Here is a 56,776-nt window from a genome sequence, read left to right as displayed (position 1 = left end):
CGTCACGCGCGATATCGAGGTCAACACTGCTGAACTCTGCGAGACCTGCGAGGGCAGCTGCACGGCTCCCGGAACCTCGCCGATTCGCTGCGACATCTGTCAAGGCAGCGGCCAGATTCAGCGCCAGGTGCGCAGTCTTCTTGGCAATGTCATGACGTCAAGCCCCTGTGGTACGTGCCGCGGCTATGGAAATATCATCGTGAATCCCTGCGCTACGTGTGCAGGCCAGGGCCGTGTCCGAGCTCAGCGCACGATCTCGGTGGATATTCCTGCCGGCGTCGAGACCGGTCTGCGCTTGCAGATGCCCGGTCAAGGTGAAGTTGGCCCCGCTGGTGGCCCGCACGGTGACCTGTTCTTGGAGATCAAGGTTCGCCACCACGACATTTTCAGCCGTTCAGACGATGACCTGCTTGCGACCGTTGAAGTGCAGATGATCGACGCGATCATGGGCACCACGGTCATGCTTGATGGGCTTGACGGTGAAGTTGAGGTGGGCATCAAGCCGGGAACGCAGAGTGGCGAGGTGCTCACGGTCAAGGATCGTGGAATCACCGCCCTTCGCGGTGGCGGTCGTGGTGACTTGCGATTGGGCATCCAGGTGGTTACGCCCACCAAGCTCAGCGGTGCGGAGCAGACCTTGTTCAAGCAGCTGGCTGCTGTGCGTAAGAGCAAGCAACCGCACTTTGCTGAGTTCCAGCAGGGCTTGTTTGCAAAGCTCCGCGACCGGTTCCTGTAGGTCGCCGTGGCTCACCTCTATATCGATGAGGAGCTCGGTGACACGAGTGTCGGCGATACCGTTTCGCTCGGCAATGCTGAGGCGCGCCATGCGGTCACCGTCTCGCGGTTGAAGGTTGGCGAAGTCATTGCCATCAGCAACGGTGCGGGTCTCGTGGTCTCCGGTCCGGTTGTCACGGCAGAACATACGCAGCTCACGATTGAGGTTGCCGAAGTGCAGCAGTCGCCTCGGCGTACCCCCGCAGTATTCCTCGCGCAGGCTCTTGCCAAGGCCGACCGTGATGAGCTCGCCGTGCAAGTGGCCACTGAGCTGGGTGTCGACGGTGTTATTCCCTGGTCGGCAGCACGCAGTATTTCGCGCTGGCAAGGCCCCAAGGTCGCCAAGGGGCGCGACCGCTGGGCAGCAATTGTGCGCGAGGCGAGCAAGCAGTCGTTGCGCACGTGGCTTCCTGACGTGCTCGATCTTGTGACGACAAAGCAGTTGGCAGCGTTTGCGTCAACGACGCGGATGCTCGTGCTCGAACCTACTGCGACAGAAACGCTTGCGGACCTCGACGTCGACGACCGTGACATCGTTCTGGTGGTGGGGCCGGAGGGTGGTGTCGCGGATCACGAGCTTGCGCTCCTTACGGCGGCCGGTGCATCCACGATTCGACTCGGTAGTGAAGTGTTGCGCACCTCAACTGCGGGCCCGGCAGCATTGGCGGCTTTGAACGTCAAGCTTGGCCGTTGGAGCTAGAGGTTTAGGCTAGAGACATGTCTGATTCTCCCTCGATCTTTACGAAGATCATTGCTCGCGAAATTCCCGCCGATATTGTCTTCGAGTCAGATTCGGTGATCGCTTTTCGTGACATCGCCCCGCAGGCGCCCGTGCACCTGCTCATTGTGCCGAAGACCGAAGAGTTCGCCAACGTGACAGAACTTGCTGCTGGCAACCCGGCACTTTTGGCCGACATTGTCGCGGTGGCGCAGAAGCTTGCCGACGATTACGCAGGCGGACAGTACAGACTGATTTTCAACACCGGCGAAAACGCTGGTCAAACCGTTTTCCACGTGCACGCTCATGTGCTCGGCGGAAACCTCGAGGAAGGCACCCTTGGTCACTCGTGACTCTGAGTCCGAACGTTCCACAGACCGCACAAGCGTCTCGATTGAAGTAGACGGTGTCGCCATGGTGCGACTACTCGGTCCGCAAGATCGACTCTTGCGAGTGGTGGAGAGCAAGTTCTCCGACGTTGAAATGCACGTCCGCGGCAACGAAATCACTCTGAGCGGTCCACCAGCATCGGTGGAATCCGCTCAAGAACTCGTGGATGAACTGGTCACTATGGTGCGCGGAGGACACGACTTGGGCGAGATTGAGGTCGACTCTTCGGCGAGCATCCTGCGTCAGAATCAGGGCAGCCCGAAAACGCTCCTTGGCCAAACAATCCTCACGGCACGCGGAAAGGCGATTCGCCCGAAGACGCTTGGTCAGTCGCAGTACGTCGACGCGATGGACAACAATACGATCGTGTTCGGAATCGGCCCGGCCGGCACCGGAAAGACGTACTTGGCGATGGCCAAGGCCGTGCAGGCGTTGCAACGCAAAGAGGTTGACCGCATCATCCTGAGTCGACCTGCCATTGAGGCGGGGGAGCGTTTGGGATTCTTGCCCGGTTCTTTGACCGACAAGATCGACCCGTATCTGCGTCCGCTCTACGACGCGCTCAACGACATGATGGATCCCGAACTTGTGCCTAAGTTGCTCGCAGCGGGCACTGTTGAGGTTGCCCCGCTCGCCTACATGCGCGGTCGCACGCTCAACAACTCATTCGTTGTGCTCGACGAGGCCCAAAACACTACGCCGGAACAGATGAAGATGTTCCTCACGCGTCTCGGTTTCGATTCCCAGATGGTGATCACCGGCGACATCACGCAGGTCGACTTGCCCGAGGGGGCAAGCGGACTCAAGCTCGTCTCGAACGTGCTTCGCGACATTGACGACATCCATTTTGCTGAATTGACGAGCGCTGACGTTGTGCGTCATAGCCTCGTCGGGCAAATCGTGGATGCCTACACAACCTATGACGCTGAGAAGCAGCGTGACGAATACAACCGCAAAAATCGGTCGCCGAAGCGCAGCCGCAACCACGAGGGACGCTAGCGTGTCGATTGAGATCAACAACGAGTCGGGCGTCGACGTCGACGAGCACGCCTTCCAACGCCTGTGCACCTTTGCGCTCGACCAGCTTCACGTGCACCCGGATGCCGAGCTCGGCATAGTCTTCGTCGACGAAGCCGCCATGGAGCAGCTTCACGTGCAGTGGATGGATGAACCAGGTCCCACCGACGTCTTGAGCTTCCCCATGGACGAACTGCGCCCCGGCACAGAAGACCGCCAAACACCCGCGGGGTTGCTCGGCGATATCGTCGTCTGCCCTCAGGTTGCGATTTCGCAGGCCGAGACCGCTGGTCATTCGCCGCTCGACGAAATGCTCTTGCTGACGACTCACGGTTTACTTCACCTGCTGGGCTTCGACCACGCAGAACCGGAAGAAGAGAAAGAAATGTTTGGCCTTCAGCGCGAGATTCTGTCGGGGTTTGCCCTTGCAGACCGAAATAAGTAGCCGGTCATGCTGATCGGCATTTTTATCACCGTGGCGATCCTGCTGGTGTCGCTTGGTGGTTTGCTCGCGGCCGCAGACTCGGCGCTTACGGTGATGAGCCGCAGCGATCTCGTCGAGCTTGCGGGGCGCAGTCGCGCCCAAAAATCCATCATGGCGATCTCGGTTGACACTGGTGCTCACATCAACGCGCTCAATTTCATGCGCATTGTTGTGGAAACCACGGCGGCAGTATTGGTCACCCTCGTCTTCGCGTCTGCGTTCGAGCAGTGGTGGCTCGTACTGCTTCTCAGCGCGCTCATCATGACCGGGGCATCGTTTGTGCTCGTCGGTTCCAGCCCCCGCAGTGTGGGACGCGCGCACTCTCGCAAGGTGCTGCAGATCTCGGCGACGTTGGTGCGCAGCATCCGCGTCATCCTTGGTCCGATTGCGGATGCGCTGGTAGCGCTCGGCAATCGAGTGACGCCTGGTCGTCCCCGCACAGCAACCTTCTCGAGTGAAGAACAACTGCTCAGCATGGTGGATGAAGCCGCCGAACACGAAGTTCTTGATCAGGATGATCGCGACCTCATCCACTCGATCTTTGAGTTCAACAGCACCGTGGTGCGTGAGGTCATGATTCCGCGCACCGACATGGTGACGGTCGAGGCCGAGGTCACGGCCAGTGCTGCCATGGGGCTCTTCCTGAGCCGTGGCGTATCGCGAGTGCCAGTGATCGGCGAAGACATCGATCAGGTGATGGGCGTGCTCTACCTGCGCGACGTTGCCCGTGTCGTCTACGAACAGCCGGCAGAAGCCGACAAACTGACGACTCAAGAACTCGCACGACCGGCACTCTTCGTGCCCGAGTCGCAACGTGCCGACAGTTTGTTGCGGCAAATGCAGCTCGAATCGAACCACCTAGCGATGGTGGTCGACGAGTACGGCGGGATCGCGGGACTAGTCTCGTTGGAAGACCTCATCGAAGAACTTGTTGGGGACATCTCTGACGAGTACGACCGTGAAGTTGCCGAATTCGAAGAGTTGGCTGACGGCGCGTTCCGTGTGAGCGCGCGACTGCCGATCGACGAGCTGGGTGACCTGTTTGGGCTCGAACTCGACGATGACGAAGTTGACTCGGTTGGTGGACTCATCATGAAAACGCTGGGGCGACTGCCGGAGAGCGGTGCTGTTGCGCACTACTCCGGGCTCGTGCTCACCGCCGAACGTACCGAGGGGCGTCGCAAACGCATCAGCACAGTGCTGGTGTCGCGAGACCCTTGGCTTGAAAATCAGCAAGACCCACGCTCGAATGAACGAGAGAACGGTGAATCACAGTGACCGACGCCAGTGAATTCAGAGCAGGATTCGTGACCTTTGTTGGTCGACCCAACGTAGGAAAGTCCACATTGACGAACGCGCTCGTGGGGGAGAAGGTGGCAATTACGTCATCGAAGCCGCAGACCACCCGCCGCGCCATCCGCGGGATCGTGCATCGCGAAGACGGCCAGCTCATCATTGTGGACACCCCCGGTATGCACCGTCCGCGCACGCTGCTCGGCGAGCGACTCAACTCAATCGTGCAAGACACTCTCGGCGAAGTTGACGTTATTGGCCTGTGCATTCCGGCCAACGAAAAGATCGGTCCAGGCGACCGCTACATCAACGAACAGTTGGATTCCTTCCCTCGGGCTAAGAAGGTCGCGATTGTCACGAAGATCGATGCGTCGTCGCGCCCCGGTGTTGCCGAGCAATTGAAGGCCGTAGCGGAGCTGCGCGACTGGGACGAGATCATCCCGATCTCGTCGTTCGACAGCATCCAGCTCGACATCCTCTCCACCGAGCTCGTCAAGCTCATGCCGGTTTCCAACGCTCTCTATCCGGATGACGCTGTCACCGACGAGTCGACGGAGTCGCGCGTTGCTGAGCTCATTCGTGAAGCCGCCCTCGAGGGCGTTATGGATGAACTGCCGCACTCGATTGCCGTCACTATTGACGACATGATCGAGCGCGACGACAAAGACCTTCTCGAAGTCTTCGCCAACATTTTCGTCGAGCGCGATAGCCAAAAGGGCATCATTATCGGCAAGGGTGGCGAGCGCCTTCAGGATGTCGGGGCACGCGCTCGTGCGGAGATCGAGAAGCTCGTCGGCAAGCAGATCTTCCTCTCGCTGCGAGTCAAGGTTGCCAAAGAGTGGCAGCGTGACTCGAAGCAGCTGGGGCGCCTCGGCTTCTAAGTCGCGGTTCTGTAACCAATCACTCGTAGCGGCGTGGGCAGTGCTAGTCTGAAAATGTGTTGTTCGGTCTGCTCCTCCTTAGCTGCCGCGACGAGTCCTAATAAGGCCTCCCTCGTCGCGGTGTTTGTCATTGGCTGACCAGATCCGTAACGAGTGGCCCACGAGGCTTTGAGAACAGCAGGAGCACACCATGAAGAACAATCAGTCCGCATCATCGATGCCGATCCACAAGTACCGTCCGTATCACGAGATCATCCCCGTTGATCTGCCGGACCGCACATGGCCGTCCAAGCGCATCACCGAGGCACCCCGCTGGTGTGCCGTTGATCTGCGCGATGGTAACCAAGCTCTGATCGACCCGATGAGCCCCGAACGCAAGCGCATCATGTTCGATCTGCTCGTCAAGATGGGCTACAAAGAGATTGAGGTCGGGTTCCCCTCGGCTAGCCAGACCGACTTCGACTTCGTTCGCTCGCTTATTGAGACCAACGCGATCCCGGATGACGTCACCATTCAGGTGCTGACGCAGGCTCGCGAAGAACTGATTGTGCGCACCTACGAATCGATCAAGGGCGCTAAGCAGGCGATCGTTCACCTCTACAACTCCACGAGCGTGCTGCAACGTGATGTTGTGTTCCGCAAAGACAAGCAGGGCATCATTGACATCGCCCTCAACGGCGCTCGCATCTGTAAGGCATCCGAGGCAATGGTTCCCGAGACCGACGTCTACTACGAGTACTCGCCCGAGAGCTACACCGGCACCGAGCTCGAGTTCGCGGTTGATATCTGCAACCAGGTGCTCGAAGTATTCCAGCCCACACCGGAGCGCAAGGTCATCCTGAACCTGCCCGCCACCGTCGAAATGGCTACCCCCAACGTCTACGCCGACTCCATTGAGTGGATGTCGCGCAACGTGAATCACCGTGAGAGCGTCATCATCTCGCTGCACCCGCACAACGACCGCGGAACCGGAATCGCTGCGGCAGAGCTCGGCTACATGGCCGGTGCTGACCGCATCGAGGGTTGCCTGTTCGGAAACGGGGAGCGCACCGGAAACGTTGACCTCGTCGCTCTGGGCCTCAACCTCTTCACGCAGGGCATCGACCCGCAGATCGACTTCAGTGACCTCGACGAGATTCGCCGCACCGCTGAGCACTGCAACCAGTTGAAGGTGCACGAGCGCAGCCCGTGGGCTGGCGACCTCGTCTACACGGCCTTCAGCGGATCGCACCAAGACGCCATCAAGAAGGGCTTCGAGTCGATGGCGGCTCAGGCCGAACGCGAAGGCAAGCACGTCAACGAGCTGGTCTGGGCTGTTCCTTACCTGCCGATTGACCCCAAAGATGTTGGCCGCGGTTACGAAGCCGTCGTGCGCGTGAATTCGCAGTCAGGCAAGGGCGGCGTCGCTTACTTGCTCAAGACCGACCACAATCTCGACCTGCCGCGCAAACTGCAGATCGAATTCAGCGGTGTCGTTCAGTCGAAGACCGACTCCGAGGGTGGCGAGGTATCGAGCGAACAAATCTGGACCTCGTTCCAGGACGAATACCTGCCGGCATCCGCAGATCACGCGGACCAGAAGTGGGGGCGGTACGAACTGCTCGCTACTCGCGCGACGAGTGCCAACGATGGCGAAGTGAGCCTTGAGGCTCGCCTGCGCGTCGACGACTCTGAGATCGATGCTAGTCACGTCGGAAACGGCCCGATTGATGCATTCTTGGGCATGCTGTCCGCTCAGGGCCGAGGCATTGAAGTGAAGCTCTACGACTACGTCGAGCACACCATGAGTGCCGGAAGCAATGCGCAGGCTGCTGCCTACGTTGAGCTCGACATCAACGGCCAGCGTCTCTGGGGCGTCGGCATCGACGGGGATATCTCGCGGGCGTCGCTCAAGGCAATCGTCTCAGCGGTAAACCGTTGGGTGCGTGCGACCCAGAACGCTCCCGAATCAGAATTGGTCGCAGGCTAGGTCTGCGCTTTACGAATGCCCGGCAGCTCAGCGCTGCCGGGCATTCGTGCGTTAACGGCGGTACTGCGGATGAGCGTGGGGCAAAGGTTTGCTGGCAGGCTCACGCGAAGGCTGGTTAGCGTGACGGGCGACGGAATCTGGGCATCCCGTTGATGGTGCGCTGTTCGGGAAGGGTCCAGTTGAAGAGCACTGCGAGCACACGCACGCCCACCGTGATCCCGACGCAGATTGACGCGGCGAGAAGAACGGGAACGTCAAAGTTGCGCATGATTACCAGACTCGTTGTGCCTGATACCGCGGCCACCGCGTAGAGCGATCCCACGTGCATGAGCGCAATCGGCATTGAGAGCAGCATGTCACGCAAAATGGAACCACCGACAGCGGAAATGACCCCCACAAAAATGGCCGGGACATCGGGTAATCCCATTGCAAGCGCTTTGGTAGTGCCGATCGCGCCAAACAAGCCAATCGTCAGGGCATCGAGCAGCGTAACGAGCGGGCCCAACCGGGCGATGAGGCGTTCGAGCAGCATCCCGAAGAGAGCGGCACCGGTCGCGACCAGGAGGTACCAGTTGGTGGAGAGCACGGCGGGCACTTCAGAAAGTACGATGTCGCGCACCATGCCGCCGCCGAAACCCGATGAAATGCCAATGATGGCGACGCCGAGGAGATCTAGACGGCGATCACGAAACTGGGCGGCAAACATCGCGCCCTGCATTGCTCCGACGCCGACCGCTAACAGCCCCGCCCACAGCGGAATCTCGAAAGTCTCGTTCACGCACCATTCGTACCACGCGCCGGGCGGGCGGCGCAGTTGTGCTCTGGGCAAGCCTGCAATCGCCGGGTGAACCGCTAGTGCCGACCCGCCGCGCTGCCGCGCTCCCGACCAGCCGCGCTCCCGACCAGCCGCGCTGCCGACCAGCCGCGCCGTCACGCTCCTGACGTGCTTCCCTCGACCCTGCTGCTGCTGCTGCTGCTGCGCTGCTCCCGAGCCGCCGACGTGCTCTCTCGGCCACGCACCCACTCGGCCACGCGCGCACTCGGCCACGCGCGCACTTTCGGCCCGGCCCACGTTGGAAACTCAGGAAAAGCGGGCGGGCGGAGTATGAGGAGCCCGAGTTTGTGCGCTTCGGGATTCGGAACCTTCGCCGATCTCCTGAGTTTCCGACAGGATCGACGTTCAGAGCGGCACACGCGCAGAAGCGTCAGCGCGAGGCTGCGGCGTTCTCCGCATACTGCGCGAATGTCGTGTGGCCAGCACCTGAGGGCGTGCCGAGGTGGTCGCCGCGAGCGAAAGACCGTCCGACGGGGCCGGGCAGGGGCAGGGCCCACGTCGGGCGGCTGCGGCCGTGCGCGACATTCCACTGCCGCGCCAGCTCACGGAATTGCAGCTGTTCTGGGCCTGCGAAGTCAGCGACGCGTTGGGCGGGACCAGCATCCACGAGTTCGACTAGGCGCGCGGCAACTTCCTCGACGGCGACGGGCTGCATCGTGAATGCGGGCACGATCGTCACCGGAGACCTTCGCTGAGCCCTCAACAGCCCGGCAACGAAACTATGAAACTGGGTGGCGCGAAGGATCGAGTAGGGAGTACCTGACGCGGCGATCAGTTGCTCGCTGAGGTGCTTGTCGCGGTAGTACGCGAACGCGTGTTTATCGACGCCGACAATCGACATGAAGATGAGGTGCTCAACAGGATGGGCAACGAGGGCATCCAGGAGATTCTGGGTGTGCTGCGAGTCGTGGGCATTCGCGCCCGAGGCAAGGTGCACGACCGTGGTGACTCCGGCGAGAGCATCCGACAGTCCGATGCCGGTGGCGAGGTCGGCGACGACGGTGTCCGGGGTGTCGCTGGCGCGGCGGCTGAGCGAGCGCACGGCATGGCCGGCGGCGCAGAGTAGCTCCACGGTTGGTCTGCCGAGGGCGCCGGTCGCGCCGGTAACGAGAATCATGAGATCGCCTCCCTGCGGCAACGGGCATGGGGTGCCGGCGATCACCGCTGTGCACAATGTACTGCGCGCAGAGCTCCGGGGGCAGGGCGCTGAGTGAAACGGCGTCTCTGCGGTCCGTCGCTCAGCAAACTTGCGACAAGCGGAGGATACTTGTGGAGTGCCAACTTATCGTGATGAAGCCGTCGTGCTGCGCACCCACAAGCTGGGTGAAGCTGACCGAATCGTCACCATGCTGTCGCGTGAGCACGGCAAGATCCGCGCGGTAGCCAAAGGGGTGCGTCGTACTGCCTCCAAGTTTGGGGCGCGGCTGGAACCCTTCATGGTCGCCGACATCCAGTGCTATATCGGTCGCAGTCTCGACATCATCCAGCAGGCTGAATCGTTGGGGTCGTATGGCTCAGAGATTACGGCCGACTATGCGAGCTATACCGCGGCGAGCGTGATGGTCGAAACCGCTGACAAAGTCACGGATGACGACGGCTCGTTGCAGCAATACCTCTTGCTGGTTGGCGCGCTGCGGTCTCTCTCGCGGCGCGAGCACAACCCGAGTCTCACTCTTGACTCGTACCTCCTGCGCAGCCTCTCGATTGCGGGCTGGGCACCGAGTTTTGTCGACTGCGCGGTGACGGGCGCTCCCGGGCCGCATTCGGTTTTTGTGGCGCAGATGGGCGGTGTGGTTGCCGACGAGGTTGCCCCGCCCGGGTCGCCACGACTCAGCCCCGACACTCTTGAGCTGCTCGGAGCGTTGCTCGCCGGCCAGTGGGATGTCGCGGAAGCCTCGGAAGAACGGTCGCGTTCCCAAGCAAGTGGCGTCGTTGCCGCGTACACCCAGTTTCATTTGGAGCGCAGTCTTCGCTCCATTCAGCATGTGGATCGGAGCGCATGAGCCGCGTAGCAAAAACTCACAAAGATGCCGTCGAGTTTCGTCCTCTTGACTGGACGGGCATCCAGCCTCCGGTGATGCCGAAGGGCTCTGTTCCTGAGCACATTGCGATTGTGATGGACGGCAATGGTCGCTGGGCGAATGCTCGCGGGCTGACGCGGGTGGAAGGCCACAAGGCGGGCGAGGCGAGTCTGCTCGATGTGGTGGCTGGTGCCATCCAGATCGGGGTCAAACATGTCAGCGTGTATGCCTTCTCGACTGAAAATTGGAGTCGCTCGCCCGAAGAGGTGCGCTTTCTCATGGGCTTCAACCGCGACGTGCTGCACCGTCGCCGAGATCAGCTCAACGAGTGGGGCGTGCGCGTGCGGTGGGCAGGGCGACGCCCGCGCCTGTGGACGTCGGTCATCAAAGAGCTGCAATTTGCCGAGAAGCTCACAGAGAAGAACAGCACTCTGACGCTCACGATGTGCGTCAACTATGGCGGCCGTAACGAGATTGCGGATGCTGTGCGTTCGATTGCTGATGACGTTGCGGCGGGCAGATTGAAGCCGTCCGCCGTCTCGGAGAAGCTCATCCAGAAGCGTCTGTATCAGCCTCAATTGCCTGACGTTGACCTGTTCGTGCGGTCGTCGGGGGAGCAGCGGATGAGTAACTTCATGCCCTGGCAGAGCGCGTATGCCGAGATGGTCTTCTTGGATACGCTGTGGCCAGATTTCACGCGCGAAGATTTGTGGCGCGCAATCGAGATTTATGCTGGCCGCTCGCGCCGCTTCGGTGGCGCAGTCGATGCGCCGACGGGTGACGCTAGCTAACACCACTGCCTACGTGGAGGCACTTCTCTCTGCGATCCCTTCGGGGGAGCTGAACTGTTGGTGAGCGCTAGTCACCCCTTTTGGTCAGGGTGACTTTAAGGTGTATTCTGTGTTCAGGTCAGCATGACTCTTACCGAAGGGAGTGGCGATGCAACAGAATGAGCAAGCAATTTCGCTCGCGGTGTCCACCGTGATTTTTGCGCTGCGCCCCATTCCCGAGTCGGGGGAGAGCGCGCTGTGGATTCCATTGGTGCGTCGCACCCGCGAACCCTATGCCGGTCAGTGGGCGTTGCCCGGTGGTTGGGTCGACAACCACGAGAGCCTCGAAGACGCAGCCGCCCGCAACTTGCTTGAGACAACCGCTCTCGAGCCGGCTTACCTCGAACAGCTCTACGCCTTTGGTGATGTTGAGCGTTCGATTGGATCTCGCGCGGTGTCGATTGTCTACTGGGCGCTCGTGCGCCAAGAGGAGGCAGACCGGGCTGCCGAGGGTGAGAATGTGCGCTGGTTCCCGGCCGACAACCTGCCCGAGTTGGCCTTCGATCACAACGTCATCGTCGACTACGCGCTCTGGCGCCTCCGCACCAAGATGGAATACTCGCGCATCGCCCGGGCCTTCCTGGGGGAGACCTTTACCCTGAGTGAACTGCGCATTGTGCACGAGGCTGTGTTGCAAAAGCAGCTCGATCCCGCCAATTTCCGTCGTCAGATTGAGAATTCGGGTTCACTGGTTCCCACTGATCACGTTGTCTCGGGAGGGCGTCACCGGCCTCCGAGGTTGTACCGCTATGACGAGGGCGTTGAGCTCGTTGACAATGGCCCGCTCGGCCGCTTAAAGACAGGGAGCACTCGTGTCATCCATTGATTCGACTATTCAGCGCATCACGAAGACGGGCGACGGGGAAACCTGTGCGCCTGAGCTAGCCGATGGTCCGTGGACCTTCGATCTGGGTGTTCCGAGCTATGGGCCAGGGGCTTCGATGGGCGACGTCATCCCCACGGGAGCACCTCGTCAGGGCCAGTTGCCTGTCGAATACCAGAAGGCTTCCAACGAAGACCTCCACGCTCGCATCGTCGCTGCCAAAGCGACCCTCGGCGACCGTGCCGTCATCCTTGGCCACTTCTATCAGCGCGATGAAGTTGTGCAGCACGCCGACTTCCTCGGCGACTCGTTCCAACTCGCCAACGCCGCCCAAACCGTGCCCAATGCCGAAGCCATTATTTTCTGTGGCGTGCACTTTATGGCCGAAACCGCCGACATCCTCGCTCGCTCTGATCAGGCGGTCATTCTCCCGAACCTGGCTGCCGGTTGTTCGATGGCCGACATGGCCGACATCGATTCCGTAGAGGAGTGCTGGGAACAGCTCACCGAAATTTACGGAACCGAGCCGGATGCCGATGGCCGCGTGCCGATCATCCCCGTGACGTATATGAACTCGTCTGCTGCGCTCAAGGGTTTCTGTGGTCGTAATGGTGGAATCGTCTGCACAAGCTCGAACGCCACAACCGTGCTGGAGTGGGCCTACGAGCGCGGTCAGCGCGTGCTGTTCTTCCCCGACCAGCACTTGGGTCGCAACACGGCGAAGAAGATGGGCATTTCGACCGATCTCATGCCGATGTGGAACCCGAACAAGCCTCTCGGCGGCAACGACGCTGAGACCCTTGACGAAGCGAAGGTTGTGCTCTGGCACGGCTTCTGCAGTGTGCACAAGCGCTTCAATGTTGGCCAGATCGAGCAGGCTCGCGCTGAGCACCCCGGTGTTCGCGTGATCGTGCACCCCGAGTGCCCGATGCCCGTTGTGGATGCTGCTGACGAGGCGGGGTCGACCGACTACATCCAGAAGGCTGTTGCTGCTGCGACCGAACCGACAACGTTCGCGATCGGTACCGAGATCAACATGGTCAACCGCCTCGCTGCCGAATACCCGCAGCACACGATCTTCTGTCTCGACCCGGTGGTCTGCCCGTGTTCGACGATGTACCGAATTCACCCCGGCTACCTCGCGTGGGTGCTCGAAGGGCTCGTTCGCGGTGAAGTACTCAACCAGATCACTGTCGCGGACGACGTGGCAGCACCGGCACGTGTGGCCTTGGAGCGGATGCTCGCCGCGAAGCCGCCGGTAACGACGAAAGAAGCGTAACCATGGCACGGGTCATTGTTGTCGGCACAGGTATTGCCGGTCTCATCACCGCCTACCGCGCAAGTGCTCACCACGAAGTGGTCCTCGTGACCAAGTCGGAGCTCGCGGAGAGCAACACCAAGTACGCCCAGGGCGGTATTGCTGCTGTGCTGTTCCCCGATGACACCGTGGCCAGTCACGTCTCTGACACGATGATCGCTGGCGCAGGTCTGTGCGAGCGGGATGCCGTGGAAGTGTTGTGCAGCGAGGGCCCGTTGCGCGTGCAAGAACTCATCTCTCTCGGAGTGGAGTTCGACCGCATTGCCAATGGTGAGCTCGCTCGGGGACACGAAGCGGCGCACTCCTCGCGGCGCGTCATCCACGCTGGCGGAGATGCGACGGGGCTTGCCATCGAAGTCGCCCTTTTGCGGGCGGTTCGAGCGCTGGCCGTCGAGACCTATGCGTACACGTTCATGCGCGATCTGGTGACGGAGACGGATGCCGACGGCACGCCGCGCGTCACCGGTATCGACGTCATTGCTCCCGACGGCAACTCGCGCGTCATCGACGGAGATATCGTCGTTCTCGCGAGTGGTGGAGCAGGCCAGCTCTACAAGCACACGACGAACCCGTTCGTCACGACAGGTGACGGTGTTGCTGCCGCCTACCGCGCTGGTGCCGCTCTTGCCGATGTCGAATTCTTCCAATTCCACCCGACATCGCTCGCGGTGCCCGGCAACCCGCTCGTCTCCGAGGCGGTTCGCGGCGAGGGCGCAACCCTGCTCGACGAGAATGGCAAGCGCTTCATGTTCGACGTGCACCCCGACGGTGAACTAGCCCCGCGCGATGTTGTCGCTCGCGGCATTGCTCGCGCCATGGAAAAGCAGGGCGGGCGACCGATCATGCTCGATGCCACCGCCCTCGGTTCCGAGTTTCTCGCGAAGCGATTCCCCGGCATCAGCGAGGTCTGCGAAGAGCACGGCTTCGATTGGGGCACAGCGCCGATTCCCGTGACGCCGGCTGCGCACTACTGGATGGGCGGCATCCGCACCGACATCGACGGACGCACGAGCGTGCGCGGTCTCTATGCCGTGGGGGAGGCATCCTGCACCGGTGTGCACGGAGCCAACCGCCTCGCCTCCAACTCGCTGCTCGAATCGCTCGTCTTCGCCTGGCGTGCTGCGGATGCTCTCAATGAGCCCCAGCGGGCCATCGAGGTTGACGCGCTCGAGCCGCAGTTCGAGATCACGGGCAAAGAGCCATTCACACGCGATCAGTTGCGTGAACTGATGTGGAGCCACGTTGGTCTTGAGCGGGACGCTACCCGCCTCGAAGAAGCATCCGCGATCTTGGCGAGCTGGCACTCCGAATCCAACACGGTCGAGGGCGCCGAGAACGCGAACCTGCTCGACCTCGCACGCCTCGTCGTCGTCGCGGCGCTCCGCCGTAAGGAATCGCGCGGAGCCCACGAGCGCACCGACTACCCGGAGACCCGCGAAGAGCTGGCGTTCTCCACGCGCTGGGCGGCAGTCAACGTAGCGGGCGACTTCATCCCGGCAGAAGACCAAGCAGAAACGATCAAGCGATGAATCAGCAGCTCGTTGACAATGTCATCCTGATGGCCCTCGCCGAAGATGCGCCATGGGGTGACATCACGAGCGATGCGTTCGTGCCCGAAGACGCCACCGCCACCGCTGTTCTCAATGCGCGTGAGGCGGGGGTCGCCAGTGGCCTCGATGTCTTCGCTCGCACCTTCCAGCTGGTGGATGCTCAGGCTGAGGTCACGCTGCAGGCCAGTGACGGCGACTCGTTCACCGCCGGCCAGCAACTTGCATCCGTCTCCGGTAACGCACGCGCCGTTTTGCGGGCGGAGCGCATCGCTCTCAACCTCAGCCAGCGGATGTCGGGAATCGCCACCCAGACCGCGGCGTACGTGGCACAAGTCGCCGGCACTCACGCCCGGGTAGTCGACACCCGCAAGACGACTCCGGGCCTCCGAGCCCTCGAACGTCACGCTGTGCGTTCGGGCGGTGGCCACAACCACCGTTTCAGCCTCTCGGATGCTGTGATGGCCAAAGACAACCACTTGGCGGTTCTCGCTGCGGCCGGTATCGAACTCGGCGAGGCCATTCGTCTCGCTCGTGCGCGGATCGGTCACACCACTCACCTTGAGGTCGAGGTGGATCGGCTCGACCAGGTTGAAACTGTCGTCTCGGCGGGCGTCGACACCATCATGCTCGACAACTTCTCGCTCGAAGATCTGCGTGCGGGTGTCGAGCTCGTGGCTGGACGCGCCATCGTCGAGGCCAGCGGAGGCGTGAACCTCGACACCATTGCCGCCATCGCTGCGACCGGTGTTGATGTCATCTCGGTGGGGGCCCTCACGCACAGCGTTCGTTCGCTCGACCTGGGACTCGACATTGCGGTGAGCGCAGCGCACCAATGATCTTTCTCGACTCCGCAGCAACCACACCCGTGCGCCGTGAGGTGCTTGAAGCGATGTGGCCGCTGCTGACGGGAGACTTCGGTAACCCGTCCAGCCATCACGAGCTGGGGGAGTCCGCGAAGCGGGCCCTGGATGCCGCCCGCACGAGTGTTGCCGCCTCGCTGGGGTGCCGGGCATCCGATGTCATCTTCACGTCGGGGGGCACGGAGTCAGACAACCTCGCCATCAAGGGCCTCGCGCTTGCCGAGCCACGCGGACGCCACATCGTCACGAGTGCGATTGAGCATGAGGCCGTGCTGGAGTCCGTTGACTATCTCGCGCGCATCCACGGGTTCGAGGTCACAGTGTTGCCGGTGGACGCTCACGGTCTCATCAACCTTGACGAGGCTCGGGATGCCCTGCGCCCCGACACCACGCTCTGCACGGTCATGTACGCCAACAACGAGATCGGTGCCGTGCAGCCCATCGCTGCACTAGCCGAACTCTGCCGCACACACGGGGTGCCTCTGCACACGGATGCCGTGCAAGCCGCCGGCTGGCTTCCCCTCGACGTTGCCGGGCTGGGCGTCGCTGCCCTCAGCCTGTCGGGACACAAGCTCGGCGCGCCCAAAGGCATCGGCGTACTGATGGTCAAGGGGCGTCGCAGCCTCGAGCCCGTGTTGCACGGGGGAGGCCAGGAGCGCGGCAAGCGCTCGGGCACCGAAAACGTCGCAGGGGCTGTTGGATTCGCTCATGCCCTCGCGCTCGCCGAGACCGACCGGGCTGAGCGTGCTCGTGGCGTCGCGCGGTTGCGGGATGACTTCGTCGCCGATGTGCTGGCGCGGGTTCCCGCTGCGATCTTTACAGGGCCAGTGTTGGCTGCCACACCCACCCGTCTGCCCAATAATGCCTCATTCTGCTTCCCCGGCACCAGCGGAGAATCCCTCCTGCTCGAGCTCGGTCGCGCTGGCATCATTTGTTCAGCCGGTTCGGCGTGTGCCGTCGGCAGCGACGATGTCTCGCACGTGCTGACCGCGATCGGCATTGACGAAGCGATCGCCCAAACGGCGGTGCGGTTTAGTCTCAGTGGGGATACGACAGCCGAACAGCTCACCACGGTCGCCGCCGAGATCGAAACGGCCTACCGGGCGGTTCGCTCGCTCTCTCAGTAGCGCCTCGGCAGTACCGCACGCACCAGTTTCGTAGTTACCCCTGCGCCGGGTAGTCCTTCAGGCCCCAGACATCTCCACCCAACGCGGTCAACGTTGCAATAGTCGTCGCCACGCTCGGGATCCGCGTTGCCCCCGGCTGAATGACGTACTGAATGGTGCGCTCACTCGAGGGCTGCGGGGCATGGATGCTCACGCCCTCCGGCAGCGTCAGTGACGACAGCGCTAGCTGGGGGAGAAGCGCCACCCCCAGCCCGCGGGAGACAAAGCTCAGTACCGCGAGAGCGTTATCCGTCTCCAACCCAATCTCTGGGGCGAAACCCTCGATATTGCACAGGGCAAGCAAATGACCGCGACAGAGGGCACAGCCCGCAATCCACGCGTCGTTCGCAAGATCGGCCAGGCTCACGCTGTCGGCATTCGCTAGGGGGTGAGTGTCGGGAAGCACCAGCACCACCGGCTCCGTGAACAGTGGCACCGTCGTGTGGCCGCCATCACGCGACAAGTGCGGGTCGGCGCGGTCTTCCGGGTACGAGAACGTGATGGCGAGATCCGCTGAACCGTCCCGTAACAACTGCAGCGCCTGCGGAGGCTCAGCCTCGACATAATTCACCGTCAAATTCGGATGCTGCTGCCGCAACTGACGAATCAACCGCGGCACGAGCGTCGACGACGCCGTCGGGAAAGCTGCGATGCGCACCGTTCCGCTCGAGAGACCGGCTAACTCTGCGAGTTCGGCGCTCGCCGCATCCACCGCATTGAGTACCGTGACGGCGTGACTGGCGAGGGCGCGGCCGGCTTCGGTGAGGCGCACCCCGCGGCCCGAGCGCACTACAAGCGCGAGCCCGAGTCGCGACTGGGCGCGAGTGAGGTGTTGGCTGAGGGCGGGCTGGCTGTAGCCGAGAACGCGGGCCGCTTCGCTGATCGTGCCGTGTTCAGAAATCGCACGAACGATGCGCAGCGAGAGAAGGTCTGGCGTGGTGTCCATCGACCAAGCATAACTAAACGTGATCGTTGGTATCCCAATCATGCTCTTGTGGCATATATCCGGGCGCGGGAACATGGTGGCATGACCTCCCCAGCTCTGGCCAGCGCCATCGACAGCTTCGCGAACACCCGCGGGTACCTTTCCGCTGCCACTATGGGGCTCCCAACCTGTGCCGCCGTCACCGAGATGAAGGAGAAGCTCGGGCAGTGGGCCACCGCAACCTGCAACCCCATGAACTACGGCGACATTGTTGAACGCACTCGTGGTCACTACGCGCGCCTCGTCGGCATCGACACCAGTCGCGTTGCGATTGGTTCGCAAACCTCAGTCATGGCATCCCTCATCGCCTGCTCGCTGCCGGCAGGTTCCGAAGTGCTGGTCGTCGAATCCGACTTCACGTCAATCGTGTTCCCGTTCCTGCAGCACCGCGACCTTCAGGTGCGCGCCGTGCCCCTGGCCGAACTGGCGGATGCCATCACCGACAGCACCGCGCTCGTCGCGTTCTCGCTCATCCAATCCTGCAACGGCAAGGTCGCCGATGTCGCGGCGATCACCGCCGCTGCCAACCGCTACGGAGCTCGCACTCTCTGCGACATCACGCAGGCCGCCGGCGTTTACCCCGTGGATGCCAGCCAATTCGATGCGACCGTGTGCCACGCCTACAAGTGGTTGTGTTCGCCTCGCGGCGTCGCGTTCCTCACAATCTCCGAGGATTTCGCCGAGCACATCACGCCAGTGCAAGCCGGCTGGTACGCGGGGGAAGACGTGTGGTCGAGTGTGTACGGCACCGAGATGAACCTTGCGAAGGATGCTCGTCAGTTCGACGTGTCACCCGCGTGGCAGGCCTGGGTCGGTGCCGAGCATCCGATCGCCATGTTTGCCGACCTCGACATCGCCGAAGTCTGGGAGCACTGCACGGGGCTCGCCAACCTGCTCTGCGACGAGCTCGGAATCGAACGCCAGAATCAGGCCATCGTCACGTGGCCGGATGAATCGGGTGCCGACCTCGCCAAACTGACGGCCGCTGGCATCACCGCCTCCGGTCGCGCTGGCCGTCTTCGCGCTGCATTCCACCTCTGGAATACCGAAGAAGACGTCGCGGCGGTTATCGCTGCGCTGCGTGTCTAGCTAAACTGGATGTCCGCCGACCGTGCATCCAGCTCGGCAGACTATTGGAGTTTCTGTGGCTACGCCTAACCCCCTCGACGCCGTTATCAACCTCGCCAAGCGCCGAGGTTTTGTCTTCCAATCGGGAGAGATCTACGGTGGTTCACGCTCAGCCTGGGACTATGGCCCGCTGGGAACCGCCCTCAAAGAGAACATCAAAAAGCAGTGGTGGCAGACCTTCGTTCAAGGTCGCGAAGACGTCGTCGGGCTCGACTCGGCCGTCATCCTGCCCCGCAAGGTGTGGGAAGCATCCGGTCACGTCGAGGTCTTCTCTGACCCGCTCGTCGAATCGCTGCACACCCACAAGCGTTACCGCGCCGACCACCTTCTTGAAGCCTACGAAGAGAAGCACGGTCACCCTCCCGTCAACGGGCTTGCCGACATCCGCGACCCTGACACCGGTCAGCCCGGATCGTGGACCGAACCGCAGAACTTCTCAGGGCTCCTCAAGACCTACCTTGGCCCCGTCGACAACGAAGAGGGAATGCACTACCTGCGCCCCGAAACCGCCCAGGGTATCTTCACCAACTTCGCCAACGTCATGGGTGCTGCTCGTATGAAGCCGCCCTTCGGAATCGGCCAGGTCGGAAAGTCATTCCGTAACGAGATCACGCCCGGAAACTTCATTTTCCGTACGCGTGAGTTCGAACAGATGGAGATGGAATTCTTCGTCGAGCCCGGCACCGACGAAGAATGGCACCAAACCTGGATCGACGAATCCATGAAGTGGTACACCGACCTCGGCATCAACCCCGACAACCTGCGCTTCTACGAGCACGCTCAAGAGAAGCTCTCGCACTACTCCAAGCGAACAGTGGATGTTGAGTACCGTTTCCGCTTCGCCGGTAGCGAGTGGGGCGAGCTCATGGGCATCGCTAACCGCACCGACTTCGACCTGCGCACGCACTCCGAGGCATCCGGTTCTGACCTGTCGTACTTCGACCAGGCCAAGGACGAGCGTTGGACGCCGTACGTGATCGAGCCCGCATTCGGACTCACCCGCGCCCTCATGGCCTTCCTCATTGATGCGTACGCCGAAGACGAGGCGCCCAACGCGAAGGGTGGTGTAGACAAGCGCACCGTTCTGCGCCTCGACCGTCGCCTCTCGCCGGTAAAGGTTGCCGTTCTGCCGCTGTCGCGCAACGAGCGCCTGTCGCCGATGGCGCGTGGCGTTGCCGCTGACCTGCGCAAGTACTGGAACGTCGACTTCGACGACGCCGGTGCGATCGGTCGTCGATACCGTCGTCAAGACGAAATCGGAACCCCGTTCTGCGTCACGATCGACTTCGATTCGCTCGACGACAACGCGGTCACGATCCGTGAGCGCGACACGATGGAACAGAAGCGTATGCCGATCGAAGAGCTGCGCGGCTACCTCGCGCAGGAGCTCATCGGCTGCTAGACCCAGCGGTCGGGCGCTCAGCGTTTCTCGCTGATAGCCCGCACTGCGACACAGCGGACCCGGACACGTTCCGGGTCCGCTTTTCTGTGTGCGCGGTCCCTCGCTGTGGTGGTCTTCGCTGCAGCTCGACGTACCGCCGGACCAACCGCTCTCATCCCGCGGGCTCCTGTCGGAAACTCAGGAGATTTGAGTTCGCGCGCGATTCTGTCGGCGTCAGGCCCGCGGTATCTCGGGCCTCCTGTCGGAGGCGCCGACGGATCTCCTGAATTTCCAACTGGGACGTGTCATCAACATGCCCCGCGCACCCCAATAGTCAACCGATGGCCGCCTCTCATGCCATGCGGCGATAACCGCGGTGATGCTGTCGTCATGGTGGATGTACACGAACTAGTTGATGAACTTGGTGGGCTTGCGCAGAAACGTCAGCTGGTCGCGCGGGGAGCCCGTGACCGTGATCTCGCCCGAGCAGTCAAGCGCGGCGAGGTCGTCAGGGCACGTCAAGGTTGGTACACAACGGGCGCGGAGGCAGAGTTGCGCGTTCGAGCCGCGCGAGTAGGGGGTCGCCTCACCGGTATCTCCGCGATTGCAGACTGGGGTGGCTGGGTTGTGAAGGAGCATCCGCTGCAGGTGTCAGTGCCCCAGAACGCCTCGCGATTGCGCAGCCAGTGGAATCGGCGGCGCCCACTGGGCCGAAGAAACGGGGTGCAGTTGCACTGGGATCCGCGCTCGGTCCACGAGCGGGGAACAACGTGGCACGTGAGTATTCTAGAGGCGCTCAGACGTGTGGTGGTCGACCAGAGCCTCGAGACGGCGGTTGCTGCAGTGGACTGGGCGCTGCATACCGGGCGGATTGATGAGTTCGATTGTGAGCAGTTGATTCTCATGCTGCCGCGGTACAAGCGCGGGATACGGTCCTGGGTGGATGGGCGTTCTGAGAGCTTGCCGGAGAGTCTTGCGCGCGTTCGGCTGCAGCTTCGGGGCCATCGCGTCGAGATTCAAGTTCCTCTGGGGCCCAAGCGGATTGATCTGGTGGTGAACGGTGTCGTCGGGCTTGAGATCAATGGCAAGCAGTTTCATGCGCACACCTTCGAAGAGGATCATCTGAAGGCGATCGAGATCACCATCGCGGGATTTCACGCGATGAGTGTCAGCGCCAGAATGGTTTTCACGCAATGGGAGCTGTTTCTGACGGCGCTGGAGACGGTACTCGCCTCGCATGCGCGTGCTGACGTCGGAAATTCAGGAGATCTGACGGCTTGCGCGGTCAGACGCCCCAGATTCCGCGAGACCTAGCGGCGACGATCCCGAATCTCCTGAGTTTCCGACAGCACACGCGGAGAAAGCGCGAAGCCAATGACCCAGCAGCGGGGAAAGCAAGAGTGAACCTGCGGTCGAGGGAATATCTTGGGGCGCAACGCGTTGACCTTGAGGTGAATAATGCAGCAGCAACCGTGACCGAACCCGTACAAGTCGATATCTGGTCTGATGTTCAGTGCCCCTGGTGCTACATCGGAAAGCGACGCTTTGAAGCCGCCGTAGAAACGTCGGGCATCCCCGTCGAGATCGTGTACCACTCGTTTGAACTCGCTCCCGATACCCCGGTCGAGTATGAGGGCACCCCCATCCAGTTCTTGAGCGAGCGCAAGGGGCTCCCGATGCCGCAGGTCGAAGAGATGCTCACGCGCGTCACCGACATCGCATCGAGCGTTGGGCTCGACTATGACTACGAACACATCCACCAGACGAACACGGTGAAGGCGCACGAACTTCTGCACTTTGCGAAGGCTCACGGTCGCCAGCTTGAGATGAAAGAGCGTCTTCTTGATGCCTATTTCATCAAGACTGAGCACGTTGGCCGCATCGAAGACCTCGCTGATATTGCGGCATCTATTGGCTTCGACCGCGACGAAGTGGTGCGCGTTCTTGAGTCGAGCGAGTACCTCCCCGCGGTGAAGGCTGACATGGAACAGGCCATGCAATACGGCATCCAGGGGGTGCCATTCTTCGTGATTGATGGCAAGTATGGGGTTTCGGGCGCGCAAGAAAGTGAAACGTTCGCTAACGTACTCACACAAGTACTTACCGAAAGAGACGTCTAACCCATGGATGCCGCAACGAAGCCAATCCCGACCTTCACCCTTCAGCAGCTCGGCGACCCGAACGCAGTAGCGTGTGAAGGCGACGCCTGCGTCGTCGGTGACGATCACCGCTCGCAAGCGTTCGTCAACCGCCAGATCGACGAAGGTCTGGTCTAGCCAAACGAGGGCAGTGCGCTATCTAGCCGACGAAACCGCGGTTAGACCATTCGACGATTTCGGCAACGCTGGCATGTTCCGGTGCGGCTTTAGCTACTCGTGACGGAATGAGCGTAAGCGGCACAGTGGTCGGGCGCGCCGGCAGGGAAGCGTGGTGCGCTTCGGGTGCGTTGAAGCGTTTGTTGATGAGAGCTCCAAGGATGGCGCCGCCGCCAAAGCCGAGAGGTAGCAGCAGCAGGTAGAGGGTCGGGTCGAGGTTCGACGCGGTTCCTACCGCCAAGATTCCTCCAACTCCAATGATTGCTCCGATGCTGAGGGCAACCCACCAGCGCTGAAGTTTCGCGTTTTCTTTGTCCCAGGCGCGTTGGGCGCGCAGTTGTTCGAGCGCTTCCTCGCGCGGCGCCGCGCTCACCCAGAGGCGGGTTTCGAAGCGGAAGACGTTCGGATGCTCGTCGATGGCCATTAGTCAGTTCCTGTTTCGCTCGTAATGTCGGCGACCGTGGCCTCGAGGCCAGTGATCAGGTCATCCGTGTGAACCCATGCGGTGTAGTCGTGATCTCCCGAGCCCATTGATACTCGCTTGCCCGCGATGCGTTCGTCGGCGAACACGGGCCAGGCGGTGCTGCTGCCGAGCGGGGTGATGGTGCCGCGCGCAAATCCGGTGGCCTCGAGTGCAAGGGCGGCTTCGGGCATCCGCAATTTATTGACACCGACGACGGCGCGCAGCTTGGGCCACGAAATCTGGCGGTCACCGGGAACGAGGGCAAAGAGGTAGCTGCCGTCGCTGCGTTTGACGACGAGCGATTTCACGATCTCGGCCGGGGTGATGCCGAGCAGTTCGGCGGCGTGTTCGAGGGAGGTCGCTGGTGCGCGTTCGACGATCTCGATCGGGATGCCGCGGCGCTCGGCGTCGTCGCGGACGCGGTCAGTTCCTGCCGTCATTCGGGGCCTCCCGGTATGTGCGGCGCTGGTTCAGGCGCGCCGTGGGACAATTGCTACGTGACTATTCTTGCCCCTGCCGACCCGCGTGTCGCGCCACAGCTCTCAATCGGGAACCTCGACCTTGATGTTCCTGTCGTTTTGGCGCCCATGGCAGGCATCACCAACACCGCTTTTCGCCGTCTCTGCCGCGAGTATGGCGCTGGTCTGTATGTCAGCGAAATGATCACGAGCCGTGCGCTGGTGGAGCGCACGCCCGAGAGCATGCGCCTGATTACGCACCATGAGTCGGAGACGACGCGCAGCATCCAGCTCTATGGTGTTGACCCGAAGACGGTGAGAGAAGCGGTCACGATGTTGGTGGCCGAAGATCGTGCCGACCACATTGACTTGAACTTCGGATGCCCCGTTCCTAAGGTCACTCGCAAGGGTGGGGGAGCGGCGCTTCCGTGGAAGATCGATTTGTTCCGCGACATCGTCGAGGGCGCGGTGAAGGCTGCCGGCGACGTTCCGCTGACGATCAAGATGCGCAAGGGCATCGATTCAGATCATTTGACTTACCTTGAGGCTGCTCGCGTTGGCGCCGGCGCCGGCGTGGCCAGCATCGCGTTGCACGCCCGCACTGCTGCGGAGTTCTACTCGGGGCACGCAGATTGGTCGGCCATCGAAAAGCTCAAGAACACGATCACTGACACCCCGATTCTCGGTAACGGCGACATTTGGAGTGCTGCCGACGCTCTCCGCATGGTCGACGAGACCGGATGCGACGGAGTCGTTGTGGGTCGCGGTTGCCTCGGCCGCCCGTGGTTGTTCGGTGACCTCGCTGCCGCCTTCCGGGGAGAGTCCCTCAAGGCAGAGCCAACACTCGGCGAAGTTGCCATTGCGTTTAAGCGTCATGCCGAACTGCTGGTGGAATTCTTTGGCGATGAAGATCGTGCGTGCCGCGACATCCGCAAGCATGTTGCCTGGTATTTCAAGGGCTATGCGGTCGGCGGAGAGTTGCGCGCAGCAATGGCGACCGTGCACGACCTCGCTCAGCTCGATGAACTGTTGGCTCAGCTCGACTGGAGCCAGCAGTACCCGGGTGCCGACGCTGAGGGCCAACGCGGTCGCGCGGGCACTCCCAAGAAGCCATCGCTTCCGCAGGGCTGGCTCGATAGCCGTGAACTGCAGGAGACTCACCGAAGCGAACTCAACCAAGCAGAATTGAGCACCAGTGGCGGCTAAGGGCTACACCGAGACTGACGCCGAGCGTTGGTTTCCCGAGCAGCACTCGAGTCGTCGGAGCGATTTTGCGCGCGACCGTGCGCGGGTGCTTCACTCGAGTGCGCTGCGCCGCCTAGCCGCCAAGACTCAAGTCTTGAGCCCCACGATGGGCACCGATTTTGCCCGCAATCGCCTCACTCATTCGCTCGAGGTCGCTCAGGTGGGCCGCGAGCTCGCTGACAGTCTGGGCCTCGACCCGGATGTCGTTGACACCGCCTGCCTCTCGCACGACCTCGGGCATCCGCCCTTTGGTCACAATGGCGAGCGCGCGCTCAATGAGTGGGCAACTGACATCGGCGGTTTCGAGGGCAATGCTCAGACGCTTCGTCTGCTGACACGCATCGAGCCCAAGGTGTTTGGCCCAGATGGCAAGAGCTACGGCCTCAATCTCACGCGCGCCAGCTTGGACGCGAGCACGAAGTACCCGTGGCCGAGCGCTCAGGGCATTCCTGACCCGAGCGGTCGCAGCAAGTATGGTTTTTTCGACGATGACACTGCCGCGTTCGAGTGGCTTCGCGCTGGTGCTCCCGACCGCCAGCGTTGCATCGAAGCGCAAGTGATGGATCTTTCTGACGACATCGCCTACTCGGTGCACGATTTCGAAGACGCCATCGTCGGTGACTTTATTGATGTCACCGCGCTCGGCGCCCGCGTCAACCACGACGACCTTGTGAAGTCGATGTTTGAGTGGATCGGCGGCGAGTTCACGCATGACGAACTCATTGCTGCCTTCGACCGTCTCGATCTTCTCGACCCGTGGCTCGATCAGTGGGATGGCTCCCGTGCCGCCCACGGTCGCCTCAAGAACCTCACGAGTCAACTCATTGGCCGCTTCGCCGGTGCCGCCGTTCAGGCCACACGCGAAGCTCACCCCACTGATGCGCTCGCTCGCTTCGGCGGCAGCCTCGTGATCCCGGCTGAAATTCAGGCAGAGATTGCGGTGCTCAAGGGCATCGTCGCCGCATTTGTGATGTCGACGAATGCGCGTCGTCCGATCTATCAGCAGCAGCGGGATGTGCTCACTGAGCTGGCCGATGTGTTGCTGTGGACAGCTCCGGTGAACCTCGATTCCGGATTCACCGCCGATTGGAATTCCGCTGAGAACGATCACCAGCGCAAGCGGGCAGTAGTAGATCAGGTGGCTAGCCTCACTGATCAGTCCGCGATTGCGTGGCATACACGTCTGGTTGGCTAGAGTCACATCCCGGTGAGCCTAGAATTGCGGTTGTGGCTGGCCTGATCAAACGAAGTGATATCGACGAGGTGCGTTCGCGCACGAACCTCGCCGACATTGTGGGCGACTACGTCACGCTCAAGAGCGCTGGTTCTGGCTCGATGAAGGGCCTCTGCCCCTTCCACGAAGAACGCAGCCCTAGCTTCCATGTGCGACCCCAAGTTGGCTTTTATCACTGCTTCGGATGTGGTGAGGGCGGCGACGTCTACACCTTCCTGCAGCGCATGGACCACGTCTCGTTCTCCGAGGCCGTCGAGCGTTTGGCTGGGCGTCTCGGCTATGAACTTCACTATGAGGACGGCGGCGCGGCGACCGATCACGGCAATCGCGCTCGCATTTTGGCCGCCAACCAGGCGGCATCCGATTTCTTTGTTGCGCAGCTTGCAACCCCAGAAGCAGCTCCCGGCCGCAGTTTTCTTGGTGAGCGCGGTTTCGATCAGTCGGCCGCAGAGCGTTTTGGCATTGGTTTTGCGCCCCGCGGTGGCGTGCTCATGAAGCACCTCAACACCCTTGGCTTTTCGTCGGAAGAGCTGGTCGTGGCCGGCCTCATCGGCAAGGGGGAGCGAGGCGACTATTACGATCGTTTCCGCGGCCGACTGGTGTGGCCGATCCGCGATGTCACGGGTCAGACGCTGGGCTTCGGTGCCCGCCGTCTACTGGACGACGACAAAGGCCCTAAGTACCTGAACACTCCCGAGACGCCGGTTTATCACAAGAGCCAAGTGCTCTACGGGCTCGATCTGGCCAAGAAAGATATTTCGCGCGGCAAGCAGATCGTCGTTGTCGAGGGCTATACGGATGTCATGGCCTGCCACCTTGCTGGCGTTACGACCGCTGTCGCTACCTGTGGAACCGCGTTTGGCGTCGACCACATCAAGATTGTTCGTCGCATGATCGGCGACTATGACAACGCAGATACCACCGCCACTGGCGAAGTGATCTTCACCTTCGACCCGGATGAGGCGGGCCAAAAAGCCGCAAACCGTGCGTTTGCCGAGGAGCACCGCTTTGCAGCGCAGACCTTCGTTGCGGTGGCATCCGACGGTCTCGACCCGTGCGATTTGCGACTCAAGAAGGGTGACGGCGCGGTGCGTCGTCTCGTCACCACGCGCAAGCCCATGTTTGAGTTCAAGATTCGTCGCGAGTTGGCGGTGCACGATCTCGAAACGGTCGAGGGTCGCGTTGCTGCCTTGCGCGCTGCGGCCCCCGTGGTTGCCGGTATTCGTGACTCGGCGCTCGGTATTGGCTATGTGCGCAGTGTTGCGGGCTGGCTCGGCATGGAGCCCACTGAGGTTCAGGCTGCTGTCACCGAAGCGAAGCGTCACGTTGCACCGTCTGGGCCCTCGAAGGCACCGCAGCAGTCACAGTCCGCATCGTCGTCGCAGGCTCCGCCTGAAGGCTTCGGGGAGGCTCCTGCGCAACCGGGGCCGTCCATCATGAACTTGCGCGTCGATGCCATTACTCGCCTTGAGCGAGACGCTCTCATGGCGGTGCTGCAGCATCCGGATGTTGTGGGTGCCGAGCTGATTGGCAAACTGACCCAGATCTCCATCGCTGAGCCATCGCTTGCTGTGGTTCGCGACGCAATCGCCTCTCTCGCCGACCGAGCGCTCGATCCAGGGTGGGCGTCGGCGATCGCCGATGAGGTGCCGTCGTCGTTCTCCACGTTCGTGAAGCAGCTGAGTGTCGCGCCGATTCCGGAGCGTGAGGAACGAATCCCGGTGTATTGCGTTCAGGTGACGACCGACCTGATTGAGCGTGATTTCTTGAGGCAAAAACGTGAACTTCTGGGGGTACTCCAGCGCATGGATCGCGAGAGCGATCCGGAGCGCTATGTGCAGACTCAGCGCGACCTCATGCGGATCGAAGCGGAGCGTCGTGCGCTGCGCGAAGAGTCCTAGCTGCTGCTCTTTGGTTGCGTTCGTGTAAATATCCCCCTTTCGCGGGTAAACGATCTAGTCTCGAAGGTTCCTCGTGTGTTACTACTGAGGAACTACGATGCGCGGTGCCTACAAACGCGCCGTCGCATGTTCTGCACGCAACAGGAAGAGGTAGACGGATATGACATCCGCATCCAAGAGCAGCAAGCGAGTCCTTGCTGTCATTGCCGGCTCAGCAGCGTTCGCGCTTGCTTTGACCGGTTGCCAAGCTGGAGGAGACTCCAGCGGTGGCGGTTCCGAGTCGCTTATCGTGGGCACGACTGACAAAGTCACGTTCCTCGACCCGGCCGGTTCGTACGACAACGGTTCTTTCGCCCTGATGAATCAGGTGTTCCCGTTCTTGCTCAACTCGCCGCTGGGCACCTCCGATGTTGAACCTGACATTGCAGAGTCCGCGGAGTACACGAGCGACGACGAGTACACCGTAGTGCTCAAGTCGGGCCTCACTTTTGCCAACGGCAACGACCTCACGTCGTCAGACGTAAAGTTCAGCTTTGACCGTCAGGTTGCGATCAACGACGAGAACGGTCCTTCCGTGCTCTTGGGCAACATCGACAGCGTTGAAGCCGTCGATGACACCACCGTTGTCTTCCACTTGAAGAACGGAAACGACCAGACGTTCGCGCAGATCCTGTCGAGCCCGGCCGCCCCGATTGTTGACGAGGAAGTTTTCTCGGCTGACGCAGTCACCCCCGACGAGGAAATCGTTGATGGTATGGCGTTCGCTGGCCAGTACGTCATCGAAAGCTACGACTTCAACAACATCGTGTCGTTCACGGCCAACCCTGACTACCAGGGTGTTCTTGGCGCTGCAGCGACCGACAGCATCACGCTGAAGTACTACACCGATGCTTCGAACCTGAAGCTCGATGTTCAAGAGGGCAACATTGACGTCGCACACCGCAGCCTGTCTGCAACCGACGTCGCTGACCTCGAGGGCAACGACAATGTCAACGTCATCGTTGGCCCCGGTGGCGAAATCCGCTATATCGTCTTCAACTTCGACACGCAGCCGTACGGCGCGAAGACTCCCGAGGCTGACGCCGCGAAGTCGCTCGCTGTTCGTGGTGCTGTTGCTGACCTCATCGACCGCCAGGAAATCTCTGACCAGGTTTACAAGGGCACCTACCTGCCGTTGTACTCCTACGTTCCGGACGGACTGACGGGCGCTACCGAGGTTCTCAAGGACCTCTACGGTGACGGCGACGGTGGACCGAGCGTTGAAGCAGCTCAGAAGCGTCTTGCTGATGCTGGTGTTGACACTCCAGTGAAGCTCAACCTCCAGTACAACCCTGACCACTACGGTGAGTCTTCGGGTGACGAGTACGCGTTGGTTAAGAGCCAGCTTGAGGCTGACGGAGTCTTCGAAGTCAACCTGCAGTCGACCGAGTGGGTCACGTACGCGAGTGAGCGTACGGCCGATGCTTACCCGGCTTACCAGCTGGGTTGGTTCCCGGACTACTCCGACGCTGACAACTACCTCACCCCGTTCTTTGGTGATGGCAACTTCCTCGGAAACCACTACGCGGATGCCGAAGTCAACGATCTGATCGTTGCTCAGGCAACCGAACTCGACCCCGCCACGCGTGAGGGAATGATCGAGGACATTCAGGCGAAGGTTGCAGCTCAGCTGTCGACCGTGCCGTTCCTTCAGGGAGCACAGATCGCCGTTACGGGCAAGGACGTTACCGGAGCTACGCTCGACGGTTCGTTCAAGTTCCGCTACGGCAGCTTGGCCAAGTAGGAGCAATTCGCTCTAGTTAGGCCTTGGCCTAGCGAAATGACTCAAGGGGGTGGCCCACACACAATGTGGGTCACCTCCTCGTCTTCGTTCTCTGCACGATAGGTAGGTATGTCGCAGTCCGCTCCCGCCGTGATCAATCCGGCACAGTCAGAACCGCCCACCCGGCGTTTTCGGGGGATCACAAATCCTCTCGCTCGTTTTCTTATAGTCCGTTTTCTTCTGATTTTCCCGACCGTGTTCATCCTCGTGACGATGGTGTTCTTGTTGATGCGCTCGATCGGTGATCCCATCACGGCTGCCCTAGGTGACCGTCTGACGGCAGCTCAGCTCGCTGAACGTATTAGTGCCGCAGGCTACGACCGCCCGCTCCTGGTGCAATATTTCGAGTACCTCGGGCAGGTCTTCACCGGCAACTTCGGCACCGCCATCACCGATGGTCGTCCCGTCTCCGAGTTGCTCGTGACCTACGGCAGTGCAACGCTCGAACTCGCGTTCTACGCGGTTCTGGTGGCACTGGTCGTCGGCATTCCGCTCGGTATGGTCGCGGCATACTTCCGAGACAAGTGGCCGGATGCCGTGCTGCGTGTTGCAGCGATCCTCGCCTACGCAACTCCGGTCTTCTTTGCGGGGCTGCTTCTCAAGCTCGTGTTTGCGGTGTGGCTGAAGGTGCTGCCGGTGGCAGGCCGAGCATCCACTCGGACAGAGTTGCAACTGACGTCGCTCGACAACAAGTCGGGCATCTACCTGATTGACGCGTTCCGGCTCGGTAGCCCGGCAGCAATCGGTGATGTGCTCTCGCACGCCGTGCTGCCTGGTCTTGCGCTCGGTCTCCTCACGGCCGGCATCTTCTTGCGGCTCGTGCGCACCAACGTCATCGGTTCGCTGTCGATGGATTACGTGGATGCTGCGCGCTCTCGTGGCGTGAGCGAATACCGTCTCGTGCGCAAGCACGCCTACAAGCCCGCGCTTATTCCGATCATCACGGTGATCGGCTTGCAGATCGCCCTCCTGTTGGGAGGCGCGGTGCTGACTGAAACCACCTTCGAGTGGAAGGGCCTTGGCTTCAAGCTCGTCGAGTATCTGGGTGCTCGTGACTTTGTAGCGGTGCAGGGCATCGTGGTGTTGCTCGCTGTGATCGTGGCACTGACCAACTTCATCGTCGACATTATTGCGGCGATTATCGACCCGAGGGTGAGGTACTAATCATGACAACGACACCCTCACGTTTTGTGGCTGTGTGGCGCAAACTGCCTATTGTTCATCAGGTCCGCCAGTCGGTAGGGCTCCAGCGCGGCATGCTTGTTGCCGGGCTCATCTTGACGGGCATCTTCTTGCTGACGGCGCTCTTTGCTCCGCTGCTTGCTCCCTACGGTTTCTCGCAATTGCGCGACGACGAAGGTTCCTTTGGCGCACAGGTTCCTCCGGGTGGCCAGCACATTTTGGGTACCACCGTCGGTGGCTACGATGTGCTCTCGCGAGTGATTTGGGGTTCGCGTACCGCGCTGCTCGTGATCGTCGTAGCCGTTGCACTGTCGATCTTCGCCGGAGTACTTCTCGGTCTGGTCTCGGGTTACCTCGGCAGCTGGATCGACCGCGTTCTCGTGGTTATCTCCGACGCGGTGTATGCGTTCCCGACCCTCCTGCTCGCGATCGTTGCGGCCATTGCGATTAGCGGTGGCCAGTCGAGTTTCTGGGGTGGTGTGTTTGCGGCGGCGGTATCGATCACTGTGGTCTATATCCCGCAGTATTTCCGCGTCATCCGTGCTGAAACGGTGCGAATCAAGTCGGAGGCCTACGTTGAATCAGCGAAGGTCATCGGCTCGAGCACTCCGCGGATCATGTTCCGCCACGTGTTCCGCAACGCGACGCGCACCCTGCCCTTGATCTTCACGCTCAACAGCTCTGAGGCCATCCTGACTCTCGCGGGTCTTGGCTTCCTCGGCTTCGGTATTGAGCCATCCGCTGCGGCTGAGTGGGGTTACGACCTCAACAAGTCGATTTCGGATGTCACGAGCGGCATTTGGTGGACGTCACTGTTCCCCGGGCTTGCGATCGTTCTTGTCGTTCTGGGAATCACTCTGGTGGGGGAGTCGCTCAACGACCTCGCTGATCCCCGTTTGCGCACGCGTCGTCGTGCCGACCAGTCGGCGCCGGTTCTCGAAACCGCCGCTCTCTCGACGGCCGACCTTGAAGGCGATGCGAATCCTATTGACCCGCTGGAGGCTCGCTCATGAGCAACATTGTTGAGATCAGGAATCTCGAAGTAACGTTCGCGACCGATGGCGGAGACGTCAAAGCGGTCGATGACGTATCGCTGAGCCTTGCCCCCGGTGAGGTTCTGGCGATCGTCGGCGAGAGTGGCAGTGGCAAGAGTGTGACGGCCAAGTCTGTTCTCGGGCTGTTGCCCGAGACTGCCGTGTCACGCGGTGCCATTGTGCTCAATGGCAAAGAAGTTATTGGCATGTCCGGCAAGCGTTTGCGTGAGCTTCGCGGCGTGGACGTCGCGATGGTCTTCCAAGAGCCGTCCACAGCGCTCAATCCGGTTTTCACGGTCGGCTGGCAGATCGCAGAAGGGCTTCGCGCCCACGGCAATGTGAGCAAGCGCGCGGCGCGCACGAAAGCGATCGAGATCCTGCGCAAGGTGGGCATTCCGGAGCCGGAGTCGCGGGTCGATTATTACCCGCACCAGTTCTCGGGTGGGCAAAAACAACGTGTCGTCATCGCGATGGCGCTCGTGCTTGAGCCAGAGCTGATCGTGGCCGATGAGCCAACAACCGCTCTGGACGTCACTGTGCAGGCAGAAATCCTCGATCTGCTGCGCCGGTGCCGTGACGAGTTTGGCGCCGCGATCATCCTGATCACTCACAACATGGGCATCGTGGCCGATCTCTCCGATCGGGTTGCCGTGATGTATGAGGGCAAGCTCGTTGAGGAAGCCCCAGCCCAGCAGTTGTTCGATTCTGCCAAGCACCCCTACACGCAGAAGTTGCTTGCCGCCGTTCCGCGTATTGGTTCTGGTGCTTCGCGCGCCGCGGCACGCGTGTCTGATCGTGCGGCTGCTGGAGGCGAGAAGGATGTCGAACCTGTCGTTATCGCTGACAACCTCGAGATCGAGTTCCCTGGCCGTTTCGGTCGCGCACCTTTCCGCGCCGTCGATCGCGTGAGCTTCACGATCTCGCCCGGTGAGGTGCTTGGACTAGTCGGCGAGAGCGGTTCCGGCAAGACCACGATCGGTCGTGCCATTGGTGGGCTCAACAAGATCACCGGTGGTTCGTTGTCTGTTCTCGGCCACGAGATGCTGGGCTTCAAGGAACGTCAGTTCCGGCCGCTGCGCAGCGACATCGGGTTTGTCTTCCAAGACCCTGCCTCCAGCTTCAACCCGCTGCTCACGATCGCTCAGTGCGTTGCTGAGCCGCTGATCGTGCACGGTAAGGCCGAAGACCCGAATGATGCGCGCGGGCGGGTTGACGAGCTTCTCGAGGCTGTTCAGTTGCCGCGCGCTTTCGGCGACCGTTTCCCGCATGAGCTGAGCGGTGGCCAGCGCCAGCGCGCCAGCCTCGCGCGTTCACTCGCGCTGCGGCCTCGGCTGCTGATCGCCGACGAACCGACGAGTGCGCTTGACGTGTCGGTTCAAGCGAAAGTGCTTGAGTTGTTCGCTGATCTTCAACGAGATCTCGGATTCGCCGCCCTGTTCATTAGTCACGATCTTGCGGTTGTCGACATGCTCTCCGATCGCATTGCGGTGCTCTACAAGGGGCAGCTGGTCGAGGAAGGCGTGGGGTCTGAGGTGCTCGGCAATCCGCAGCATCCGTACACTCAACGACTGTTGGCGTCGCTGCCCGTGCCGGATCCTCGCGAGCAGACCGAGCGCCGCGAAGCACTGAGGGCGCTGACTGCCGTAGATTATTGAGGTGACTTCTACTCAGCCCACCGTGAGCGCCCGCGACTTGTCGCTGCGTTACCCGTCACGGAACCCTGAAACGCGTTCGGTTGCCGTCAATGGGCTGAGTTTTGAGATTGCCGCTGGCGAAGTATTGACCGTCGTGGGCGAGAGCGGCTCGGGCAAGAGCACTCTCGCCAAAGCGATTGCCCTACACGCTGAGACTGGCGCCTACGGCTCGCCGCTGTTCAGCGGGGGAGAGCTCACTGTGCTCGGCACCGAACTGCGCTCGGTGAGTCGGCGCAAGCGCGATCACTTGAGCTTGCGCGTGGGCTATCTGCCTCAGGATGCCGGTAATCACCTCAACAGTCGTCTCACGGTTGGCGAGAACATCGCCGAACCAATTTTCGTGCGCGATCGTCGTTTCAATCAAAGAGAAGCTGCCGAGGCTGTGGCGACCCTCATCGACACGGTGCGTTTGCCGCTTTCGGTCATGAACCGCTACCCGTACGAGTTGAGCAAGGGGCAGCGTCAACGTGTTGCGATTGCGCGCGCCATGATCTTGGAACCGCAACTTCTCGTGGCCGATGACCCCACCGCGGGTATCGACGTCAACGTGCGCGCAGCCATCCTTGACCTCATCGTTGATCTGCAAGCGCAGCGCGAATTCTCGGCACTGCTGGTCACCGCTGACCTGGCCGCGGTTCGCCGGGTGGCGACGAATGTTGCCATCATGCATCGCGGCATCCTCGTCGGCACCGGAGAGTTGTCAGAAGTCCTTTCCGACCCGTGGCATCCCTACGTGAAGGGGCTCGCCAACTCACTCGTGGAGCTCGAACGTGACCAGCACTAGAGAAACAACGCCCGACATCACTCCCGTGCCTGCCTCGACCTGGTTGGTCGGCGGCTGGGGTGCTGACATGGAGTGCGAGTCCGAAGGCATCTCTGTCCTGCGTAGTAAGCCGGATGGATCGCTCGAGCTCGCGCACCGCGTTGCGGACGTTCCCTCGGCATCCTTCATCGTGGTCGATGGTGACCGGGTGTATTCGACGCTCGAAGGATCAGGCCAGGTCGCAGCATTCGACCTCGATGGCGAGACACTCAGCACTCCGGCGTTCACCGCCAGCGGCGGCCAATACCCCTGCCACATCACGGTCCATGGCTCTACGATCATTGCCGCAAACTATGGCACCGGCACGCTCGGAGTGATCGAAACCGGCACTGAGTCCACGGAGCTCGACACGCGTCAGGTCGTCGAGACTGTTGGCCTCGGTCCACGACCGCAACAGGAGGGGCCGCACGCGCACTCCTCCGTTTTTGTCGACGACAGCACGCTGTTCACGCTCGATTTGGGCGCCGACCTCATCCGCATTTTCAGCTACACCGATTTCGCGATAGAACAGATCGCCGAACTCGCTACGCCGGCAGGGTTTGGTCCGCGCGATATCGTCGCCCGCCCCGGCAATCTGTTCTATGTGCTGGGGGAACACGGATGCGGCTTGCTCGTTGTCGAGTGGAAGAACCGTGCGCTGAAGCAACTGTGTTCTATCGCGCTGCCCGGTGCGGTGGAAGGCGACCAAGCCTCCGCAATCGCGATCTCTGCCGACGGCCGTTTCGCCTATGCCGGCGTGCGCCATAGTAACCAGATTGCGGTGATGACGATTGCCGACGATGGTCGCAGCGTTGCACCGCTCACGTCTGTGTCGTGCGAGGGGAACTGGCCGCGACACATGATCATGAGCGACGACATTCTTCACGTCTGCAACCAGTATTCGCACGAAGTGGCTAGTTTCAGAATTGATCCGAACGGTATTCCGCAGCTGATTGCCCCGCCAACCCGGGTACTTTCGCCAACATACCTCGCCAGAATCGTCTGATGGTTTTTGAACTGCGAAATCATTTGCTAAAGTAATTGAGTTGCACAGCGATCCTCGATAGCTCAATTGGCAGAGCAACGCACTGTTAATGCGTAGGTTCTTGGTTCGAGTCCAAGTCGAGGAGCTTATGAGTCCCGGCCACTAAGGTGGCCGGGACTTTGTGCGTTCCGGCCCTGGTGCATTGTGGGCGCAGGTACTCCGCGGGGAGTACCGAGACCTGCACCCGGCAGGCGATGTCCTCGCCGGGCGTGGCAACTAGCATCGAAGCATGCTCCCTTCTGCCTCACCACGCTCCCCGCGTTCGGCGAATGCAATGGTGGAGTCGCTCATGAAGGGCACCGGTTTCGGGCAACCCCGTTCGCGGCGGTCGCAACGACTGCGGCTCTGGTTGCCAGTGGCTATTTCTTTTGTGATTCAGGTGCCGCCCACGATAGCCAGCGTGTTGTGGGTCGAACCATCGTTGCTCGTGGGCATTGCTACGGTCACGCTCTCCGTTCTCGGGCCCGTGCTGCTTATCTGGGTGCGGCGCTATCCGGGGCCGATTGTCGCGATTCTCTCGGTGGCAGGAGCCGCCGACTTCCTTCTGGGCTACTCGTGGACCACTCCGCCCTACTTGGCTCTTGCCTTTGCGGTTGTTATCGCGATCTCGCATGGGGCACGCACGTGGACGTGGGTGTCGATGATTGTGGCGTGGGAGGGCACGTTGCTCGCCGCGCTGCTCGCAGGTGTTGCGCTCGAACCGCCGCGCGTCGTTGCGACAACGGTCGGACTTTTGCTCGTGCTGGGCTTCGCTGAAGCCAATCGTCGTCGTCTCGAGAACTTCGTGCAGTTTCAGAAGGCGTTCACAGATCGCCGGGAGCAAGAACTGCGGGAAGAACGAGTGCGTATCGCTCGCGAACTGCACGACGTTCTGGCCCATTCGCTCAGCCAAATCAATGTGCAGGCGGGCGTGGGGCTGCATCTCATGCACAAGCAACCCGAACAGGCTGAGGCGGCGCTGGCGAGCATCAAGAGTTCGAGCAAGGATGCGCTTGACGAGGTGCGCTCGTTGCTCGGCATGCTCCGTAACGAGGATGCCGCAGCCGGCGAGTTCGACACCGATGCGGTTCCGCCTGTGCCTGAACCTGACCTTTCACGGCTTGAGAGCCTCGCCGCCTCGGTTCGCACCCAGGGACTCACGGTCATCCTCTCGAACGACATCCCGGAGCAGACCCCCGCGGCGGTGCAACTCGCGCTGTTTCGCATTGCGCAGGAGTCGCTGACGAACGTGGTCCGCCACGCAGCGGCGACGGCGGCCACGGTCACGTTAGTGATCGACGGAGACGACTATGTCGCTACTATTGCCGACAACGGTGTCGGTATCGATACCGACGGACACACAGCGGGGCGAGGGTTGTTGGGTATGCGCGAACGGGCCGAACTTCTCGGTGGCACGCTCCGCGTGGCCGAAGCCAAGCCGCGCGGCACCGTGGTGACCGCCCGCATTCCGCGTCGTTCGGCATCCGCATGATCCGTGTTGTTGTTGCGGATGATCAGCAACTGATTCGCGCGGGCTTTCGAAGCCTGCTCAGCGCCGAAGATGACATCGAGGTCGTGGGCGAGGCGGCCACCGGAACCGACGTCATCGAGGTTGTGCGGCGCGAACGTCCCGATGTCGTGCTGATGGACATCCGGATGCCCGATGGTGACGGCCTCTGGGCAACCGAGCAAATTGCGACCATTCCCGACCTCGCTGAGACGCGCATCGTTGTCGTCACAACGTTCGAGGTCGATGAGTATGTCGCGCGGGCTATTCGCGCCGGAGCGAGCGGCTTTCTTGTGAAAGACACTGAGCCGGTCGAGCTGATCCGGGCGGTGCGTGTGGTCGCTTCCGGCGACGCCCTGCTGAGCCCTGGCGTGACAAAACGACTGCTCGAACGCTTTGCCCGCGGCTCACAAGTGGCGGTTGATGCCAGCATCCTGTCGGCGATCACCGAGCGCGAACGCGAAGTTCTTGCCCTGGTCGGGCAGGGGCTCACGAATGCCGAGATTGGCGTCAAGCTCTTTCTGAGCCCGCTGACGGCCAAAACTCATGTCTCCCGCATTATGTCTAAGCTCATGGCGCGCGACCGCGTACAACTTGTCGTCATCGCTTATGAGACCGGGCTGGTATCGCTGGGGCGGGCGGTGTGACGAGTTACGCGTCGAGCTGTTCCTCGGTGGGGAGCCACGAGAGGCCAGGCTGACCCCAGCCTTGCTTGCGGATCGCTTTCGCGGCGGCCTTGGCATCCGGTGCTTGCAGACGGTCGGCATAGAGCACGCCGTCGAGGTGATCGTATTCATGCTGAAAAATGCGGGCGAGCCAGCCCGACGCTTCGATTTCGAACGGCTGCTGCTGCAGGTCGAAGGCGCGCAGAATGACGCGGTCGGCACGCGCAAGCGGGTAGCGTTCGCCGGGGATCGAGAGGCAGCCCTCTTCGTCGGCTTCGTCAGCGTCGAGCACGGGAGTGGGGCTTTGCCAGAGTTCGGGATTGATGGCGACACCGTGCCAGTGCACGTCGTCATCATCTGTCCAGTCGTAGACAAAGATGCGAAGGCCCACGCCCACCTGCGGGGCGGCCAAGCCGACGCCCGGCGCTTCTTCCATCGTCTCGATCATGTCGTTGACGAGAGTGGTGAGCTCGCTATCGAAGGCCGTTACCGGGTTCGCTGGAGTGTGGAGCACCGGATCGCCGGTGATAATGATGGGAAGAACGGCCATGTACCCAGAATATCCCGTGTGAACCGAGTACATTTGACGGGTGCCGCCGGACATCCTTGACCTCAGCGATCAGATAAGCCTGACGCCGCTGCAAGCGGTGGGCATCCCGCTAGCCCTCATCGGCGCGATCCTGTTGTCGCTGGGAGCACAGTTCCAACATCGTGGCGTTGCCCGCATGGAACAGCACCACGGTAGCGAAGCCAGCACTGGCCTCAACTTTTCCCAGATCAAGGCACTGCTTGCCCGTCCGTCGTGGGTAATCGGAACGGCGTTCCTCGGGCTCGCCATCGTTTTTCAGCTCTCGAGCCTGTCGCTTTCCCCGCTCATGGTGGTGCAACCGCTCGGCGCCGTAGCGCTCGTCATGACAGCGATCATGAATTCCCGCATTACCAAGGTGCGTTTGGATGCCATTTCCATTCGAGCGATCGTGATGTGCGTTGTCGGCGTTGGCGTTTTCGTCGGAATCGCGGCGATGTTCGCGAAATCCACCGTTATTACGCAGCGTGAGCTCTCGATTGTGCTCATCGTGTTGGCGATCGTCTTGGCACTCTGGATCGTGCTGTTCCTGGTTTTCCGTAAGAACGCGTCACCGGTGTTTTACATCCTGGGCGCTGGCATGCTGTTTGGTTTCGTCGCGACGCTTGCGAAGGTTGTCATCGACCGGATCAAGACCATCGTCATTTCGGGGTCGGGGTTCGAGAGCACGGACTTTCTCACCATCCTGTGCATCGTCGGACTGATCGCGGCATCCCTTCTTGGTTCGTATTTTGTGCAGACGGCGTATGCATCGGGGCCGCCCGATCTCGTTGTTGCGGGGCTCACTGTCGTCGACCCCCTTGTTGCCGTAACCGTCGGCATCATCGTGTTGGGCGAAGCGGCGGATGCGCCGATGTGGGCAGTGATCGCGTTTGTGATTACGGGTGCCGTGGCCATTTTTGGCGTCTTCTCACTCTCTAAGCACCACCCGCAACTGAAGTCGTAGCATTTCGAGCAGCTCGGCTCAGCGACCCGTGGGTGCAGGCGCCGTGAGGTACGTTATTAGGTGCCGTTGACCTGACCGGGTCGTAAACAAGATGGCTCGTGACGCACAACTGTTAAGGAACTCTTCGACTGTGACTTCCGCTGTGAAACGCTCGCCCCATGAGGGCAAACCGCGACTTCGCATTCTGATCGGCGCCGACACCTTCTGGCCGCAAATTAACGGCGCGGCAACCTTCATTGCTCGATTGGCGGCTGGTCTCGCTGAGCGTGGTCATGACGTTCACATCGTGGCTCCCTCGTACTCCAATAAAAAGTTGGGCACGATGGTTGAGGAGCATGAGGGCCAGAAAATGACCCTGCACCGCCTCTATTCGTGGCGCTGGCTCGGCCACCCGTGGCTTCGGTTCATGATGCCGTGGCGGGTCAGGCAAAATTCGGCACGCATCCTTGATCAGGTGAAGCCCGATGTCATTCACTTTCAGTCGCACATTATCGTCGGTCGCGGCATGACGATCGAGGGCGAGAAGCGAGGAATTCGTCTCGTCGGCACTAATCACTTCATGCCCGAGAATTTGCTCGATCACGCCTACATCATCCCCAAGTTTTTGCGCCGAAAAGCTATTCAGGCGGGGTGGGCGGCTGCCGGGCGTTCCTTCTTGCGTGCCGCGTGGGTAACCACTCCGACCCGGCGCGCCGCCGAATATCTCGAAGCAAACACGAGCGTGCGCAACGTCGTAGCGGTGTCCTGTGGCATCAATGCCGATGGTTACAACGGCAATCTTGAGCCCAAGCCGGAGAACCTCATTGTGTTCTTAGGGCGTCTCTCCGACGAGAAGCAGATCGATAAACTCATTCGCGCTCTCGCGATTCTTGACCCTGCGCTCGACGCGAAGCTCGAGATCGTGGGCGGGGGAGAGCTCGAGGGAAAACTTCGCGCCCTCGCAACCTCGTTGGGTGTCGCGGATCGTGTCACCCTCACCGGATTTGTCGAGCAAGATCAACTGCGTGATGCGCTTCAGCGTGGTTCAGTGTTCGCGATGCCATCCATTGCTGAGTTGCAAAGCATCTCAACAATGGAAGCGATGGCTTCTGGGCTGCCCGTCGTTGCTGCCGATGCCATGGCTCTGCCTCACCTGGTTCACGATGGTGAGAACGGGTTCCTGTTCGAGCCAGGCAACGTTGAGGACCTGGCCGCAAAGCTCACCCGTGTGCTGTCGATGCCCGCGGATGAGGTTCTGAAGTTCAAGAAAGAAAGCTTGGCGATTGTGGCCGCCCACGACATCCAGCGCACCTTGGATACGTTCGAGAGCATGTATCGCGGCGAAGAGGTCTCTGCCGCTGTATCATCGGGCAGAAAGAACGAGAGCGCCTCCTAATCGGAGACGCTCTCGTGGGAGCCACAGCAATCGGCTCGTGATTGTAGGCGTGGAGCCTACTTCTTTGCGGGAGTGCGGTTTTCGGCCGACACCATCCAGGCGTACTGTTCGAGTGTTTCGAGGATGCCGTGCAGCAGATCCGCGCTTGTGGGGTCCTCTTCGTCAATAGGATCGTGCACTTCGCGGATAGTCGCGATGGTGCCTTCGAGGCGTTCCGTCAGCAGGTCGATGGTGTGCGTGGTGTCTACTTCACCAGCGGGAAACTCGGGGAGTGTGGTGGTGGCGGCAACGGTGTCGCTGCGGCCATCCGGTGTGGCGTGCAGTGCGCGCATCCGTTCGGCAATGGTGTCGCTGAAGCCGCGAGCGGCGTCAATGATCTCATCAAGCACGAGGTGGGTGTCGCGGAAGTTCTTACCGACGACGTTCCAGTGGGCCTGCTTGCCCTGGAGCTGAAGTTCGAGCAGTTCTACAAGAACCTGCTGAAGACGATCCGCCAGCCCCTTGGACGCAGTGAAGCCTCGCTCAGCATTCTGCTGGCGGGTTTTGCGAGCCCCAGATTTGGCCGGACTTGTGGTCTGCGCTTTCTGTGAATCAGTCATGGTGCAACCGTACGAGCGTCGGTTTAGCACTGGCTTGGTGTTGCTTGGGAGGAAGCTGAGCGTGTGAGACTAGCTCGGGCGCGACTCGTGACTTAGGCTCGGATTTACCGTCCGATGTGAGGGAGAGCGCTGTGGCGATGAGATTTCTGTTGGTATTCGCTTGGCTCGTGCCGGCATTCATCGTTGTGCTCGGGCTGAATGCAGGCGCCACGATCTGGCATTACATGGAACCGCAGATGGGCGTAGTTCCGGATCCGGGTACCTACTATGTTGCCGTATTTGCGGGACTCATAGCCCTGCTCTTGAGCATCGCCGTAGCGATGGGCATCTCGATCCACGTGGGTAGTTCCCGCCCCAACGCGAACGCGAATGTTGCTTCATCCGATCGCTAGATCGGGCGCGGAGATTTCTAGTCCAGCACTGGTCTCTGCTCTGTGCTGTGGCGTGTGTTGACTCGCTGATTTTGCCGGTAACGTAGATACGCGCTCGCACTCGTGCGGGCACGGGGCGGTAGCTCAGCTGGTTAGAGCAGCGGACTCATAATCCGTCGGTCATGGGTTCAAGTCCCATCCGCCCTACATTTCGCGTTCACGCCAAGCGCTTCTGACGCGCCCTCCGCCCCGGGGTGCTCACGGTGGCTCACACGAGAAGGGCCCCATCCGCTTCCGAATGAGGCCCTTTCGATCATGTCGTGTCTACTTGAGGAACGACAGAGGTTTTCCGTCGTAGTAGGCATACACGGAGTCATACTCGGCATAGATCACGCCGGCAACGTCGTTTCCGCCCTCGACTGTTGCGGCGATGAAGCACTGTTCAATGGTGGCGCCATCGGTGTCGAATTCTTTCGTGAACGACTGAGTTGTGCAGTCGTCCCAACCGATGACGGTGACGTCTTGAATCTTCTCGCTGTTGGCGTCAACGGGGGAGAACCCCGTGTAATCGGCGTCGAAAGCGATCGAATCACCGGATACCTTCTGCTGCTCAACAGACAGGAACCACACGTTGTATCCCTTGAGCTGGGAAATCTGCTTGACGAGGTAATCCGTCTGCGCAGCTGTTGCTGGCTCGATGCTCACGAGACGTGCAGCGATTACTGCCGTCGCGTCATCAATTCCTGCATAGTCGTAGGATGCCCACTCACCGAGCTTCACGGTTGATCCGGGGGCTGCGACATCGCCAGAAGCGGTGCCGGTCGACTCCTCGGTCGTCTCCTCCGTTGGCTCGACTGAGGGCGCGGCGGCTTCCGGTACTTCTTCACTGGCTGTGACCGCGCATCCAGAGAGTGTGAGCCCGGCAATAATTGCCCAAGCGAAGGCGCTGCGTTTACGTGCTGATATCAACTGAGATCTCTTCCCCACCGCGTTGCGGTCGACGGCCCTGGCGCTCGAACGCACGCGTGCGTTTCCCCCGAGCTGCAGGGTCACATTGCAACAATGAATATTGCTTGTTTTTGAAGGTTACAAGGAAAAATCAGTTATTGCGAACTCACGAATGCGCGAACTCGCTAACGGCACGTCAGCCGTCGAGCCGCTCGGCTAGCTCGCTCATGCTCAGAACCGTTTCTGTTGGTGCGCGGAAATGGGGCGGATACAGCGAGTCTCCTCGGTTCACCCACGCCGTCGAGAGTCCAGCTTCCGCGGCTCCGTGGATGTCCCACGGGTGGACCGCGACGAGGTATGCCGATCCGTGAGCATGGGCGTTGGTGCGGGTGAGCGCATCCTCGTAAGCGCCACGCGCCGGCTTCCACGGCGCGTGTTCTTCCACGGACAGGGTGCCATCGACTAGATCTGACAACCCTGCTTCGCGTAATAGCCGCTCCGCGGTGCTGGCGGGGCCATTGGAGAGCGTAAAGAGTCGGTGCCCAGCAGCGTGGAGAGCGCGGATGCCGGGCGCAACGTCGTCGTGAAGCTGAACTGTGGAGAAGGCGTCGAGTACGGCATCCACAGAGCTTTCTAATGAGCCGGTGAGCGGAAGTCCGCGGAGGATGTCGCGCGCATTAGTCTGTGCAATTTCAAGAAAACGCGCCTGGCTACCGGTTGAGGTGAGGGCGAAGCCGTCCCGCAGTACCGTGTTGAACCAGGTGGCGGACACTCCACGCCCGGCGCCGATAGCCTCGAATGCATCCCCGACGGGCGAAAGATCTGACAGCGTCTCGTTGACGTCGAAGAAGATCGTGACGGGCTTGTTTGTCATCTCACACCGGCTTTCTGTGCCCGATCGCCGCCGCGGGAATGCGGAGGCAACCTCGAGCACTGAGCCCTACGGTACGCGCAGCAGCGAACGCTTTCCTGAGATCCAGAACACAAGCGAGCCAAAAGTGAGCATGACGACGACAATGAGGCCGACGTAGAAGAAGACGCTGCCGTAGCCGGTGTCGGGGTGCAAGAAGGGATAGGGCACCCAGCCGTCTGTTGCGCCGCGCACGAGCACAACGATGACCCAGACAATCGGGTAAATCAACACAATCCACAGACGACTGAAAGCGATGCGGCCGCGGTCGGAGAAGAGAATCCAATCGGCCAAGGCATATACGGGCGTGATGATGTGCAGTGCCGCGTTTGCCCAGGCGACCGGAACGCCACCGGCTGCACCCAACGGTGCGAGCAGCGTCGCATACACGACCCCGACGATGATGATGTAGGTCGTCACCGAAGCGCGCGCGATATTCAGGGCCGGCGAAGCAGCCTCGCCGCGCAGGGCAACAACCGCGATGACCGCGTACACGACCGCAAGGATGATGTTGGACTGAATGGTGAAATACCCGAACATGTTGAACGGGTTAATCACGGTGCGACCTGCTGCCTCGGCAACCGTTGCGATTACTGCGGCGGTGACGAGAGCGGCAATCGCTAAGCGCAATACCGCGACGATAACGGTGCCGTTTCGGGTTTCGGGTGTGGCGAGTTTGGTGGCGTAGGTCATAGTTCCCCTCGAACTAAAGCAAGTATGTGCATGACTATAGCGGAGCGAATCGCCGGCCGCGGATGAGGCACACTGCGGGGTGAAATCAGCGTGCCGCGACGAGGTACAGCGCACTTCTCTGAGCGGATAAAAAAGCCGGTCAGACGGTAAGTGCTTTCCTCTGAGGAATGGGCTATGGTCGAGATGATCACGCCAACTGAGACAAGGGGAAGCGGAATAATCATGGCCGGAAAATCGCCTAGAGGAAGCACCAAAAAGGAAGCCAAGCTGTCTATCAAAGACAAGCGGGCACACAAGCGGGCCAAGCTCGAAGACACCGGCTTCATCAAGCCGCGTAAGGGCCGCTAACGGCCCACCAACCGAACTCGTCAGGTTCCACACTCAAGCCTGATGAGTTCAGCGTGGCGGCGCGCAGTCGCAGGCACGGAAATCCCGTGTCCCTTCAGTGCGCCTCCGCCGCCACGCACCCTTACCCGATCGCTCGGAGTGGCTAGTTGCGCACCTTGCCGCGACCAAAGATCAGCCACAGGATTGAGCCGAAGATCGACAGGAAGAAGGCGACCAAGATCCACACGAACTTGCCGAGCACACCGTGATTGTTGCTCTTGGCGATCGAAACGACGGTGATGATGAAGATGATCAGGCCGACGATGCCAAAACTGAAGCTAATAGGTTCCATGGTCTAAATCTATCGGGCATGGCACTATCAAGTTATGAGTTTGCTGGATGCAGCGTGGCAATCCCTTGGGGAAGATGCCGCCGCCCTCGCGTTAGTGCGCGACCAAGGCACAGCTGTGCCCCTGACAGGAGTGCTGCCCTCTGGCCGCTTCGTTCATGACGCCATGGCTACGGCGTCGTTTTCTGCGTCGCTGCTGGCGGCGCGGAGGGTCGGATGCGCGGTGCCTTCCGTCGAACTCAATCCGCTCAAAGTGGCGACTGCCGTCACGAGCGACAAACACTTTCGGCAGGATGGCGAACCGGTAGCGGCGTGGGCTGAGCTCTCTGGCTTTTGGCCCTGCAGCGACGGTTGGGTTCGCACCCACGCCAACTATCCACATCATCGCGCAGCGCTGCTGAGCGCTCTCGAACTTCCCTCCGAGACAGGCGCCGACGAGTTCATGCTCGCCCTCCATCCCATGGCCGCGGCTGACGTTGAAGAGAAAGTTGTCGCCGCCGGGGGAGTCGCGACCGTCGTGCGCACCGCAGAGGAGTGGGCCGAGCATCCGCAAGCCCAAGCGTTGGCCGGACTGCCCGTTGTCGAGCTGACCTCGCTCGGTGATACCGAATCTGCCCAGCTCACCGAGACAACCGTCGATGCGCCGCTGGCAGGCCTGCGCGTGCTCGACCTCACTCGCGTGATTGCCGGGCCCGTCGCGGCACGAACCTTGGCGCTGTGGGGCGCCGACGTTCTGCGCATCGACAGCCCGCGGCATCCCGAAATCCCGTGGCAGCACCTCGACACCGGCGCAGGCAAACGCTCAGCCCTGCTCGACCTCGACGACGACACCGACCGAGCAACGTTCGAGAAACTGCTTGAGACCGCGGATGCCGTACTCACCGCCTACCGCCCCGGTTCTTTAGATAAGTTCGGACTTTCGCCCGCGGCTCTCGCCGAGCGCCGCCCAGGAATTATCGTGGGCCGCCTCAGCGCGTGGGGAACGGTCGGACCGCTGGCTGAACGCCGCGGCTTCGACAGCATCGTGCAGGCGGCGACGGGAATCGCGTTGGCGGAGGGTGAAGGCAAGGGAACGCCGGGCGCCCTGCCGGCGCAGGCTCTGGATCATGCGGCCGGTTATCTGCTCGCTGCCGGCATCACGACGGCGGTGCGTCGCCGCATCGATGTGGGTCATTCGTGGCTCGTGGAGGTGTCGCTAGCGAGACTGGCGACCGAACTCGTGCAGCAGCGTCGTCCGCGGCACGCGCCAACGGCATCCGCTGGCTTCACTCCCACGGTAACAACTCACGACGGGGTGACCAGTGCGGTGCCTGCACCGGCCTACGCGGGCGGCCCTGGACGCTTCACGGCTCCCGCTGTTGCGTGGGGTTCGAGCGAAGCAGCATGGCTCTCGTGATGTGGTGTTGTCTGCTCGCGTGATGCGCTTCTTCAGCCTGACCGATCTAGCTTTCCTGAAATAATCCCGTGTCGGCGGTGGTTGGCATGATGGACTTCAACAAGGATGGACTTATGACTGACACTGCTGCACCCACGCTCACGCCCGAAGCTAAGCTCGCAACTTTTCGCGAACGTCGCGACCAGGCGGTCGTGCAGCAGAATGGCAACCTTGCGCTGACCAACACGCAGTGGGTCGACGCCGAGCAGACCATTTGGGGTGTGCCCGGCACGTGGGCTCCGCACGAGGATGGCCTCACGGTCACCGCCACCGCAGAAGACAACATTGTTGTCGACGGCACGCTTGTTGAGGGCAGCGCCGTTGTGCGCAGCAAGAGCCACGAGAACCCGAGCGCCATCGTCTTTGGCGAGACCGTCACGGGTTTCGTCATCAAGGCTCCTGAGGGCAACCACGCGCTGCGCGTCTGGGACACCAACTCGCCCGCCATTCAAGAGTTCGGCACGATTGATGCCTACGCCTACAACCCGGACTGGGTCATCAAGGCCACCTTCACGCCCAACCCCGAGGGCACAACGCTTGGTTTCGAGCACATCAAAGACAACGGTCAAGAGCGTGAGCAGCCGATTCCCGGTGACATTTCCTTCACGAAGGATGGCGTTGACTATAGCCTCGCCGCGTTCAAGTCGGGTCGCGCCCTTCAACTCGTCTTCGCGGACGCCACGAGCGGCGTTGACACCTACAGCGTTGGCCGTTTCCTCTTCGTTGCGCCCAACCCCGACGGAACGATCGTTCTCGACTTCAACCTCGCGATCCTGCCGCCCTGCGCTTTCAGCTACAACTTCAACTGCCCCATGCCGCCGAAGCAGAACCGTTTTTCGGTCGCTATTGAGGCCGGCGAAAAGAACGTACTCAAGAAGGACGGCTCGCTGCTGCACGAGTAGCTGGTTCTGGGCGGTTGGGCAGGGGGATCGCACGGCCTAGTCTGGCCGCCGAACGACTACAGGCGCGGCGAGTGCGACTCCAAGAATTCAAACACTTCGGTGGTGTCAACCCCGGGATACATTCCCGTGGGCATTGCCGCGAGCAGCGAACTGTTGAGCCGCGCGCTCGGGATCGAATGCCGCGCCCAGCGTGACGACAGGTTCTCGGGTGCGCTGCGGCAGCATCCCTCATCTGGACACGTCGACACGGCACGATTCGTGGTGTCGCGCCCACGGAACCACTTTGCTGACGCGAACGGCGTGCCCAGGCTCACCGAGAAATCACCGCGGCGACCCGACTGGATGCGCGACGTGCACCAGTAAGTTCCGCCTGGCTTGTCGGTGTACTGGTGGTACGGGCTGAAGCGGTCCTCGACGTCAAAGACTTGGCGCGCGCTCCACTGCCGGCACACGATTTGTCCCTCGATCGCGCCAAGCGCATCCGTCGGAAACGCAGCGCTGTCGTTCTCGTAGGCCTTCGAAATCGTGCCACCCTCGTGCACCTTCAAGAAGTGCACGGGAACGCCCAAATGTTCGGTCGCCAGGTTGGTGAAGCGGTGGGCCGCCGTCTCGTAGGGCACGGCAAAAGCATCCCGCAGATCCTCCACCGAGAGCTCGCGCTGCGCCTTCGCCGCAGTGAGAAACTCGACCGCTGTCTTCTCGGGCACCATGAGGGCGGCAGCGAGATAGTTTGTCTCCACTCGCTGGTAGAGAAACTCTGAATAGTCAGCGGGTTCCCGGATGCCCAACACATGCCCCGCAAGTGCCTGCAGCAGCGTCGAGCGCGGGTCTGTGCCCTCAGCCTGCGCGACGGGCAGATAGATGCGGCCGTTGCGCAAATCCGTGACGCTGCGCGTCGTCGCGGGCAGGTCGGGCACGTAGTGCAGTGAAAACCCGAGGTGCGAGGCAAGGTCGGAGGCGACCCGCTGAGAGAGCGGTCCGCCCGTGTGGCCAACAGCATCCAACAGTTCACGAGCGGTTACTTCAAGTTCGCCAAAGTAGTTGTTGCGCTTGCGCATCATGCGCCGCAGTTCGGTGTTGGCGCGGCGTGCTTCCTCGGGCGTTGCCGCACGTTCGCGGTGGAGGCGCTGCAATTCGTCGTGCAATCCGAGCACGGTTTCGATTGCCTCATCGCTGAGGGTCTTGCGCACCGGCAGCTCGGGCAGCGCGAGCGAGTTGTAGAGCGGGCCACGCTGCGCGCGTTCGAGAGCTATCTCGAGGGCAGCACGCCGTGACGGTGGCTCTGAGCTCAGCAGTTCATCCACCGACACCTCAAAGAAGCGGGCGATTTTCTGCAGCTCACTAAGTTTGAGCTCTCGCTTGCCGTTCTCGATAACGGAGACCTGAGATGCCGCACGCTCGAGCGCGGCACCGAGGTCATCGAGGGTGAGACCGCGATCGGTGCGGAGTTGACGGATGCGGCGGCCAACGGTGAGGGAATCGAACATGTCCTCATCGTCTGCCTGCGTACGCGTGCGTGGGGTCATCCGAACATCCTCCTTGATGGCCTTCTGTCGAAAAACAGAAGAATCATGATAATTCTGCAATAAATCGTGGTGAAGAACTAGTGCAGCGGCACCAGAGTCGAAGAAACGAAGTACCGATGAACCACTGACGAAGGAGCCAGCAATGACGAACAACCGCCCCGGCGACCAAAACCAGACCGCAGCCGAACTCGAAACCGAGTGGAAGACGGATGCGCGCTGGAACGGAATCGAACGCGATTTCAGCGCCGAAGACGTCATCGCCCTCCGCGGAAGTGTTCGGGAAGACCGCACTCTTGCTCGTCGCGGCGCCGAGAACCTCTGGAATCTCCTGCAGCGCGACAACACCGAATGGGTCGCCGCGCTGGGAGCGCTCACCGGCAACCAGGCCGTGCAGCAAGTGCGCGCCGGGCTCGAAGCGATCTACCTCAGCGGTTGGCAGGTTGCCGCCGACGCCAACCTCTCCGGCCAGACCTACCCCGACCAGAGCCTCTACCCGGCCAACAGCGTGCCGGCCGTTGTGCGTCGCATCAACAACGCGCTGATGCGGGCCGACCAGATCGAGACCGCCGAGGACGGCGCTCCCCGGACCGATTGGATGGCACCGATCGTTGCCGATGCGGAAGCCGGCTTTGGCGGGCCCCTGAACTCCTACGAGCTCATGTCATCCATGATCGAAGCCGGAGCGGCCGGCGTGCACTGGGAAGACCAGCTCGCGTCAGAGAAGAAGTGTGGCCACATGGGCGGCAAGGTTCTCATCCCGACCGCGCAGCACGTTCGCACTCTCAACGCGGCTCGACTCGCGGCAGATGTTGCGGGTGTCTCGAGCATCATCATTGCTCGCACCGACTCTCTTGCTGCCGACCTCATCACCAACGATGTGGATGACCGCGACAAGCCATTCTTGACGGGGGAGCGCACCAGTGACGGCTTCTACCGCACCACTCCGGGCATCGAAACGGTCCTCAGTCGCGGCCACGCCTACGCGCCCTATGCAGACCTGCTCTGGGTGGAGAGTGCGAAGCCTGATCTTGAGTTGGCGCGCACCTTTGCGGAAAGCATCCACAAGGAGTTCCCTGGCAAGAAGCTCGCCTACAACTGCTCGCCGTCTTTCAACTGGAAGCGTCACCTCGACGACGACCAGATCGCGAGCTTCCAGCGCGAGTTGGCCGCCATGGGTTACGCCTTCCAGTTCATCACCCTTGCCGGGTTCCACGCCCTCAACCACTCGATGTACACCCTGGCTCGGGGCTACAGCGAGCGTCACATGAGTGCGTACGTGGAACTGCAAGAGGCAGAGTTCGCGTCTGAAGCAGACGGCTACACGGCAACGCGCCACCAGCGCGAGGTCGGAACAGGGTACTTCGATCGCATCGCGACGGCCCTCAACCCCACGAGCGAAACCCTCGCCCTCGTCGGCAGCACCGAAACGGCGCAATTTCATTAAGCCGGCACTGCCACTAAGCCGGCAACACCACCCCTCGACTACACAATTTTCTAAGGACAGATCATGACTACTCGCAGAATGGAACCGATCGCTGAATCGGAGGAACGATTCGACGACATCCTCACTCCGGATGCACTGCATTTCCTTACGCGGCTGCACGACCAGTTCGCTGGTCGCCGCCATGACCGCCTCGCGGCTCGCATGGAGTCGCGCAAGCACATCACCAACGGACGCAACTTGCGCTTCTTGCCCGAAACCGCGGCGATTCGCGAGGACGACAGCTGGCGTGTTGCCGGCGCAGGTCCTGGACTCGATGACCGGCGGGTTGAGATCACCGGGCCGACCGATCGCAAGATGACCGTCAACGCCATGAACTCGGGTGCGAAGGTATGGCTTGCCGATCAGGAAGACGCGACAAGCCCGACGTGGCACAACGTCATCGGTGGGCAAATCAATTTGCACGACGCGATCCGTCGTCAGATCGACTTCACGACCCCCGAGGGCAAGACCTACGCTCTCGGCGAGGAGACGCCCACAATCGTGATGCGACCACGTGGGTGGCATCTGGTAGAAAAGCACCTCCGGTACACCGACCGGGCAGGGTTGCGTACGCCGGCATCCGGTTCGCTCGTTGACTTCGGGCTCTACATATTCCATAACGCGCACGAACTCATCGAGCGCGGCAGTGGCCCGTACTTTTACATCGCGAAAATCGAGAATCACCTTGAAGCGCGCCTGTGGGATGACGTGTTCACGTTCGCCGAGAACGCTCTGAACATTCCCCACGGCACGATTCGCGCGACGGTGCTGATCGAGACGATTCCTGCGGCGTTCGAGATGGAAGAGATCCTGTACGAGCTGCGCGAACACTGCGCTGGCCTCAATGCTGGTCGCTGGGATTACATCTTCTCGATCATCAAGAACTTCCGCGGTCGTGGGGCGAGCTTTGTGCTCCCTGACCGTTCCGCCATCACGATGACGGTGCCGTTCATGCGGGCCTATACCGAGCTGCTCGTTGCGACCTGCCACAAGCGGGGAGCACATGCCATCGGCGGCATGAGCGCGTTCATTCCGAACCGTCGAGACCCTGAAGTGACCGCTCGTGCCCTCGACGCTGTGACGCGCGACAAGCGCCGCGAGGCCACCGATGGCTTCGATGGAACCTGGGTCGCGCATCCGGATCTCATCCCCACCGCCCGCGCCGAGTTCGACGCGGTATTGGGGGAGCGCCCCAACCAGGTTGATCGCCTGCGCGACGATGTTCATGTGACGGCGGAGGACCTGCTCGACCTGCGCATCGACGGTGCAGTGACGGATGCCGGAGTGCGTTCCAACGTCTCCATTGCGCTGCGCTACATCGAGAGCTGGCTCCGCGGAGTCGGCGCCGCTGCGATCGACAACCTGATGGAGGACGCCGCGACCGCTGAGATCAGCCGCAGCCAACTTTGGCAGTGGATGCACCAGCACGTGGTGACGGCGGAGGGCACTCCCATCACACACCGCAGCATCGAGGAGGAGCTCGCCCACGTGTTCGCCACGATCGAGCGCACACCAGGCGATCGTTTCGATGAGGCCGCTGCGGTCTTCCGCGAAGTAACGCTGGAAGAGGAGTTCCCCACCTTCCTCACCCTCAGCGCCTACAGCAGCTACCTCGTAGAACAGCCTCGCGAGAACGCCGCCTGACGCGCCCATGGGCTAGCCGCGCGATGCTTTCGGCTGATCAATGAGGATCACGAAAGCGCGGCTAGCCCGTGACTCGCGCGAGCAGATAAGCGGCCGCTGTCGGCGCAGCACGGCAGACTAGTCACGTGTACCTCGTGCTCGCGACTAGCGGCCGCACCCTCACCGCCACACGCGTGGATGCTGCGGGAGCGGTTGTTGGCGAACTCGCTGTCGAGAATCTGGCGGCGTTTGTCGCGCAGACGCAAGCTGCGCAGCCTGACACTCGGTGGGTGTGGCATGACACGGCGGCGTGGTATCCGTCGCTGCTCGAGGCTCGCGTGCGCGTCAATCGCTGTTTCGACCTGCGGTTGTGTCACGCCATTCTGCGCAATTCGGTGTTCACCCGGGAATCCACGCTGGCACGGGCCCGAGCCGGCAGCTGGGACGCCCTAGCTCAGGCTGGGCATGCGGCCCCCGTGGATCCGCTCAGGCCGCAACATTCAACACTGTTCGACTTCGACGATGACGCTCAGGCAGTAGCTGATGGCGAGCTCGATGTTCTGGCCGAATTTCTTCGGCAGCTCGATGCGGTAGCAACGTCGCGCGAGACCGGGCGGCTGCAACGGCTTCTTTCGGCAGAGTCGGCGGGTGCGCTCATTGCCGCCGAGATGCGATTCGCTGGGCTCCCGTGGAGTGCCCAAGCCCACGATGAAATTCTCACCGAGATGCTCGGACCGCGACCGAGCGTAGACGGCGAGCGGCCAGCAAAGCTTCAAGCGCTCGTCGACGAGATCCGCCTCAGGCTCGACTCGCCACGATTGGCGCCGGAATCTCCCGCTGAACTCCTGAGGGCGTTAAGCGTCGCAGGCATTCAGGCGACCACGACCCGGTCGTGGGAGCTCAAACAGTTGAAGCATCCGGTGATCGCACCGCTTCTCGAGTTCAAGAAGCTGCAACGTCTCATGACGGCCAATGGATGGTCATGGCTCGACTCATGGGTTGTCGACGGGCGCTTTCGGCCCGACTATGTTCCCGGCGGAGTTGTGACCGGCCGTTGGGCGACCAGCGGCGGTGGGGCCCTGCAGCTGCCGCATCTCATTCGCGGGGCGGTCAGGGCCGATCCGGGGTGGAAGTTTGTCGTCGCGGATGCGTCTCAGCTAGAGCCTCGCATCCTCGCGGCAATGGCCGGTGACCGCGGAATGGTCGCAGCCGGAGCATCCGGTGATCTCTACGAAGGCATCGTGGCGAGTGGAGCTGTCGACACCCGCGCCCACGCCAAACTCGCGATGCTCGGCGCAATGTATGGTGCCACCTCGGGGGAGAGCGGCCGACTGATGCCGCGGCTCGCTCGGGCCTACCCGCAGGCGATTGCTCTCGTCGAGCAGGCAGCTCGAGCCGGTGAGCGAGGCGAAGTCGTGAGCACGCAACTTGGCCGCAGTTCACCTCCGGGGAAACATGCCGCAGCGTATGACGACTCTCAGTCTCCGGCGCAACGAGCTGCCTCACAAGAACGGGGGCGGTCGTGGGGCCGCTTTACGCGAAACTTTATCGTGCAGGGAACCGCTGCAGAGTGGGCGCTCTGCTGGATGGCGAGCATCCGCAATCGACTCAGTCAGCTTTCGGATAACGCCTGGCTTACCGACGCACCACATCTCGTGTTTTTCCTGCACGATGAGGTCGTGGTGCACGCTCCGGCCGAGCTGGCAGGCAGCGTCGCCGAGCACGTGACCGCGGCGGCGGCGGATGCTGGGCGCCTCATTTTCGGCGACATCCCCGTCACATTCCCGCTCACGACCGCTATCGTCGATCGCTACGATCACGCCAAATAGCGGCGCGCACGGAGCCGCGAAAATCTAGCGGGAAGCATCGTTCGGATCGGTTAGGCGATTGCCGCTTCGTTCGCCGGGGCAGCCGTCGCCGGGCGACCCCGTTTGGGCTTGGTGAGGTTCAGGGGAAACGCTTCAACGAGGCCACGTGATTGGGCGGTCGTCAGTGCCGCCTCAACGTGGTCAAGCCAGCGCAATTCGGCCTGGGCGTGGGCGAAGAGTGAATCGGTGACGAGTTGCTCAGCAAATTGGCTGGCATCTAAAGCGTCTTCCCGTACCTCAACGGTGAGGGAGAGAGCGTCGATGGCGCCCCGTGTTGCCTGACGCTGGTGCTCGATCACGGTGTGCGCGTCAACGCCGGGCAGTGTGACGGCGATAGCGAGTTTGATGGCGAGTTCATCGCGACTGACGGAGTAGCTGTCGACGGGGCTGTTGAGCCAGTGCTCGGCTTCGGCCTTCCCCGCGTCCGTAATCGTGTAGTAGGTCTGTTGCGTAGCATCAGGTCCCGCGTCAACGGGTGCGCTTGTCTTCGTCACGAGGCCATCCCGCACGAGTCGGTCGAGCGTGTTGTAAATCTGCCCAACGTTGAGCGGCCAAGTTGATCCGGTTCGCCGGTCGAATTCGGAACGCAACTGATAGCCGTAGCAGGGGCCCTGCGCCAAGATTGAGAGCAAACTGTGGCGGATTGACATGCCAGACCTTCCGGGTAAGTCGATACTGAGTATGTAGTAATTGACCATAGCGACGGGGTGGATGCTCGGCCGCTACTGCCCGGTGTGTCGGTTTCTTCGAGCCGAGGTAGTGCCGCCATTGTGGTGTCGGGGCCGATATTTCAGGATGGATTAACGGAGCCCAACACGGCGGATTTCCTGACAGAACGTCCACGCCCGCGTCGTATGCGCTGGATGAACTGGACTCTTCGCCGCGGATTTCGTGCAGACCGACTTGTAGCCCCATACTCATCTGCGTGAGTGATGCCCCCGTAGCCGCCGCAGCGGCCCAGCCTGTTCCTGAGTCGATCAACGATCGCGAATTCATCTTGACCTCGTCATCGGGAAGCGCCGTCTCTACGACTTCTCCTACGCGATTCCGCTATCACCAAGACGGCCAGATGGTCTGGGGTGAGTACTACGGAGACACCGTCGCTCTCGGGCGCTTCGTCGGTCGTCGCGATGGCGATGTTGTGTCGATTCGCTTTGCTCACCGCCTGGCCGCAAGCGACGAAGTCGTACTCGGAATGGCCTCAAGCACGATCCGTTGGAACGCCGACGGCAAGCTTGAGCTGTTCGAAGAATTCGAGAAAAATGGCGAAGCTCAGGTCAGCATTTGCGTCGAGGCAGATCGCCGTGGCGCGTGGCCAGAGCTTGACCCTGCTCAGCGCAGCAGTCCTCAGCTTGACGGCACCACCTTCATCCTCGAAGAGTCGACGGCGAGTACTGTCAGCGCCGAGCCAACCCAGTTCGAGTTCGACGAGAACTCCGGCGTTGTCTGGGGTTTCTACTTCGGTGACACCGTGACGGCTGGTCGGTGCGTCGGTCGATACCGCGACGGTGTGCTCGATGAGTTCTTCGTTCACCACGTCATCGCGAGCGACGCGACCCTGCTGGGCGACAGCAGCACGAGTCTCGGATCACGTGCCGATGGTCGCCTTGAGCTCGTCGAGGAGTTCGTGCTCGATGGCGTGCCCGGCAAGAGCGTGTGCGTTCAGGTCGTCTAGCGCGCTAGTTGTTGAGCCCCGCGCGGTTGGGGTCTGCCCGCGTAAAGCGGGTGAGGCCCAGCTGTGCCGGCTCTTGCGGCCGCTCGGGCAGGTCCGAGGGCAGCAGGTAGGGCCGTTGGAAGACCTCATCGAGTACCAGCACGGTCTCGAGTGACTTCACTTCGGGGAGCACGGAGAGAACTCCCACGATGAAGTCGTGAATCGCGCCGACCTCGTGTCCGCGAATCAACAGCATTGCGTCGTGTTCGCCCGTCGTGATGCGGCAGGACTCGATTTCGGTCATGTTGGTGATGCGGTCGCGAAAGCTCGCCCAGGTTTGCGGATGCACCGAGAGAAACACGAGCGCGCAGATGCCGAGCCCCGCTTTAGCGGGATCAATTTGGGCGCTGAAGCCGGTAATGACGCCGTCTGACATCAGCTGTTCAACGCGCGTGTACACATTGGCGCGGGAGACATTTACCTTCTCTGCGAGAGCCGACATTGATATTCGTCCGTTATAGCGGAGTTCACTCAATATCTTCAGGTTGATCTCGTCCAATTCCGACGGAGATTGTCCAGTGGTGGGTGAGCCGTTAGTGCCTTTACTGGACATATTGTGTGAAATCTCCCTCATGTTTAACTCATGGTCTGAATGATTGCGCCTTTGATTGGACAGACTAGCGGGAATTGTGCCAATCTCAAGCACAGCCGTCCAGAGGCTGTTCTATAACCACCAAGGAGTTCCCTTTGCGCACTAAGTTCCGCTACGTAGCGGCCGCATTCGGGCTAACTGCATCACTGGCACTCGCCGGTTGCGCTGCAGCAGCACCCGAAGCAAGCGACAGCATCGTTATTGACACCGCTTTCACGCTCGAGACCAGCGACCCTGGTCGCAACTACGTGCCCACCGGGTACATGGTGTCGAAGGCTCTCTACGAGACTCTCCTCGACTTCGCCGGCTCCGACGAGTCGACGCCCGTTGATGGCCTCGCCTCCTATGAGTCGAACGAAGACGCAACAGTCTTCACCTTCACGCTCAATGATGGTCGCGTCTTCTCCGACGGTTCAGCAATCACTGCTGACGACGTTGTCTTCTCGCTCAACCGCGTCGCCGGTATGACCGAGAGCAAGGCGAACTTCTTGATGAACGGCATCACCGTCACCAAGATCGACGACATGACCGTCGAGCTCAGCACGGAGACCCCGTCGCTCAAGCTCCCCGCCCTCATGACTAACCCGTCGCTCGCCATCCTGAACTCCGCTCTCGTTATTGAAAACGGCGGAACGACCGATGATTCGGATGCTGCTGAAGCATTCTTGAACGAGACGTCGGCTGGTTCCGGCCCGTACATCCTCGACACGGTCAACTTCGAGTCGCAGGTAGTGCTCACCGAGAACGAGAACTACAACGG

56 protein-coding genes and 2 tRNA genes (2 of these 58 only partly in view) are annotated in these 56,776 nt (G+C 61.3%); 44 read left to right on the top strand and 14 right to left on the bottom strand.

Annotated elements, in window-relative coordinates; all coding sequences use genetic code 11:
* The 8 genes from dnaJ to leuA all read left to right on the top strand — a co-directional run.
* Positions 1 to 736: the 3' portion of a molecular chaperone DnaJ gene (gene dnaJ / locus I6E81_RS02495; protein WP_197105834.1), read on the top strand. It extends 365 nt beyond the left edge of the window; the window shows 736 of its 1,101 coding nt (coding positions 366–1,101); its start codon lies beyond the left edge, outside the window; its stop codon occupies positions 734 to 736.
* Between the two features lie 6 nt (positions 737 to 742).
* Positions 743 to 1,474: a 16S rRNA (uracil(1498)-N(3))-methyltransferase gene (locus I6E81_RS02490; protein ID WP_197105833.1), complete on the top strand. Its 732-nt coding sequence runs from the start codon at positions 743 to 745 to the stop codon at positions 1,472 to 1,474.
* 17 nt (positions 1,475 to 1,491) lie between these two features.
* Positions 1,492 to 1,845, top strand: a complete 354-nt coding sequence (locus I6E81_RS02485; protein ID WP_197105832.1) for a histidine triad nucleotide-binding protein — start codon at positions 1,492 to 1,494, stop codon at positions 1,843 to 1,845.
* A gap of 61 nt (positions 1,846 to 1,906) precedes the next feature.
* On the top strand, positions 1,907 to 2,881 hold the full coding sequence (locus I6E81_RS02480; protein ID WP_231599948.1) for a PhoH family protein: 975 nt from the start codon (positions 1,907 to 1,909) through the stop codon (positions 2,879 to 2,881).
* 1 nt (position 2,882) lies between these two features.
* A complete protein-coding gene (gene ybeY, locus I6E81_RS02475; protein ID WP_197105830.1) occupies positions 2,883 to 3,344 on the top strand; it encodes an rRNA maturation RNase YbeY in 462 nt (153 codons plus the stop codon).
* 6 nt (positions 3,345 to 3,350) lie between these two features.
* Entirely contained in the window at positions 3,351 to 4,661 is a 1,311-nt protein-coding gene (locus I6E81_RS02470; protein WP_197105829.1) for a hemolysin family protein, read from the top strand.
* Positions 4,658 to 5,557, top strand: coding sequence for a GTPase Era (gene era, locus I6E81_RS02465; protein WP_197105828.1), 900 nt, complete (start codon positions 4,658 to 4,660; stop codon positions 5,555 to 5,557). The genes I6E81_RS02470 and era overlap by 4 nt, the downstream gene beginning before the upstream one ends.
* Before the next feature lie 190 nt (positions 5,558 to 5,747).
* The gene (leuA, locus tag I6E81_RS02460; protein ID WP_197105827.1) at positions 5,748 to 7,526 is read left to right on the top strand and encodes a 2-isopropylmalate synthase; all 1,779 of its coding nucleotides are present in this window, start codon (positions 5,748 to 5,750) and stop codon (positions 7,524 to 7,526) included.
* 115 nt (positions 7,527 to 7,641) lie between these two features.
* Here the strand turns inward: leuA and I6E81_RS02455 are convergent, their stop codons facing one another.
* The gene (locus tag I6E81_RS02455) at positions 7,642 to 8,304 is read right to left on the bottom strand and encodes a trimeric intracellular cation channel family protein (RefSeq protein ID WP_197105826.1); all 663 of its coding nucleotides are present in this window, start codon (positions 8,302 to 8,304) and stop codon (positions 7,642 to 7,644) included.
* A gap of 427 nt (positions 8,305 to 8,731) precedes the next feature.
* The gene (locus I6E81_RS02450; RefSeq protein WP_197105825.1) at positions 8,732 to 9,478 is read right to left on the bottom strand and encodes an SDR family oxidoreductase; all 747 of its coding nucleotides are present in this window, start codon (positions 9,476 to 9,478) and stop codon (positions 8,732 to 8,734) included.
* 157 nt (positions 9,479 to 9,635) lie between these two features.
* Here I6E81_RS02450 and recO point away from each other — a divergent pair, with 157 nt between their 5' ends.
* From recO to I6E81_RS02415, 7 genes are all read left to right on the top strand, one after another.
* The gene (gene recO, locus I6E81_RS02445) at positions 9,636 to 10,364 is read left to right on the top strand and encodes a DNA repair protein RecO (protein ID WP_197105824.1); all 729 of its coding nucleotides are present in this window, start codon (positions 9,636 to 9,638) and stop codon (positions 10,362 to 10,364) included.
* On the top strand, positions 10,361 to 11,173 hold the full coding sequence (locus tag I6E81_RS02440; protein WP_197105823.1) for an isoprenyl transferase: 813 nt from the start codon (positions 10,361 to 10,363) through the stop codon (positions 11,171 to 11,173). The genes recO and I6E81_RS02440 overlap by 4 nt, the downstream gene beginning before the upstream one ends.
* A gap of 148 nt (positions 11,174 to 11,321) precedes the next feature.
* A complete protein-coding gene (locus I6E81_RS02435) occupies positions 11,322 to 12,038 on the top strand; it encodes an NUDIX domain-containing protein (protein WP_197105822.1) in 717 nt (238 codons plus the stop codon).
* The gene (gene nadA / locus I6E81_RS02430) at positions 12,025 to 13,314 is read left to right on the top strand and encodes a quinolinate synthase NadA (RefSeq protein WP_197105821.1); all 1,290 of its coding nucleotides are present in this window, start codon (positions 12,025 to 12,027) and stop codon (positions 13,312 to 13,314) included. The genes I6E81_RS02435 and nadA overlap by 14 nt, the downstream gene beginning before the upstream one ends.
* 2 nt (positions 13,315 to 13,316) lie before the next feature.
* Complete coding sequence (gene nadB, locus I6E81_RS02425) at positions 13,317 to 14,882, top strand: L-aspartate oxidase (RefSeq protein WP_197105820.1); 1,566 nt, start codon at positions 13,317 to 13,319, stop codon at positions 14,880 to 14,882.
* A complete protein-coding gene (nadC, locus tag I6E81_RS02420) occupies positions 14,879 to 15,739 on the top strand; it encodes a carboxylating nicotinate-nucleotide diphosphorylase (protein ID WP_197105819.1) in 861 nt (286 codons plus the stop codon). Before nadB ends, nadC begins: the two co-directional genes overlap by 4 nt.
* Complete coding sequence (locus tag I6E81_RS02415) at positions 15,736 to 16,890, top strand: cysteine desulfurase family protein (protein WP_197105818.1); 1,155 nt, start codon at positions 15,736 to 15,738, stop codon at positions 16,888 to 16,890. Before nadC ends, I6E81_RS02415 begins: the two co-directional genes overlap by 4 nt.
* A gap of 34 nt (positions 16,891 to 16,924) precedes the next feature.
* Here the strand turns inward: I6E81_RS02415 and I6E81_RS02410 are convergent, their stop codons facing one another.
* Entirely contained in the window at positions 16,925 to 17,875 is a 951-nt protein-coding gene (locus I6E81_RS02410) for a LysR family transcriptional regulator (protein ID WP_197105817.1), read from the bottom strand.
* Between the two features lie 81 nt (positions 17,876 to 17,956).
* Here I6E81_RS02410 and I6E81_RS02405 point away from each other — a divergent pair, with 81 nt between their 5' ends.
* The 5 genes from I6E81_RS02405 (at position 17,957) to I6E81_RS02385 (ending at position 22,699) form a co-directional block, all read left to right on the top strand.
* Positions 17,957 to 19,003: an aminotransferase class V-fold PLP-dependent enzyme gene (locus I6E81_RS02405; protein ID WP_197105816.1), complete on the top strand. Its 1,047-nt coding sequence runs from the start codon at positions 17,957 to 17,959 to the stop codon at positions 19,001 to 19,003.
* Between the two features lie 55 nt (positions 19,004 to 19,058).
* The gene (locus I6E81_RS02400) at positions 19,059 to 20,444 is read left to right on the top strand and encodes a glycine--tRNA ligase (RefSeq protein WP_197105815.1); all 1,386 of its coding nucleotides are present in this window, start codon (positions 19,059 to 19,061) and stop codon (positions 20,442 to 20,444) included.
* 756 nt (positions 20,445 to 21,200) lie between these two features.
* Positions 21,201 to 21,737, top strand: a complete 537-nt coding sequence (locus tag I6E81_RS02395) for a hypothetical protein (protein WP_197105814.1) — start codon at positions 21,201 to 21,203, stop codon at positions 21,735 to 21,737.
* Between the two features lie 158 nt (positions 21,738 to 21,895).
* Entirely contained in the window at positions 21,896 to 22,543 is a 648-nt protein-coding gene (locus tag I6E81_RS02390) for a DsbA family protein (RefSeq protein ID WP_197105813.1), read from the top strand.
* A 3-nt stretch (positions 22,544 to 22,546) separates the two neighbouring features.
* Positions 22,547 to 22,699, top strand: coding sequence for a hypothetical protein (locus I6E81_RS02385; RefSeq protein WP_197105812.1), 153 nt, complete (start codon positions 22,547 to 22,549; stop codon positions 22,697 to 22,699).
* A 22-nt stretch (positions 22,700 to 22,721) separates the two neighbouring features.
* Here the strand turns inward: I6E81_RS02385 and I6E81_RS02380 are convergent, their stop codons facing one another.
* Both I6E81_RS02380 and I6E81_RS02375 read right to left on the bottom strand, forming a co-directional pair.
* The gene (locus I6E81_RS02380) at positions 22,722 to 23,162 is read right to left on the bottom strand and encodes a hypothetical protein (protein WP_197105811.1); all 441 of its coding nucleotides are present in this window, start codon (positions 23,160 to 23,162) and stop codon (positions 22,722 to 22,724) included.
* Complete coding sequence (locus I6E81_RS02375; protein WP_197105810.1) at positions 23,162 to 23,641, bottom strand: aminoacyl-tRNA deacylase; 480 nt, start codon at positions 23,639 to 23,641, stop codon at positions 23,162 to 23,164. Before I6E81_RS02375 ends, I6E81_RS02380 begins: the two co-directional genes overlap by 1 nt.
* 57 nt (positions 23,642 to 23,698) lie before the next feature.
* On the opposite strand from I6E81_RS02375, the gene dusB reads away from it, so the two are divergent.
* The 12 genes from dusB to I6E81_RS02315 all read left to right on the top strand — a co-directional run bounded on the left by dusB (position 23,699) and on the right by I6E81_RS02315 (position 37,751).
* The gene (gene dusB / locus I6E81_RS02370) at positions 23,699 to 24,865 is read left to right on the top strand and encodes a tRNA dihydrouridine synthase DusB (RefSeq protein WP_197105809.1); all 1,167 of its coding nucleotides are present in this window, start codon (positions 23,699 to 23,701) and stop codon (positions 24,863 to 24,865) included.
* Positions 24,855 to 26,099, top strand: a complete 1,245-nt coding sequence (locus I6E81_RS02365; RefSeq protein ID WP_197105808.1) for a deoxyguanosinetriphosphate triphosphohydrolase — start codon at positions 24,855 to 24,857, stop codon at positions 26,097 to 26,099. The genes dusB and I6E81_RS02365 overlap by 11 nt, the downstream gene beginning before the upstream one ends.
* Positions 26,100 to 26,131: 32 nt before the next feature.
* A complete protein-coding gene (gene dnaG, locus I6E81_RS02360) occupies positions 26,132 to 28,039 on the top strand; it encodes a DNA primase (RefSeq protein ID WP_197105807.1) in 1,908 nt (635 codons plus the stop codon).
* Positions 28,040 to 28,199: 160 nt separating this feature from the next.
* Positions 28,200 to 29,822, top strand: coding sequence for an ABC transporter substrate-binding protein (locus I6E81_RS02355; RefSeq protein ID WP_197105806.1), 1,623 nt, complete (start codon positions 28,200 to 28,202; stop codon positions 29,820 to 29,822).
* 108 nt (positions 29,823 to 29,930) lie between these two features.
* Positions 29,931 to 31,025 carry an ABC transporter permease gene (locus I6E81_RS02350; RefSeq protein WP_197105805.1) on the top strand — a complete coding sequence of 365 codons (1,095 nt, stop codon included), beginning with the start codon at positions 29,931 to 29,933 and terminating at the stop codon, positions 31,023 to 31,025.
* 2 nt (positions 31,026 to 31,027) lie between these two features.
* Entirely contained in the window at positions 31,028 to 32,056 is a 1,029-nt protein-coding gene (locus I6E81_RS02345; protein WP_197105804.1) for an ABC transporter permease, read from the top strand.
* Entirely contained in the window at positions 32,053 to 33,732 is a 1,680-nt protein-coding gene (locus I6E81_RS02340) for an ABC transporter ATP-binding protein (RefSeq protein WP_197105803.1), read from the top strand. The genes I6E81_RS02345 and I6E81_RS02340 overlap by 4 nt, the downstream gene beginning before the upstream one ends.
* A 1-nt stretch (position 33,733) precedes the next feature.
* Entirely contained in the window at positions 33,734 to 34,555 is an 822-nt protein-coding gene (locus I6E81_RS02335) for an ABC transporter ATP-binding protein (protein ID WP_307783859.1), read from the top strand.
* Entirely contained in the window at positions 34,542 to 35,579 is a 1,038-nt protein-coding gene (locus I6E81_RS02330; protein ID WP_197105802.1) for a beta-propeller fold lactonase family protein, read from the top strand. The genes I6E81_RS02335 and I6E81_RS02330 overlap by 14 nt, the downstream gene beginning before the upstream one ends.
* Before the next feature lie 51 nt (positions 35,580 to 35,630).
* A tRNA-Asn gene (locus I6E81_RS02325) sits at positions 35,631 to 35,703 on the top strand.
* 144 nt (positions 35,704 to 35,847) lie between these two features.
* Positions 35,848 to 37,089 (top strand): sensor histidine kinase, encoded by a 1,242-nt coding sequence (locus tag I6E81_RS02320; RefSeq protein ID WP_197105801.1) that lies wholly within the window; start codon positions 35,848 to 35,850, stop codon positions 37,087 to 37,089.
* Complete coding sequence (locus I6E81_RS02315; RefSeq protein ID WP_197105800.1) at positions 37,086 to 37,751, top strand: response regulator transcription factor; 666 nt, start codon at positions 37,086 to 37,088, stop codon at positions 37,749 to 37,751. Before I6E81_RS02320 ends, I6E81_RS02315 begins: the two co-directional genes overlap by 4 nt.
* 4 nt (positions 37,752 to 37,755) lie before the next feature.
* Here I6E81_RS02315 and def read toward each other — a convergent pair whose 3' ends face one another.
* Positions 37,756 to 38,319, bottom strand: a complete 564-nt coding sequence (gene def / locus I6E81_RS02310; protein WP_197105799.1) for a peptide deformylase — start codon at positions 38,317 to 38,319, stop codon at positions 37,756 to 37,758.
* 40 nt (positions 38,320 to 38,359) lie between these two features.
* Here def and I6E81_RS02305 point away from each other — a divergent pair, with 40 nt between their 5' ends.
* Both I6E81_RS02305 and I6E81_RS02300 read left to right on the top strand, forming a co-directional pair.
* Entirely contained in the window at positions 38,360 to 39,301 is a 942-nt protein-coding gene (locus tag I6E81_RS02305; protein ID WP_197105798.1) for a DMT family transporter, read from the top strand.
* 130 nt (positions 39,302 to 39,431) lie between these two features.
* On the top strand, positions 39,432 to 40,676 hold the full coding sequence (locus I6E81_RS02300; RefSeq protein ID WP_307783860.1) for a glycosyltransferase: 1,245 nt from the start codon (positions 39,432 to 39,434) through the stop codon (positions 40,674 to 40,676).
* 56 nt (positions 40,677 to 40,732) lie between these two features.
* Here I6E81_RS02300 and I6E81_RS02295 read toward each other — a convergent pair whose 3' ends face one another.
* Complete coding sequence (locus tag I6E81_RS02295; protein WP_197105796.1) at positions 40,733 to 41,275, bottom strand: Dps family protein; 543 nt, start codon at positions 41,273 to 41,275, stop codon at positions 40,733 to 40,735.
* A gap of 131 nt (positions 41,276 to 41,406) precedes the next feature.
* Here I6E81_RS02295 and I6E81_RS02290 point away from each other — a divergent pair, with 131 nt between their 5' ends.
* Positions 41,407 to 41,667: a hypothetical protein gene (locus I6E81_RS02290; protein ID WP_197105795.1), complete on the top strand. Its 261-nt coding sequence runs from the start codon at positions 41,407 to 41,409 to the stop codon at positions 41,665 to 41,667.
* A 112-nt stretch (positions 41,668 to 41,779) separates the two neighbouring features.
* Positions 41,780 to 41,853, top strand: a tRNA-Ile gene (locus I6E81_RS02285).
* A 117-nt stretch (positions 41,854 to 41,970) separates the two neighbouring features.
* Here I6E81_RS02285 and I6E81_RS02280 read toward each other — a convergent pair.
* The 3 genes from I6E81_RS02280 to I6E81_RS02270 all read right to left on the bottom strand — a co-directional run bounded on the left by I6E81_RS02280 (position 41,971) and on the right by I6E81_RS02270 (position 44,197).
* The gene (locus I6E81_RS02280; protein WP_197105794.1) at positions 41,971 to 42,615 is read right to left on the bottom strand and encodes a hypothetical protein; all 645 of its coding nucleotides are present in this window, start codon (positions 42,613 to 42,615) and stop codon (positions 41,971 to 41,973) included.
* A gap of 175 nt (positions 42,616 to 42,790) precedes the next feature.
* Positions 42,791 to 43,468: a haloacid dehalogenase type II gene (locus I6E81_RS02275; protein ID WP_197105793.1), complete on the bottom strand. Its 678-nt coding sequence runs from the start codon at positions 43,466 to 43,468 to the stop codon at positions 42,791 to 42,793.
* A gap of 66 nt (positions 43,469 to 43,534) precedes the next feature.
* Complete coding sequence (locus I6E81_RS02270; protein WP_197105792.1) at positions 43,535 to 44,197, bottom strand: Pr6Pr family membrane protein; 663 nt, start codon at positions 44,195 to 44,197, stop codon at positions 43,535 to 43,537.
* Between the two features lie 174 nt (positions 44,198 to 44,371).
* On the opposite strand from I6E81_RS02270, the gene I6E81_RS02265 reads away from it, so the two are divergent.
* Positions 44,372 to 44,545 (top strand): hypothetical protein, encoded by a 174-nt coding sequence (locus I6E81_RS02265; protein ID WP_197107239.1) that lies wholly within the window; start codon positions 44,372 to 44,374, stop codon positions 44,543 to 44,545.
* 142 nt (positions 44,546 to 44,687) lie between these two features.
* Here the strand turns inward: I6E81_RS02265 and I6E81_RS02260 are convergent, their stop codons facing one another.
* Positions 44,688 to 44,876: a PLDc N-terminal domain-containing protein gene (locus tag I6E81_RS02260; RefSeq protein ID WP_197105791.1), complete on the bottom strand. Its 189-nt coding sequence runs from the start codon at positions 44,874 to 44,876 to the stop codon at positions 44,688 to 44,690.
* 34 nt (positions 44,877 to 44,910) lie between these two features.
* Between I6E81_RS02260 and I6E81_RS02255 the strand changes: the two genes are divergently transcribed.
* Together I6E81_RS02255 and I6E81_RS02250 are read left to right on the top strand one after the other, a co-directional pair.
* Entirely contained in the window at positions 44,911 to 46,269 is a 1,359-nt protein-coding gene (locus tag I6E81_RS02255; protein WP_197105790.1) for a CoA transferase, read from the top strand.
* A gap of 113 nt (positions 46,270 to 46,382) precedes the next feature.
* Entirely contained in the window at positions 46,383 to 47,210 is an 828-nt protein-coding gene (locus I6E81_RS02250; protein ID WP_197105789.1) for a DUF1684 domain-containing protein, read from the top strand.
* A gap of 56 nt (positions 47,211 to 47,266) precedes the next feature.
* Here the strand turns inward: I6E81_RS02250 and I6E81_RS02245 are convergent, their stop codons facing one another.
* On the bottom strand, positions 47,267 to 48,736 hold the full coding sequence (locus I6E81_RS02245; protein ID WP_197105788.1) for a helix-turn-helix transcriptional regulator: 1,470 nt from the start codon (positions 48,734 to 48,736) through the stop codon (positions 47,267 to 47,269).
* Positions 48,737 to 48,878: 142 nt separating this feature from the next.
* Between I6E81_RS02245 and aceA the strand changes: the two genes are divergently transcribed.
* The 3 genes from aceA (at position 48,879) to I6E81_RS02230 (ending at position 53,671) form a co-directional block, all read left to right on the top strand.
* A complete protein-coding gene (aceA, locus tag I6E81_RS02240) occupies positions 48,879 to 50,180 on the top strand; it encodes an isocitrate lyase (protein ID WP_197105787.1) in 1,302 nt (433 codons plus the stop codon).
* A gap of 63 nt (positions 50,181 to 50,243) precedes the next feature.
* Entirely contained in the window at positions 50,244 to 51,863 is a 1,620-nt protein-coding gene (gene aceB / locus I6E81_RS02235) for a malate synthase A (RefSeq protein ID WP_231603841.1), read from the top strand.
* A gap of 125 nt (positions 51,864 to 51,988) precedes the next feature.
* A complete protein-coding gene (locus I6E81_RS02230) occupies positions 51,989 to 53,671 on the top strand; it encodes a bifunctional 3'-5' exonuclease/DNA polymerase (protein ID WP_197105786.1) in 1,683 nt (560 codons plus the stop codon).
* 50 nt (positions 53,672 to 53,721) lie between these two features.
* Here the strand turns inward: I6E81_RS02230 and I6E81_RS02225 are convergent, their stop codons facing one another.
* Positions 53,722 to 54,360 carry a PadR family transcriptional regulator gene (locus I6E81_RS02225; RefSeq protein WP_197105785.1) on the bottom strand — a complete coding sequence of 213 codons (639 nt, stop codon included), beginning with the start codon at positions 54,358 to 54,360 and terminating at the stop codon, positions 53,722 to 53,724.
* 275 nt (positions 54,361 to 54,635) lie between these two features.
* Between I6E81_RS02225 and I6E81_RS02220 the strand changes: the two genes are divergently transcribed.
* On the top strand, positions 54,636 to 55,385 hold the full coding sequence (locus I6E81_RS02220; RefSeq protein WP_307784082.1) for a hypothetical protein: 750 nt from the start codon (positions 54,636 to 54,638) through the stop codon (positions 55,383 to 55,385).
* A 4-nt stretch (positions 55,386 to 55,389) separates the two neighbouring features.
* Here I6E81_RS02220 and I6E81_RS02215 read toward each other — a convergent pair whose 3' ends face one another.
* Positions 55,390 to 55,977, bottom strand: a complete 588-nt coding sequence (locus I6E81_RS02215) for an Lrp/AsnC family transcriptional regulator (RefSeq protein WP_197105784.1) — start codon at positions 55,975 to 55,977, stop codon at positions 55,390 to 55,392.
* A 134-nt stretch (positions 55,978 to 56,111) separates the two neighbouring features.
* On the opposite strand from I6E81_RS02215, the gene I6E81_RS02210 reads away from it, so the two are divergent.
* Positions 56,112 to 56,776 carry the start of an ABC transporter substrate-binding protein gene (locus tag I6E81_RS02210; RefSeq protein ID WP_197105783.1) on the top strand. It continues 898 nt past the right edge of the window, so only the first 665 of its 1,563 coding nucleotides appear in the window; the start codon lies at positions 56,112 to 56,114; its stop codon lies beyond the right edge, outside the window.

This window comes from Salinibacterium sp. NG22 (assembly GCF_015864925.1).
Taxonomy (GTDB): domain Bacteria; phylum Actinomycetota; class Actinomycetes; order Actinomycetales; family Microbacteriaceae; genus Rhodoglobus.
Note: the sequence above shows the minus strand (reverse complement) of the source record. Positions and strands in the feature narration are given on the sequence as shown.

What these genes read in the sequence shown, in the direction of transcription:
- I6E81_RS02485 (WP_197105832.1), top strand. Translation starts at nt 1,492, where the DNA reads ATGTCTGATTCTCCCTCGATCTTTACGAAGATCATTGCTCGCGAAATT.
- I6E81_RS02480 (WP_231599948.1), top strand. Translation starts at nt 1,907, where the DNA reads ATGGTGCGACTACTCGGTCCGCAAGATCGACTCTTGCGAGTGGTGGAG.
- I6E81_RS02470 (WP_197105829.1), top strand. Translation starts at nt 3,351, where the DNA reads ATGCTGATCGGCATTTTTATCACCGTGGCGATCCTGCTGGTGTCGCTT.
- leuA (WP_197105827.1), top strand. Translation starts at nt 5,748, where the DNA reads ATGAAGAACAATCAGTCCGCATCATCGATGCCGATCCACAAGTACCGT.
- I6E81_RS02450 (WP_197105825.1), bottom strand. Translation starts at nt 9,478, where the DNA reads ATGATTCTCGTTACCGGCGCGACCGGCGCCCTCGGCAGACCAACCGTG.
- I6E81_RS02440 (WP_197105823.1), top strand. Translation starts at nt 10,361, where the DNA reads ATGAGCCGCGTAGCAAAAACTCACAAAGATGCCGTCGAGTTTCGTCCT.
- I6E81_RS02435 (WP_197105822.1), top strand. Translation starts at nt 11,322, where the DNA reads ATGCAACAGAATGAGCAAGCAATTTCGCTCGCGGTGTCCACCGTGATT.
- nadB (WP_197105820.1), top strand. Translation starts at nt 13,317, where the DNA reads ATGGCACGGGTCATTGTTGTCGGCACAGGTATTGCCGGTCTCATCACC.
- nadC (WP_197105819.1), top strand. Translation starts at nt 14,879, where the DNA reads ATGAATCAGCAGCTCGTTGACAATGTCATCCTGATGGCCCTCGCCGAA.
- I6E81_RS02415 (WP_197105818.1), top strand. Translation starts at nt 15,736, where the DNA reads ATGATCTTTCTCGACTCCGCAGCAACCACACCCGTGCGCCGTGAGGTG.
- I6E81_RS02410 (WP_197105817.1), bottom strand. Translation starts at nt 17,875, where the DNA reads ATGGACACCACGCCAGACCTTCTCTCGCTGCGCATCGTTCGTGCGATT.
- I6E81_RS02405 (WP_197105816.1), top strand. Translation starts at nt 17,957, where the DNA reads ATGACCTCCCCAGCTCTGGCCAGCGCCATCGACAGCTTCGCGAACACC.
- I6E81_RS02385 (WP_197105812.1), top strand. Translation starts at nt 22,547, where the DNA reads ATGGATGCCGCAACGAAGCCAATCCCGACCTTCACCCTTCAGCAGCTC.
- I6E81_RS02380 (WP_197105811.1), bottom strand. Translation starts at nt 23,162, where the DNA reads ATGGCCATCGACGAGCATCCGAACGTCTTCCGCTTCGAAACCCGCCTC.
- I6E81_RS02375 (WP_197105810.1), bottom strand. Translation starts at nt 23,641, where the DNA reads ATGACGGCAGGAACTGACCGCGTCCGCGACGACGCCGAGCGCCGCGGC.
- I6E81_RS02355 (WP_197105806.1), top strand. Translation starts at nt 28,200, where the DNA reads ATGACATCCGCATCCAAGAGCAGCAAGCGAGTCCTTGCTGTCATTGCC.
- I6E81_RS02350 (WP_197105805.1), top strand. Translation starts at nt 29,931, where the DNA reads ATGTCGCAGTCCGCTCCCGCCGTGATCAATCCGGCACAGTCAGAACCG.
- I6E81_RS02345 (WP_197105804.1), top strand. Translation starts at nt 31,028, where the DNA reads ATGACAACGACACCCTCACGTTTTGTGGCTGTGTGGCGCAAACTGCCT.
- I6E81_RS02340 (WP_197105803.1), top strand. Translation starts at nt 32,053, where the DNA reads ATGAGCAACATTGTTGAGATCAGGAATCTCGAAGTAACGTTCGCGACC.
- I6E81_RS02320 (WP_197105801.1), top strand. Translation starts at nt 35,848, where the DNA reads ATGCTCCCTTCTGCCTCACCACGCTCCCCGCGTTCGGCGAATGCAATG.
- I6E81_RS02315 (WP_197105800.1), top strand. Translation starts at nt 37,086, where the DNA reads ATGATCCGTGTTGTTGTTGCGGATGATCAGCAACTGATTCGCGCGGGC.
- def (WP_197105799.1), bottom strand. Translation starts at nt 38,319, where the DNA reads ATGGCCGTTCTTCCCATCATTATCACCGGCGATCCGGTGCTCCACACT.
- I6E81_RS02295 (WP_197105796.1), bottom strand. Translation starts at nt 41,275, where the DNA reads ATGACTGATTCACAGAAAGCGCAGACCACAAGTCCGGCCAAATCTGGG.
- I6E81_RS02275 (WP_197105793.1), bottom strand. Translation starts at nt 43,468, where the DNA reads ATGACAAACAAGCCCGTCACGATCTTCTTCGACGTCAACGAGACGCTG.
- I6E81_RS02270 (WP_197105792.1), bottom strand. Translation starts at nt 44,197, where the DNA reads ATGACCTACGCCACCAAACTCGCCACACCCGAAACCCGAAACGGCACC.
- I6E81_RS02265 (WP_197107239.1), top strand. Translation starts at nt 44,372, where the DNA reads ATGGTCGAGATGATCACGCCAACTGAGACAAGGGGAAGCGGAATAATC.
- I6E81_RS02260 (WP_197105791.1), bottom strand. Translation starts at nt 44,876, where the DNA reads ATGGAACCTATTAGCTTCAGTTTTGGCATCGTCGGCCTGATCATCTTC.
- I6E81_RS02255 (WP_197105790.1), top strand. Translation starts at nt 44,911, where the DNA reads ATGAGTTTGCTGGATGCAGCGTGGCAATCCCTTGGGGAAGATGCCGCC.
- I6E81_RS02250 (WP_197105789.1), top strand. Translation starts at nt 46,383, where the DNA reads ATGACTGACACTGCTGCACCCACGCTCACGCCCGAAGCTAAGCTCGCA.
- I6E81_RS02245 (WP_197105788.1), bottom strand. Translation starts at nt 48,736, where the DNA reads ATGACCCCACGCACGCGTACGCAGGCAGACGATGAGGACATGTTCGAT.
- aceA (WP_197105787.1), top strand. Translation starts at nt 48,879, where the DNA reads ATGACGAACAACCGCCCCGGCGACCAAAACCAGACCGCAGCCGAACTC.
- aceB (WP_231603841.1), top strand. Translation starts at nt 50,244, where the DNA reads ATGACTACTCGCAGAATGGAACCGATCGCTGAATCGGAGGAACGATTC.
- I6E81_RS02225 (WP_197105785.1), bottom strand. Translation starts at nt 54,360, where the DNA reads ATGTCAATCCGCCACAGTTTGCTCTCAATCTTGGCGCAGGGCCCCTGC.
- I6E81_RS02215 (WP_197105784.1), bottom strand. Translation starts at nt 55,977, where the DNA reads ATGTCCAGTAAAGGCACTAACGGCTCACCCACCACTGGACAATCTCCG.